53 protein-coding genes and 2 pseudogenes (2 of these 55 cut by a window edge) are annotated in these 56,341 nt (G+C 71.2%); 36 read left to right on the top strand and 19 right to left on the bottom strand.

The annotated features are described in order from the left end of the window. The 3 genes from cmk to der all read left to right on the top strand — a co-directional run. A protein-coding gene (cmk, locus tag H295_RS0131940; protein WP_020139418.1) for a (d)CMP kinase crosses the window boundary here: on the top strand, positions 1-335 show its 3' end. The gene continues 352 nt to the left of window position 1, outside the view; 335 of the gene's 687 nt are visible here — the last part of the coding sequence; the start codon falls outside the window, past its left edge; the stop codon is at positions 333-335. Continuing rightward, positions 293-1,012, top strand: a complete 720-nt coding sequence (locus tag H295_RS0131935) for a lysophospholipid acyltransferase family protein (protein ID WP_420706279.1) — start codon at positions 293-295, stop codon at positions 1,010-1,012. The genes cmk and H295_RS0131935 overlap by 43 nt, the downstream gene beginning before the upstream one ends. 79 nt (positions 1,013-1,091) lie before the next feature. Beyond that, positions 1,092-2,582, top strand: coding sequence for a ribosome biogenesis GTPase Der (gene der / locus H295_RS0131930; RefSeq protein WP_020139416.1), 1,491 nt, complete (start codon positions 1,092-1,094; stop codon positions 2,580-2,582). Between the two features lie 54 nt (positions 2,583-2,636). Here the strand turns inward: der and H295_RS0131925 are convergent, their stop codons facing one another. Beyond that, positions 2,637-2,960 carry a hypothetical protein gene (locus H295_RS0131925; RefSeq protein ID WP_020139415.1) on the bottom strand — a complete coding sequence of 108 codons (324 nt, stop codon included), beginning with the start codon at positions 2,958-2,960 and terminating at the stop codon, positions 2,637-2,639. 126 nt (positions 2,961-3,086) lie between these two features. Next, on the bottom strand, positions 3,087-3,869 hold the full coding sequence (locus H295_RS0131920) for a hypothetical protein (RefSeq protein ID WP_020139414.1): 783 nt from the start codon (positions 3,867-3,869) through the stop codon (positions 3,087-3,089). Between the two features lie 504 nt (positions 3,870-4,373). On the opposite strand from H295_RS0131920, the gene H295_RS0131915 reads away from it, so the two are divergent. Beyond that, on the top strand, positions 4,374-5,015 hold the full coding sequence (locus H295_RS0131915; RefSeq protein WP_020139413.1) for a transglycosylase family protein: 642 nt from the start codon (positions 4,374-4,376) through the stop codon (positions 5,013-5,015). An 88-nt stretch (positions 5,016-5,103) separates the two neighbouring features. On the opposite strand, the gene H295_RS0131910 is transcribed toward H295_RS0131915, so the two are convergent. Genes H295_RS0131910 through H295_RS0131900 form a run of 3 tightly spaced genes read right to left on the bottom strand, consistent with a single transcriptional unit; the run spans position 5,104 to position 8,887 of the window. After that, positions 5,104-5,754 (bottom strand): ABC transporter ATP-binding protein, encoded by a 651-nt coding sequence (locus tag H295_RS0131910; RefSeq protein ID WP_020139412.1) that lies wholly within the window; start codon positions 5,752-5,754, stop codon positions 5,104-5,106. Continuing rightward, complete coding sequence (locus tag H295_RS0131905; RefSeq protein ID WP_020139411.1) at positions 5,751-8,417, bottom strand: ABC transporter permease subunit; 2,667 nt, start codon at positions 8,415-8,417, stop codon at positions 5,751-5,753. Before H295_RS0131905 ends, H295_RS0131910 begins: the two co-directional genes overlap by 4 nt. Then, positions 8,417-8,887 carry a hypothetical protein gene (locus tag H295_RS0131900; RefSeq protein ID WP_020139410.1) on the bottom strand — a complete coding sequence of 157 codons (471 nt, stop codon included), beginning with the start codon at positions 8,885-8,887 and terminating at the stop codon, positions 8,417-8,419. Before H295_RS0131900 ends, H295_RS0131905 begins: the two co-directional genes overlap by 1 nt. Positions 8,888-9,016: 129 nt before the next feature. On the opposite strand from H295_RS0131900, the gene H295_RS0131895 reads away from it, so the two are divergent. Both H295_RS0131895 and H295_RS0131890 read left to right on the top strand, forming a co-directional pair. Next, positions 9,017-9,562 (top strand): hypothetical protein, encoded by a 546-nt coding sequence (locus H295_RS0131895; RefSeq protein ID WP_234021717.1) that lies wholly within the window; start codon positions 9,017-9,019, stop codon positions 9,560-9,562. Further along, positions 9,531-10,823, top strand: coding sequence for an ABC transporter substrate-binding protein (locus tag H295_RS0131890; RefSeq protein ID WP_020139408.1), 1,293 nt, complete (start codon positions 9,531-9,533; stop codon positions 10,821-10,823). The genes H295_RS0131895 and H295_RS0131890 overlap by 32 nt, the downstream gene beginning before the upstream one ends. Positions 10,824-10,837: 14 nt before the next feature. Here H295_RS0131890 and H295_RS0131885 read toward each other — a convergent pair whose 3' ends face one another. Further along, the gene (locus H295_RS0131885) at positions 10,838-11,971 is read right to left on the bottom strand and encodes an epoxide hydrolase family protein (protein ID WP_020139407.1); all 1,134 of its coding nucleotides are present in this window, start codon (positions 11,969-11,971) and stop codon (positions 10,838-10,840) included. 62 nt (positions 11,972-12,033) lie between these two features. On the opposite strand from H295_RS0131885, the gene H295_RS45860 reads away from it, so the two are divergent. Beyond that, positions 12,034-13,086, top strand: a complete 1,053-nt coding sequence (locus H295_RS45860; RefSeq protein WP_020139406.1) for a helix-turn-helix transcriptional regulator — start codon at positions 12,034-12,036, stop codon at positions 13,084-13,086. A 43-nt stretch (positions 13,087-13,129) separates the two neighbouring features. Here the strand turns inward: H295_RS45860 and ctaD are convergent. Continuing rightward, positions 13,130-14,665: pseudogene (ctaD, locus tag H295_RS0131875) on the bottom strand (cytochrome c oxidase subunit I); the annotation flags it as partial. A 366-nt stretch (positions 14,666-15,031) separates the two neighbouring features. Between ctaD and H295_RS0131870 the strand changes: the two are divergent. Beyond that, positions 15,032-15,247: an I78 family peptidase inhibitor gene (locus tag H295_RS0131870; RefSeq protein WP_020139404.1), complete on the top strand. Its 216-nt coding sequence runs from the start codon at positions 15,032-15,034 to the stop codon at positions 15,245-15,247. Positions 15,248-15,348: 101 nt separating this feature from the next. Here the strand turns inward: H295_RS0131870 and H295_RS0131865 are convergent, their stop codons facing one another. Together H295_RS0131865 and H295_RS0131860 are read right to left on the bottom strand one after the other, a co-directional pair. Next, complete coding sequence (locus H295_RS0131865) at positions 15,349-16,380, bottom strand: phosphatase PAP2 family protein (RefSeq protein WP_020139403.1); 1,032 nt, start codon at positions 16,378-16,380, stop codon at positions 15,349-15,351. Between the two features lie 247 nt (positions 16,381-16,627). Further along, positions 16,628-17,959 (bottom strand): mannosyltransferase family protein, encoded by a 1,332-nt coding sequence (locus tag H295_RS0131860; protein WP_020139402.1) that lies wholly within the window; start codon positions 17,957-17,959, stop codon positions 16,628-16,630. Between the two features lie 262 nt (positions 17,960-18,221). Between H295_RS0131860 and H295_RS0131855 the strand changes: the two genes are divergently transcribed. Together H295_RS0131855 and H295_RS0131850 are read left to right on the top strand one after the other, a co-directional pair. Then, positions 18,222-19,823 carry an MFS transporter gene (locus H295_RS0131855; RefSeq protein ID WP_020139401.1) on the top strand — a complete coding sequence of 534 codons (1,602 nt, stop codon included), beginning with the start codon at positions 18,222-18,224 and terminating at the stop codon, positions 19,821-19,823. A 115-nt stretch (positions 19,824-19,938) separates the two neighbouring features. After that, positions 19,939-21,111, top strand: a complete 1,173-nt coding sequence (locus tag H295_RS0131850; RefSeq protein WP_020139400.1) for an acyl-CoA dehydrogenase family protein — start codon at positions 19,939-19,941, stop codon at positions 21,109-21,111. Positions 21,112-21,148: 37 nt separating this feature from the next. Here H295_RS0131850 and H295_RS0131845 read toward each other — a convergent pair whose 3' ends face one another. Beyond that, complete coding sequence (locus H295_RS0131845; protein ID WP_020139399.1) at positions 21,149-21,589, bottom strand: cell division protein SepF; 441 nt, start codon at positions 21,587-21,589, stop codon at positions 21,149-21,151. A gap of 688 nt (positions 21,590-22,277) precedes the next feature. Here H295_RS0131845 and H295_RS0131840 point away from each other — a divergent pair. From H295_RS0131840 to H295_RS46865, 5 genes and pseudogenes are all read left to right on the top strand, one after another. Then, complete coding sequence (locus H295_RS0131840) at positions 22,278-24,086, top strand: FAD/NAD(P)-binding protein (protein ID WP_051135642.1); 1,809 nt, start codon at positions 22,278-22,280, stop codon at positions 24,084-24,086. After that, positions 24,086-25,048, top strand: coding sequence for an LLM class flavin-dependent oxidoreductase (locus H295_RS0131835; protein WP_020139397.1), 963 nt, complete (start codon positions 24,086-24,088; stop codon positions 25,046-25,048). The genes H295_RS0131840 and H295_RS0131835 overlap by 1 nt, the downstream gene beginning before the upstream one ends. Positions 25,049-25,059: 11 nt before the next feature. Continuing rightward, positions 25,060-26,340 (top strand): NtaA/DmoA family FMN-dependent monooxygenase, encoded by a 1,281-nt coding sequence (locus tag H295_RS0131830; RefSeq protein WP_020139396.1) that lies wholly within the window; start codon positions 25,060-25,062, stop codon positions 26,338-26,340. Positions 26,341-26,342: 2 nt separating this feature from the next. Further along, positions 26,343-26,447, top strand: a pseudogene (locus tag H295_RS48770) (hypothetical protein); the annotation flags it as partial. 285 nt (positions 26,448-26,732) lie between these two features. Continuing rightward, positions 26,733-27,635: a S1 family peptidase gene (locus H295_RS46865; protein WP_020139395.1), complete on the top strand. Its 903-nt coding sequence runs from the start codon at positions 26,733-26,735 to the stop codon at positions 27,633-27,635. A gap of 106 nt (positions 27,636-27,741) precedes the next feature. Here H295_RS46865 and H295_RS0131820 read toward each other — a convergent pair whose 3' ends face one another. Further along, entirely contained in the window at positions 27,742-28,614 is an 873-nt protein-coding gene (locus H295_RS0131820; RefSeq protein ID WP_020139394.1) for an alpha/beta fold hydrolase, read from the bottom strand. A gap of 89 nt (positions 28,615-28,703) precedes the next feature. On the opposite strand from H295_RS0131820, the gene H295_RS0131815 reads away from it, so the two are divergent. From H295_RS0131815 to H295_RS0131740, 15 genes are all read left to right on the top strand, one after another. Further along, positions 28,704-29,594, top strand: a complete 891-nt coding sequence (locus tag H295_RS0131815; RefSeq protein WP_020139393.1) for a slipin family protein — start codon at positions 28,704-28,706, stop codon at positions 29,592-29,594. 233 nt (positions 29,595-29,827) lie between these two features. Beyond that, positions 29,828-30,907, top strand: coding sequence for a S1 family peptidase (locus H295_RS0131810; RefSeq protein ID WP_028809933.1), 1,080 nt, complete (start codon positions 29,828-29,830; stop codon positions 30,905-30,907). Positions 30,908-31,167: 260 nt separating this feature from the next. Beyond that, positions 31,168-31,332, top strand: a complete 165-nt coding sequence (locus tag H295_RS47595) for a hypothetical protein (RefSeq protein WP_020139391.1) — start codon at positions 31,168-31,170, stop codon at positions 31,330-31,332. Then, entirely contained in the window at positions 31,325-31,732 is a 408-nt protein-coding gene (locus H295_RS0131800) for a hypothetical protein (RefSeq protein WP_020139390.1), read from the top strand. Before H295_RS47595 ends, H295_RS0131800 begins: the two co-directional genes overlap by 8 nt. Positions 31,733-31,829: 97 nt before the next feature. Then, positions 31,830-32,405, top strand: coding sequence for a hypothetical protein (locus tag H295_RS0131795; RefSeq protein WP_020139389.1), 576 nt, complete (start codon positions 31,830-31,832; stop codon positions 32,403-32,405). 50 nt (positions 32,406-32,455) lie between these two features. Next, complete coding sequence (locus H295_RS0131790; protein WP_020139388.1) at positions 32,456-32,746, top strand: hypothetical protein; 291 nt, start codon at positions 32,456-32,458, stop codon at positions 32,744-32,746. A 426-nt stretch (positions 32,747-33,172) separates the two neighbouring features. Then, positions 33,173-34,039, top strand: a complete 867-nt coding sequence (locus tag H295_RS0131780; protein WP_020139387.1) for a hypothetical protein — start codon at positions 33,173-33,175, stop codon at positions 34,037-34,039. Positions 34,040-34,078: 39 nt separating this feature from the next. Next, positions 34,079-35,278, top strand: coding sequence for a phage tail protein (locus H295_RS0131775; protein ID WP_020139386.1), 1,200 nt, complete (start codon positions 34,079-34,081; stop codon positions 35,276-35,278). Then, complete coding sequence (locus H295_RS0131770) at positions 35,275-36,135, top strand: phage distal tail protein (RefSeq protein ID WP_020139385.1); 861 nt, start codon at positions 35,275-35,277, stop codon at positions 36,133-36,135. Before H295_RS0131775 ends, H295_RS0131770 begins: the two co-directional genes overlap by 4 nt. 37 nt (positions 36,136-36,172) lie before the next feature. After that, the gene (locus H295_RS0131765) at positions 36,173-37,255 is read left to right on the top strand and encodes a hypothetical protein (protein WP_020139384.1); all 1,083 of its coding nucleotides are present in this window, start codon (positions 36,173-36,175) and stop codon (positions 37,253-37,255) included. Positions 37,256-37,280: 25 nt separating this feature from the next. Next, positions 37,281-38,282, top strand: coding sequence for a hypothetical protein (locus H295_RS0131760; RefSeq protein ID WP_020139383.1), 1,002 nt, complete (start codon positions 37,281-37,283; stop codon positions 38,280-38,282). Beyond that, entirely contained in the window at positions 38,282-39,415 is a 1,134-nt protein-coding gene (locus H295_RS0131755) for a hypothetical protein (RefSeq protein ID WP_020139382.1), read from the top strand. The genes H295_RS0131760 and H295_RS0131755 overlap by 1 nt, the downstream gene beginning before the upstream one ends. A gap of 34 nt (positions 39,416-39,449) precedes the next feature. Then, entirely contained in the window at positions 39,450-39,623 is a 174-nt protein-coding gene (locus tag H295_RS47590; protein ID WP_020139381.1) for a hypothetical protein, read from the top strand. Positions 39,624-39,759: 136 nt separating this feature from the next. Beyond that, positions 39,760-43,308: a DNA polymerase III subunit alpha gene (locus H295_RS0131745; RefSeq protein ID WP_020139380.1), complete on the top strand. Its 3,549-nt coding sequence runs from the start codon at positions 39,760-39,762 to the stop codon at positions 43,306-43,308. Beyond that, positions 43,305-44,273 (top strand): DNA polymerase Y family protein, encoded by a 969-nt coding sequence (locus tag H295_RS0131740; RefSeq protein ID WP_020139379.1) that lies wholly within the window; start codon positions 43,305-43,307, stop codon positions 44,271-44,273. Before H295_RS0131745 ends, H295_RS0131740 begins: the two co-directional genes overlap by 4 nt. A gap of 3 nt (positions 44,274-44,276) precedes the next feature. Here H295_RS0131740 and H295_RS0131735 read toward each other — a convergent pair whose 3' ends face one another. Further along, positions 44,277-44,651 (bottom strand): cupin domain-containing protein, encoded by a 375-nt coding sequence (locus tag H295_RS0131735; protein WP_020139378.1) that lies wholly within the window; start codon positions 44,649-44,651, stop codon positions 44,277-44,279. 95 nt (positions 44,652-44,746) lie between these two features. Between H295_RS0131735 and H295_RS0131730 the strand changes: the two genes are divergently transcribed. Next, positions 44,747-45,190: a MarR family winged helix-turn-helix transcriptional regulator gene (locus H295_RS0131730; protein ID WP_020139377.1), complete on the top strand. Its 444-nt coding sequence runs from the start codon at positions 44,747-44,749 to the stop codon at positions 45,188-45,190. A gap of 172 nt (positions 45,191-45,362) precedes the next feature. Continuing rightward, on the top strand, positions 45,363-46,226 hold the full coding sequence (locus H295_RS0131725) for an esterase/lipase family protein (protein ID WP_020139376.1): 864 nt from the start codon (positions 45,363-45,365) through the stop codon (positions 46,224-46,226). A 56-nt stretch (positions 46,227-46,282) separates the two neighbouring features. On the opposite strand, the gene H295_RS0131720 is transcribed toward H295_RS0131725, so the two are convergent. Continuing rightward, complete coding sequence (locus tag H295_RS0131720; RefSeq protein WP_020139375.1) at positions 46,283-47,287, bottom strand: lytic polysaccharide monooxygenase auxiliary activity family 9 protein; 1,005 nt, start codon at positions 47,285-47,287, stop codon at positions 46,283-46,285. A gap of 141 nt (positions 47,288-47,428) precedes the next feature. Here H295_RS0131720 and H295_RS0131715 point away from each other — a divergent pair, with 141 nt between their 5' ends. After that, the gene (locus tag H295_RS0131715; RefSeq protein WP_020139374.1) at positions 47,429-47,878 is read left to right on the top strand and encodes a GNAT family N-acetyltransferase; all 450 of its coding nucleotides are present in this window, start codon (positions 47,429-47,431) and stop codon (positions 47,876-47,878) included. Positions 47,879-47,899: 21 nt separating this feature from the next. On the opposite strand, the gene H295_RS48470 is transcribed toward H295_RS0131715, so the two are convergent. Further along, positions 47,900-48,034: a hypothetical protein gene (locus tag H295_RS48470; protein WP_020139373.1), complete on the bottom strand. Its 135-nt coding sequence runs from the start codon at positions 48,032-48,034 to the stop codon at positions 47,900-47,902. A gap of 139 nt (positions 48,035-48,173) precedes the next feature. Between H295_RS48470 and H295_RS0131705 the strand changes: the two genes are divergently transcribed. Continuing rightward, a complete protein-coding gene (locus H295_RS0131705; RefSeq protein ID WP_028809931.1) occupies positions 48,174-48,773 on the top strand; it encodes a class I SAM-dependent methyltransferase in 600 nt (199 codons plus the stop codon). Here H295_RS0131705 and H295_RS0131700 read toward each other — a convergent pair. Continuing rightward, on the bottom strand, positions 48,770-49,318 hold the full coding sequence (locus H295_RS0131700; protein ID WP_020139371.1) for a DUF402 domain-containing protein: 549 nt from the start codon (positions 49,316-49,318) through the stop codon (positions 48,770-48,772). The genes H295_RS0131705 and H295_RS0131700 overlap by 4 nt on opposite strands. After that, complete coding sequence (locus H295_RS0131695) at positions 49,299-50,228, bottom strand: GNAT family N-acetyltransferase (RefSeq protein ID WP_020139370.1); 930 nt, start codon at positions 50,226-50,228, stop codon at positions 49,299-49,301. Before H295_RS0131695 ends, H295_RS0131700 begins: the two co-directional genes overlap by 20 nt. Before the next feature lie 71 nt (positions 50,229-50,299). Here H295_RS0131695 and H295_RS0131690 point away from each other — a divergent pair, with 71 nt between their 5' ends. Continuing rightward, positions 50,300-50,671 (top strand): GntR family transcriptional regulator, encoded by a 372-nt coding sequence (locus H295_RS0131690; protein WP_020139369.1) that lies wholly within the window; start codon positions 50,300-50,302, stop codon positions 50,669-50,671. A 31-nt stretch (positions 50,672-50,702) separates the two neighbouring features. On the opposite strand, the gene H295_RS0131685 is transcribed toward H295_RS0131690, so the two are convergent. Together H295_RS0131685 and H295_RS0131680 are read right to left on the bottom strand one after the other, a co-directional pair. Continuing rightward, a complete protein-coding gene (locus tag H295_RS0131685) occupies positions 50,703-51,422 on the bottom strand; it encodes a DUF72 domain-containing protein (RefSeq protein WP_020139368.1) in 720 nt (239 codons plus the stop codon). Between the two features lie 15 nt (positions 51,423-51,437). After that, positions 51,438-52,532, bottom strand: a complete 1,095-nt coding sequence (locus H295_RS0131680) for a DUF5925 domain-containing protein (RefSeq protein ID WP_028809930.1) — start codon at positions 52,530-52,532, stop codon at positions 51,438-51,440. Between the two features lie 154 nt (positions 52,533-52,686). On the opposite strand from H295_RS0131680, the gene H295_RS0131675 reads away from it, so the two are divergent. Next, on the top strand, positions 52,687-54,108 hold the full coding sequence (locus H295_RS0131675) for a GH39 family glycosyl hydrolase (protein WP_028809929.1): 1,422 nt from the start codon (positions 52,687-52,689) through the stop codon (positions 54,106-54,108). Between the two features lie 21 nt (positions 54,109-54,129). On the opposite strand, the gene H295_RS0131670 is transcribed toward H295_RS0131675, so the two are convergent. Continuing rightward, positions 54,130-56,341: the 3' portion of a lipopolysaccharide biosynthesis protein gene (locus tag H295_RS0131670; protein ID WP_020139365.1), read on the bottom strand. 1,616 nt of this gene lie beyond the right edge of the window; 2,212 of the gene's 3,828 nt are visible here — the last part of the coding sequence; its start codon lies off the right edge, out of view — the gene reads right to left on this strand; the stop codon is at positions 54,130-54,132.

Below are 56,341 nucleotides of genomic sequence, written 5' to 3'. Positions count from 1 at the left end.
AGCTCCAGCGCTCGCTCGCGACCTCCGCGGAGAAGGGCATCGTCGTCGAGGGGCGGGACATCGGCACGACCGTGCTGCCCGACGCCGACCTCAAGATCTTCCTCACCGCCTCGCCGGAGGCCCGCGCCGCCCGCCGCAGCGGTGAGCTCAAGGGCGCCGACGTCCAGGCCACCCGCGAGGCCCTGATCAAGCGGGACGCGGCCGACTCCAGCCGGAAGACCTCGCCGCTCGCCAAGGCGGACGACGCGGTCGAGGTGGACACCACCGAGCTCACCCTCGCGCAGGTCATCGAGTGTGTCGTGACTCTCGTCGAGGAGAAGCGGGCCGGGAAGTGACCGTTCCTTCGCAGAAGGCCGTCCCTTCGGGGAAGACCGTTCCCTCGGAGAAGGGTGCCGAGGTCGGGCGGCGGATCGGCGTCGGCCTGATGTACGGGCTGTGGAAGCCCCGGGTGCTGGGTGCCTGGCGGATGCCCGCGACCGGTCCCGCGATCCTCGCCGTCAACCACTCCCACAACATCGACGGTCCGATGGTCATGGGTGTGGCGCCCCGGCCGACGCACTTCCTGATCAAGAAGGAAGCGTTCGTCGGGCCGCTGGACCCGTTCCTGCTGGGCATCGGACAGGTCAAGGTCGACCGGTCGGGCGCCGACCGCACGGCCATCACCCAGGCCCTGGACGTCCTGTCGGCCGGCGGTGTCCTCGGGATCTTCCCGGAGGGCACCCGCGGCGAGGGCGACTTCGCCGCGCTGCGCGCCGGGCTCGCCTACTTCGCCGTACGCAGCGGGGCGCCGATCGTCCCGGTCGCGGTGCTGGGAAGCTCCGAGAAGCGCGGACGGTTGATAAAGGGGCTGCCTCCGCTGCGCAGCCGGGTCGACGTCGTCTTCGGGGACCCCTTCGACGCGGGCGACGGCAGCGGACGCCGCACCCGCAGGGCGCTGGACGAGGCGACCGAGCGCATCCAGAAGCAGCTGAGCAGCCACCTGGAAAACGCCAGGCGCCTGACCGGGCGCTAGGCGACACTGAGTAGTGGATCGGACCGGCGAAAGGGCCGGCGGATCCACCGATCACCACGATGAACGAGGTACGGACTTCATGAACGACCACATCCACTCCGAGGGCTCGGGCGAGGAGCACGACCACGGGGCGCTTGGCGATGCCGAGTACGCGGAGTTCATGGAGCTCGCCGCGGAAGAGGGCTTCGACATCGAGGACGTCGAGGGCGCCATCGAGGCGGCCGGCCACGGGCCGCTGCCCGTGCTCGCCGTCGTCGGCCGCCCCAATGTCGGCAAGTCGACCCTCGTCAACCGCATCATCGGGCGCCGCGAGGCCGTCGTCGAGGACAAGCCCGGTGTCACCCGCGACCGCGTGACCTACGAGGCCGAGTGGTCCGGGCGCCGCTTCAAGGTCGTCGACACCGGCGGCTGGGAGCAGGACGTCTTCGGCATCGACGCCTCCGTCGCCGCGCAGGCCGAGTTCGCGATCGAGGCCGCCGACGCCGTCGTGTTCGTCGTCGACGCCAAGGTCGGTGCCACCGACACCGACGAGGCGGTCGTACGACTGCTGCGCAAGGCCGGCAAGCCCGTGGTGCTGGCCGCCAACAAGGTCGACGGTCTGAGCGGTGAGTCCGACGCGGCGTACCTGTGGTCCCTGGGCCTCGGCGAGCCGCACCCCGTCTCCGCGCTGCACGGCCGGGGCACCGGCGACATGCTGGACGCGGTCCTGGAGGCGCTGCCGGAGGCGCCCGAGCAGACCTTCGGCGGCACCGGGATCGGCGGCCCCCGCCGGATCGCGCTGATCGGCCGCCCGAACGTCGGCAAGTCCTCGCTGCTGAACAAGGTGGCCGGCGAGGAGCGGGTCGTTGTCAACGAGCTGGCCGGCACCACCCGTGACCCGGTCGACGAGCTGATCGAACTCGGCGGTGTCACCTGGAAGTTCGTCGACACCGCCGGTATCCGCAAGCGGGTCCACCTCCAGCAGGGCGCCGACTACTACGCCTCGCTGCGGACCGCGGCCGCCGTCGAGAAGGCCGAGGTCGCGGTCATCCTGATCGACGGCTCCGAGTCCATCTCCGTGCAGGACCAGCGGATCGTCACCATGGCCGTGGACGCGGGCCGTGCCATCGTCGTCGCCTACAACAAGTGGGACACCCTCGACGAGGAGCGCCGCTACTACCTGGAGCGGGAGATCGAGACCGAGCTCGGCCAGATCGCCTGGGCGCCGCGGGTGAACGTCTCGGCGAAGACCGGACGGCACATGGAGAAGCTGGTCCCGGCGATCGAGACGGCCCTGGCGGGCTGGGAGACCCGGGTCCCCACCGGTCGCCTCAACGCCTTCCTCGGTGAGCTCGTCGCCGCCCACCCGCACCCGATCCGGGGCGGCAAGCAGCCGCGCATCCTCTTCGGCACCCAGGCCGGCACCAAGCCGCCGCGGTTCGTGCTCTTCGCCTCCGGGTTCATCGAGGCGGGCTACCGGCGGTTCATCGAGCGCCGGCTGCGCGAGGAGTTCGGCTTCGAGGGCACCCCGATCCACATCTCGGTGCGGGTGCGCGAGAAGCGCGGCGCCAAGAACACCAAGAAGAAGTGACGCGGGCATGAGTGAGGGGGCGGTCCCGGCCGGGACCGCCCCCTCACTCATGCTTCAGATCCCTCTGCGCGGGCCGGGCGGCAGCGCCGCCGGGACGTGGTGCATCCCTGTGTGCTGCTGCCCGATGTGACCCACCCGCTGCCACTGCGACTGCTGGCGGGCGCTGAACGCCCCCGCGCTGTAGGCGCTGTACGAGCTGCTGAACGAGCCCGAGGCGTGCGGGGTGTTCCCGAACGCGGTGAAGCCCAGCTCCTCCTCGCCGCTGCGGTCACCCGGCAGCGAACGGAAGGTCTTGACGTACTCGGAGTAGAGCGCGTCGTAGATCGGCGTGGCCGATGGTCCGCCGGGAAACCGGCGCGGAGCGTCGTATGGGTGCACGTATGTCCAAACGACCGCGGGACTTCAGGGATGCGGGTGCGTGATCAGGGGGCACCCGCGCGTCCCGGCCGATGGACCTTCACGCCCCGGCCAGGCAGCCCCCTGACGCCCCGGCCAGGCGGACCCTCACGTCCCGGCCAGGGGCATCGCTGCGGCCACCAGCTTCCCGTTGGCCGCGGCCTTGTCCAGCGCGTCCCGGAGCAGGTCCTCGCGCGGCTGGCGGCCGATGGAGCCCACCGGGGCGGCGAACATCAGCACCTGCTGGTGCTTGTTCGCGGCCGCCCGCCAGCTCTCGGTGACCTGGAGCGGCTGGTGCGCCTGCCACCAGGCCACCGGCTGGCCGCCGTTGGCCGACGGCTGGAGCACCGCGTGCAGCTGGCCCACCGCCAGCAGCACCGACCAGCCGTGCAGCACCGACGGCACCGAGTCGATCGTGGTGAGCGGCATGAACCCCTGCTCGATGAGCAGCGGCAGGAAGTCGTCGCCGAGTCCCGTCGCGCCCGGCCGCACGATCGGCCCGGTCGGTTCCACGACCAGCGCCGGGTGCAACTCCCCGGCGATCAGGACGAGTCCGCTGGTCACCCCGAGCACCGCCTGCTCGGGTGCGACCTTGTCCGGGTCGAGGTCCACGGTGTCGCCGGTGATGGACTTCACCGCGCCCTGGAGCTGCTCCTCGGTGACCTGGACGACCTGGGAGGGCAGGCAGGTGGCGTGGGCGAAGGCCAGGACGGCGGTCTCGTCGCCGATGAACAGGACGGTGCTGGTGCGCTCCTGTTCGGAGTCGCCCTGGGTGCGGCAGGAGGTGCAGTCGTAACTGCCGGGTGCGTTCTCGCCGGCGAGCAGCCGGTCGGCTTCTTCGTCGCCGATCTCGGCACGTACCTCGTCGCTGACGTCGAGCATGCGCGGCACGGGTGGCTCCCTCGGGATGTGGTGCTCGGGCGGGTCCCGGGCTCATGAAGAAGACAACGGGTGATCTGTGGCCGGAGTCACGCTTCAGGGCGAACGGAATCGAACCATCCAGCGCGCAGGGTCACCACGGGTGCGGAATCGGGCACTCAGCGTCAAGTGGAGGGGAGGTCAAGGGAGTTGGTTGCGTGAACCGGGTCACAGAATGGCAACGGCTCTGTTCGACAAATCAGGAAATCCACTGATGAAGTGGGTGGCCGAAAAATGTCGATACCCGCGGTAACCGTCAACTGACCTGCTACGACGAGGAGTTGGTTGCTGTCCCCTCCACAGGCTCTCTACATTCCTCCGCCGTGTGCAGCGAGCACCGCTCGGGAACGTCCGCCGACGCACCAAGCCAGCACTTCGCACCACCTTCGGCGGACGGGGCGGAGCGCGACCACCCGGCCCCTGTGCCGGGAGCGCGCCCCGCCTTGGGGGACCCCGAGTTGTTCGAGAGGGAATCACATGTCCGAATGTGCCGATACCACGCGCGACAGCGCTCGTAAGACCCGGACCACCGCGGCCCTCGCCGGGGCCGCCCTGCTCGCCCCCCTCGGACTGCTGGCCGCGGCCGGCAACTCCGTGGCGGCCGACGGCGGAGTGTGGGACCGCATCGCCCAGTGCGAGAGCGGCGGGAACTGGCACATCAACACCGGCAACGGCTACTACGGAGGACTCCAGTTCTCCGCCGGCACCTGGCGCGCGTACGGCGGTACGGCCTACGCACCCACCGCCGACCAGGCCACCAAGTCACAGCAGATCGCCGTGGCCACCAAGGTCCAGGGCGCCCAGGGATGGGGCGCCTGGCCGACCTGCTCGGCCCGGGCCGGGGCGTACGGCGGCGCGCCCGCCGCCTCCTCCGGCTCCGCGGAGAGCTCGTCCTCGACCAAGGCCGCTCCCGCCAAGCCGGTGAAGAAGCCGGTCCGTTCGGAGGGCCACACCAACCGCAGCGCGTCCCGCGGCGACTACACCGTCCGCACCGGCGACACGCTCAGCAAGGTCGCCACCCGGCACGGGACCACCTGGCAGCGGCTCTACGCCCTCAACAAGGCCGTCATCGGTGCCGACCCCGACCTGATCGTGCCCGGGCAGCGCCTCGAGATCTGAGGGCTCCCCCTGCCGTGGGCACGGGGCCCCGTCCGGTCGTCCTCCGACCGGGCGGGGCCCTGGGCGTCCACGGGGGGCTCGGTTCGATTCACCTCGGCCGCAGTTCGGCTGCCTCCCCGGCGAACACGACCGTGCCGCGCCGCAGTTCGTACACGATCGCCGGCCGGCCGAGCAGTGCGGGCGGCAGCCGCTGCTCGGCCACCACCACACACGCGTCCAGCGTGGCGAGGAGGTCGTACGTGCGGGCCGCGACCGCCGGGGACATGCCCTGCGCGGGTTCGTCGACGAGGACCACGCGCGCGCGTGCCAGAAGGGCACGGGAAAGGGCGAGCATGCGCTGCTCGCCGCCGGAGAGGGTGCCGGCGCGGCGGGCGAGGAGCGGGGCCAGCTGCGGGTAGGCGTCCAGGGCGAGATCGTATGCGGGAGCGGCGAGTTCGAGGTTCTCGCGGACGGTGAGCGAGCCGAACACCGCCTGGCGCTCGGGAACCAGGCACAGCCCGCGCCGGGCCCGCTCGTATGCCGGCACCCGGGTCACGTCGGCCCCGTCCCACACCACGCGGCCGTCCGTGAGCGGCACTGTCCCGGCCAGGGCGCGCAGGATGGTGGTACGGCCGGAACCGTTGCGGCCCAGCAGGACGGTGAGGCCGGGGGCGGGGGCGGGGGCGGTGAGGGTGACGCCGTGCAGGGCCTCCAGGGGGCCGTAGCGCACGCGCGCGTGGCGCAGGGAGATTCCGTTCATACGGCCGTCTCCCGGGCGTCGAGAGCGTCCAGCACGTGGGCCGGGGGCCCGGAGGCGACGATGCGGCCCGCGCTCATGACGTGCACCACGTCCGCCAGGTCGGCGACCAGGTCCAGGTCGTGCTCGACGACGAGGAGGGCCGTGCCGTCGGCGGCCAGGGCCCTCAGGACGCGGGCGAGGTCGGCCACTTCGGCGGTGTCCAGGCCGGCGGCGGGTTCGTCCAGGAGGAGGACGCCCGGGGTGCCGGCCAGGGCTCTGGCGAGTTCGACCCGGCGGAGGGTGCCCGTGGGGAGACCGGCGGCGGGGGCGTCCCGGAGGGGGCCGTCGAGGTGCAGGAGTCTCAGGGCGCGGTCCGTGGCGGACGGGTCCTTGATGTGACCCTGCTCTGCGCCCAGTTGCACGTTCTCGGTGACGGTCAAGGTGGGGAAGACGGCGAGTTGCTGGAAGGTGCGGGAGATGCCGAGGCGGGTGCGGGTGTGGGGGGACAGGGGGGTGATGTTCCTGTCGGCGTAGCTGACTTGGCCTCGGGTGGGGCGGATCGTTCCTGCCAGGCAGTGGAAGAGGGTGCTCTTTCCGGCTCCGTTGGGGCCGATGATCGCGGTGATTCTGCCCGGGGGGACGGTCAGGTCGACTCCGGCGAGGGCGGTGAAGCCGTCGTAGCGGGCGTGGAGGTCGTGGGCGGTGAGGACTCCCCGGCCTCCGGCCGGGTTCGTCTTCGTGTTCCCACCCGCACGGGGGCTTCGGCGGTGGGTCGGGGTGGGTCCGGCCCCGCCGGTGTCCGCCGTCGGGGTGCTCGCCGTTGCTGCGGTCGAGGACAGCTGCGCCGACCCCAGTCGGTGCTGCGCCGCCCGGCCCGTGGCCGTCAGCGCCGGTCTCCGCCCGGACCGTAGCCGTCGTACGGCCTCGTACGGGCCCCCGGGGAAGCGGCCCACCAGGACCGCCAGCACGCCGATCAGGGCCGCTGCCACCCCGCCCCGTGCTCCCGCGTCCAGGCCGACCAGCAGGGCCGCCGCCGCCAGCGCGCCCAGGGTGCTGTCGGCGCCCAGGACCATCACCGCGGCGAACCAGAGGAGGCTGCGGACGGGGTCGTAGGCGGCGGGATCGAAGGCGCGCAGGCCCATGGCGAGCATCCCGCCGCCCAGGGCGGCCAGGGCGGCGCCCGCCACGAAGGCCAGCAGCTTCAGGGCGGGGACCCGGACGCCCGCCGCCGACGCACCCTGCTCGTGGTCGCGCAGGGAGGCCAGGGCACGCCCCGTGCGGCCCCTGCGCAGGGCGTGGGTCGCCAGCAGGGCCAGTGTCAGCAGGGCCAGCTCCAGGACGTAGTACGCGCGGTCGCCGTCGAAGCCCCGGGGGCGGTCCAGGGAGAGGCCGGACGTGGCGTACGGCTGGGCGAAGACGAAGCGGCTCACGCCGACGCCGACCGCGAAGGTCGCGAGGGCCAGCGCCAGGCCCCGGCGGGTGATCGCCGGCCACCCCGTCAGGAGGCCCAGGGGAGCCACCAGGAGCACCGCCAGCGCGAGTGCCGCCAGTTCCGGCAGCCGGGGCAGACCCGGGAAGCGGCCCGCGGCGAGGAGCGCGGTGAACAGGGCTCCCAGACCCGCGTAGGCCGCCTGCCCGAGGGAGATCTGGCCGCCTCGGCCCGTCACCACCACCAGCGAGAGCAGCACCACACCCAGCGCCGGGACCTGGACCGACGTGTGCAGGTCCGGGCCGGCGAAGCCCAGCGGGAGCAGGAACAGCACCGCCGCCACGATCCACGCGCCCGGCGGCGTCGGCACGCGCGCGGTGGCCGTACGCGGCAGCGCGTCACGGGTGCCGACGCCGGGGAGCACCAGGGACGCGATCAGCAGGGCCACGACGAAAAGGTTCGCGCCGACCGCCTGGAGCAGAGGTGCGCCCCAGCCCGAGGGGTGCAGCCTCGTCAGCTGGCTCTGGGCGACCCCGATCGTCAGGGCCACCAGGACGGCCACCGGCAGGCTCCGCATCCGTGCCGCCACCGCGACCGCGACCACCTCCATGACGAGCAACGGCAGGCCGTACGGGTCCAGGCGGACGTAGGGGGCCAGCAGCACGCCCGTCAGGCCCGCCGTGAACGACCCGAACGCCCAGCAGGCCGCCGCCACCCGGTCGGCGTCGATCCCGCCGAGCACGGCCAGCCTCCGGTCGTCCACCACCGCCCGCAGCTCCCGCCCGAAGCGGGTCCAGCGGATCACCGCGCCCACCCCGACGGCCAGGACCAGCACGATCGCCAACTGCCCCCACGGGTCGGCCGCCACCAGCTCCGGGGCGTCGTCCCGGGCGCCCTGGCCCCACAGCAGCGCGGCCCCGCCCACCAGCAGCACGAACACCCCGATGGAGGCCACCAGGGTCCGGGCCGGATCGCCGCCCAGGACGGACAGCGGCCGGAAGACGAGGCGCTCCAGCACCACTCCCAGTGCCGGAGCCAGCACCAGGAGGGTCAGCGCCGCCCCGGCCCACAGCGGCCACCCCCACTCCACCACGCACTGCCGCAGCACATACGCGCACACCATCGCGAGCGCCCCGTGCGCGAAGTTCAGCACCCCGGTCGCGCGGTACGTCACGATCAGGCCGACCCCGGTGAGCGCGGCCGCGCTGCCGACCGACAGACCGGCCAGGGTGAGGTCCCAGGTCAGCGAGGACATCAGTCGGTCTCTTCGACGGGCTCGCAGATCGGGCAGGGGCCCAGCTCACCGCTCGCCAGGAGTTTCGCGTCCACCGGGACCGCCTCCGCCTTCCCGGAGACCAGCGGGCAGTCCGCGCGGTGCCAGAGCGTGCCGCCGGGCACCATCAGCAGGTCCCCGCTCACCGCCAGGGGCGCGCTCGTGGCGGGGTCCCCGGCCTCGGCGGGCTCCGCGGCGACCAGGAGGCCGTACAGCTCCTCCACGCGCGTGGCGGCGAGCGCGCCACGGCCGTGGGTGAGGAGGACGGCGCCGGCGACGATCAGCGCGGCTCCGGGCACCGTGCAGGAGGCGAGGTAGGGCAGTTGCCGCTCGGCGTACCGCTCGCCCGAGACGCCGTACCAGCCGATGACGCAGAGCACCGCGCCCGCGGCGAGGGCGGCCCAGCCTGCCCAGAGGACGGGGTGCACGGTCCGCAGTCGGGCTGTCCGCATCTCTGGCTCCCACATGTCGCGTGCCTGACCCTGTGCAAGTCCACCCATCGCTTGCACTATGCCTTCTTGAAGCTGACCCTGAAAGCACCGGGCGCACGTGGCCCGGACCGACACCCGGTGGTGAGCCAGATGGTTCTCGGGAGCGACCGCACATGGGGGAACGGCAGCCGGGGGCTGGTGGCGGGATTCGTCCTCGCCATGGCCCTCACGGCGTGCAGCGACGACAGCGGCGGCGGCAGCGAGAGCCCGCCCCCGACGCCTTCGGTGGAGCGGAGCGCACCGTCCGCGGCCCCGTCGACCGGAGGACCCGCCGACGCGGCGGCCGCCCGGCGCGAGATCGGGACGAACTGGCAGAAGTTCTTCGACCCGAAGACCTCCACCAAGGACAAGCAGGCCGTCCTGGAGAACGGCGACGAGATGGGGCCGGTGCTCCGGGCGTTCAGCGGTGACCAGCGGGGCGGGCAGGTCAAGGCGCAGGTCACCAAGGTGCAGTTCACGAAACCGGACCAGGCGACCGTGACGTACACCCTGCTCCTGAACGGCGCCACGGCCCTTCCGGACGCCTCCGGCACGGCGGTCGAGGAGGGCGGCCACTGGAAGGTGTCGGTCAACACCCTGTGCGCGCTGGTCCAGTTGAGCGGCAATGCCACGGCGTCGGCGCTGCCGGGCTGCTGAGGCCGCCCTCGCCGTCCTGCTGCTCGCGGTGGGCACGGCGTGCGGCAGCCGGCTGCCGGAGAGCGACTTCGAGCACCGGGAGCGCGCCGGCCCCGCCCAGGACGCCGGGCCGATCCGGGTCGGGATCGTCACCAGCGCCACCAGCCCGGTCGGCGGCGACGCCTTCACCGGCCCCCGCGACGGGGCCAAGGCGTACTTCGAGCGGCTCAACGCGCACGGGGGCGTCGAAGGACGCAGGGTCGAGGTGCGCGAGTGCGACGACGGCGGCAGCGGCGTCGGCAACAACACCTGCGTGCACCGGCTGCTCGACGAGGACAAGGTGGTCGCCCTGGTCGCGACCACCGCCCTCGACTACGCGGGCGCCTCCCGCGTCTCCCACGCGCGCGTGCCCGACATCGGCGGCCAGCCCATCGGTGCCGCCTACGACACCTGGCCGCACCTCTACGGCATCTACGGCAGCCTGGCGCCCCGCGCCGGCACCACCGGCTGGGACGGCAAGCAGTACGGCGGCACCGAGGTCTACCGCTACTTCAAGCGCGAGCACGGGGCCCGTACGGCCGCTGTCGTGTCGTACAACCAGGCCGCCTCCGCCGCCTACGCCGACCTCGTCGAGCAGGGGCTCAGGGCCGAGGGCTACCAGGTGGTCCCCGAGCAGGTCGACTTCGCGCTGCCCAACTTCCGTGCCGTGGCGGCCGATCTCAAGGAGCAGGGCGTCGACCTGGTCTTCGACGCCGTCGACAGCCATGGCAACGCCCGGCTGTGCGAGGCGATGGACCAGGCCGGGGTCGAGGTCACCGCCAAGGTCACCAACGTGCAGAACTGGACCTCCACCGTGCCCGACGACTACAAGGACGCCCCGCACTGCCGCAACGCCCTGTGGGCCACCGGATCCAGCCGGAACTTCGAGGACACCGGCAACGCGGCCGTACGCGCCTTCAGGGACGCCACGAAGGGGCTCAGCACGCACTCCCAGTGGCAGCTGGAGGGCTGGGCGGCCGCGATGTGGTTCACCGACGCGGCGAGGTCGTGCGCGGAACAGGGCATCACGCGCGCGTGTGTCGACGCGTACATGAACCGCAGCCAGGGCTACACCGCGGACGGCCTCCTCCTGCCTGTCAGGTTCGAGCGCCTCTCCGAGCCGCCGAAGCACCGCGAGACCTGCCTCTCGGTGGCCCGCTGGAAGGACGGCCGCGGCTGGGTCGCCCAGGGCGACATGAACGACACCTGCTTCGACGTTCCGCAACTGCCCTACCAGCAGTGACCTGTCGGTGTCCGTCACCGCAGTGAGCCGAAGAACTCCCTGATGTCCCCGGACAGCAACTCCGGGACCTCCAGGGCGGCGAAGTGGCCGCCGCGGTCGAACTCGGTCCAGCGGACCACGGTGTTGGCCTGCTCGGCCCAGCGGCGGATCGCCACGTCCTCGCCGAAGTTGGCCACCGCGGTCGGCACCCCCGAGGTCGATGTCGGGAACCAGTCCGGCACATGGCTGTTCTCGTAGTACATGCGGGCGGCGGAACCGGCCGTGCCGGTCAGCCAGTACAGCATCACGTTCGTGAGCAGGGTGTCCCGGTCGATCGCATCCTCCGGCAGGGCCGCCGAGGAGTGCGTCCACGCCTGGAACTTCTCCATGATCCAGGCCAGTTGGCCGACGGGCGAGTCGGTCAGGCCGTACGACAGGGTCTGCGGGCGGGTCGACTGGAGGACGTTGTAGCCGAAGCCGTCTGTGGTGAAGTCGGCGATGCTCGCGAGGCTCCTCAGCTCGCGGTCGGTCAGCCCCTGGCGTGCCTCCTCGTCGACCGGGCCGAGCGGGATGAAGCCGACCGAGGCGGCGTTCACATGGACGCCGACCACGGACTCGGGGGCGACACGGGCCAGCGCGGGGGAGATCAGCGCGCCGAGGTCGCCACCGTGGGCGCCGTACCGCTCGTAGCCGAGCCTGCGCATCAGCTCCGCCCAGGCGCGGGCGACCCGGTTGACGTTCCAGCCCTTGTCGCGTGTCGGCCCGGAGAAGCCGAAGCCCGGGATGGACGGGATCACGAGGTGGAAGTCCTCGCGCAGGGAGCCGATCACCCCGAGGAACTCCACCACCGAGCCCGGCCAGCCGTGCGTCAGGACCAGCGGGAGCGCGTCCGGGCGGGCGGAACGCAGGTGCAGGAAGTGCACCCGGGCACCGTCGATCTCGGTGACGAACTGCGGGAGTTCGTTGAGAGCGGCCTCGTGCTTGCGCCAGTCGTAGGCGTTCCGCCAGTAGCCGGCCAGATCGCGGAGATACGGCAGGGAGGCACCGTACTCCCAGCCGGCGTCCGGGAGTTCGTCCGGCCAGCGGGTGAGGTCCAGGCGGGTGCGCAGGTCGTCGAGCCGGGCCTGCGGGATGTCGATCCGGTGGCTGTGCACGCTGTTGTCTGCCATAAGTCCAAGGTAGGAGGACTTGCGGACAGCTGCTGTCCGCGATGACTGGCAGACTCGGCTCCATGTTGGAGACCTCGGCACGACTGCTGCGCCTGCTCTCGCTCCTCCAGGCCCACCGCGACTGGTCCGGCGCCGACCTCGCCGCCCGCCTCGGCGTCACCCCGCGCACCGTGCGCCGGGACGTGGACCGGCTGCGCGAGCTGGGCTACCCCGTCAACGCCAGCCCCGGCACCGGCGGCGGCTACCAGCTGGGCGCGGGCGCCGAGCTGCCCCCGCTGCTCCTTGACGACGACGAGGCCGTCGCGGTCGCCGTCGGACTGCGCACCGCCGCCGGACAGGGCATCGAGGGCATCGGCGAGACCTCGGTGCGGGCCCTCGCCAAGCTGGAGCAGGTCCTGCCGGGCCGGCTGCGCCGCCGGGTGGGTGCCCTGAACGCCTTCACCGTGCCGATGCTGCGCGGCCCTCAGCCCTCCGCCGTCGACCCGGCCGTCCTCACCGAGCTGGCCCACCTGTGCCGGGACGCCGAGCGCCTGCGCTTCGAGTACAGCGACCACGGGGGCGCCGTAAGCCGCCGTACCGTCGAACCGCACCGCCTGGTGTGCAGCGAGCGGCGCTGGTACCTGGTCGCCTGGGACCTGGACCGCGACGACTGGCGGACCTTCCGCGTCGACCGGATCACTCCGAAGCCGCCGCACGGCCCCCGCTTCACCCCGCGCACCCCGCCCGCCGACGACCTGGCCGCCTATGTCTCGCGAGGCGTCTCCACGCGCGCGTACGCCTCGCACGCGGTCGTGCGGCTGCTGGTGCCCGTCGAGGAGGCCGCCGAGCGGATCTCGCCGAGCGCCGGAGTGCTGGAGGCGGAGGGGCCCGGCAGCTGCATCCTGCGGACCGGGGCCTCCAGCCTCGACGTCATGGTGATCCATGTGGTGCTGACCGGCTTCGAGTTCGAGGTGCTGGAGCCCGCCGAGCTGACCGAGGCGATCAGGACGGTTCGTGACCGGCTTGCTCGCTCGCTTGCTCGCTCTTCGGCTCCGGCTGCGGAGCCTGGGCCGCGTACTCAGGATGGTGCAGGTCGAACGCCGGGGACTCGGAACGGATCCGCGGCAGCGTCGTGAAGTTGTGCCGCGGCGGCGGGCAGGAGGTCGCCCACTCCAGGGAGCGACCGAAGCCCCAGGGATCGTCCACCTCGACCGGCACGCCGTACTTCGCGGTCTTCCAGATGTTGTAGAGGAACGGCAGCGTCGACATGCCGAGCAGGAACGCGCCGATTGTGGAGACCGTGTTCAGGGCGGTGAAGCCGTCCGCGGCGAGATAGTCCGCGTACCGGCGGGGCATGCCCTCCGCACCCAGCCAGTGCTGCACCAGGAACGTGGTGTGGAAGCCCACGAACAGCGTCCAGAAGTGGATCTTGCCGAGCCGTTCGTCGAGCAGTTTCCCGGTGAACTTGGGCCACCAGAAGTAGAAGCCGGCGAAGATCGCGAAGACGACCGTGCCGAAGACGACGTAGTGGAAGTGCGCCACCACGAAGTAGGTGTCCGAGACGTGGAAGTCCAGCGGCGGCGAGGCCAGCAGCACGCCGGTCAGGCCGCCGAACAGGAACGTCACCAGGAAGCCCGTGGCCCACAGCATCGGTGTCTCGAAGGACAGCGAGCCCTTGATCATCGTGCCGGTCCAGTTGAAGAACTTCACCCCTGTCGGGACGGCGATCAGGAAGCTCATGAACGAGAAGAACGGCAGCAGCACCGCGCCGGTGACGAACATGTGGTGGGCCCACACCACGATCGACAGACCGGTGATCGACATCGTGGCCGCCACCAGCGTCAGATAACCGAAGATCGGCTTGCGGCTGAAGACCGGGATGATCTCCGTGATGATGCCGAAGAACGGCAGCGCGATGATGTACACCTCGGGATGCCCGAAGAACCAGAACAGGTGCTGCCACAGCAGCGCCCCGCCGTTGCCCGCCTCGAAGACCCGCGAGCCGAAGCGCCGGTCCGCCTCCAGCACCAGCAGGGCGGCCGCGAGCACCGGGAACGCCAGCAGGATCAGGATCGACGTGAACAGGGTGTTCCAGGTGAAGATCGGCATCCGGAACATGGTCATGCCGGGTGCGCGCATCCCGATGATCGTGGTGATGAAGTTGACCGCCCCGAGGATCGTGCCGAAGCCGGCCAGCGCCAGGCCCATGATCCACAGGTCGGGGCCGACGCCGGGGGAGTGCGCGGAGTTGTTCAGGGGCGCGTAGGCGAACCAGCCGAAGGCGGCGGGACCGGTCGGCACGAGCAGCGACCCCAGCACGATCAGGCCGCCGAACAGGAAGAACCAGTACGACAGCATGTTCAGCCGCGGGAAGGCCACGTCCGGGGCGCCGATCTGGAGCGGCATCAGCTCGTTGGCGAAGCCCGCGAAGCTCGGGGTCGCGAAGAGCAGCAGCATGATCGTGCCGTGCATCGTGAACAGCTGGTTGTACTGCTGGTTGTCCATGATCTGGAGCCCGGGGCGGGCGAGTTCGGCGCGCATCAGCAGGGCCATGACCCCGCCGACCAGGAAGAACACGAACGACGTGATCAGATAGAGGTGGCCGATCTTCTTGTGGTCCGTGGTGGTCAGCCAGTCCACGACCAGCCGCCCGCGCCGCTTGTGCCGCCTGGTCCGCACGGGTCCTGCCGTCGCCTGCGCGGTCTGCGTCCCCATCGCTCGCCCCTTCGCTCGGCTCACGCCATGATGCTCGCGCCGTAGTGCGCGGCGACAGGGGGGCGTAAGGGGGTTCTGTGCCGGAACCGTGTATTTCTTATGCGGTGTCAGCTTCCCCGACCCTGTCCGGTATAGGCGGGCAAAGGAGCCGCGGCTGTTCTTCGCCCAGCCTTCTCACAGGCCTTTCGGGGAAGTCGGGGGACACGCGGGAATTTCGTTCGAATACCCGCGGACGGGCTAGGGAAACGCCCGTCCGTGTGACGCACCGCTAGGGAAACGCGGGCCTTGATCCTGTGACAGAAGCGTGACAGGAGGGGGGCCGGGTCCGGACTTCCGTGGCTGCCGGGCAGGGCCTAGCGTGGCGCCATGGCACCCATTCCCACACCGTCCGCCGAACCCGACGACAGCCCGGACACCTACGTCGGCCTCGACTCCGCAGCCGCCGAGCGGATCGCGTGCGAGCGGGGCTGGTCGACGGTACGGTCGCTGCCGCCGGGGGCGATCATCACGATGGAGTACCGCGCGGGCCGGCTGAACTTCGAGGTGAAGGACGGCTTCGTCGCGCGGGCCTGGAAGGGCTGAGATCCCCGGTACGACGACGAAGGTCCCGGCTCCTGGAAAGGAGCCGGGACCTTCGTCGTCGTACCGCTGCGAGGTGGTGTGCGTACCTGTGAAGGCGGTGGTCAGCCGCCGGTCAGCGGGCGGGTGGCCGGGGACGGGGTGCCGCGAACGAGGCGGTCGGAGTGCGGTGGACGGCGGCTGCCGGCCGGGGTGACCGGGGTGCGCTCCGAGCGGCTGGTGTGCGGGCCGGGGGACAGATGGATCGGTGTCCTGGGTCCGCGCGGCGGTGCGACGGCCTCGCGGGCCGCGGTCTCGTTCTGCGGGGCGGTGAGCGGCTTGAGCCGGGCCGGTGCGGGGGCCGTGACCGGGGTGACGGGGGCCGGGGCCCTGACGCCGCCGCGGGCCCGCCAGCGGTCGCGCAGGTCGAAGGCGTAGACCTCGGTGCGGGCGATCAGCGGCTCGAACCAGGGGAGCGCCAGCAGGATCAGCAGCCCCGCGACCCAGCCCAGCAGGACGTCGCTCAGCCAGTGCGTACCGAGGTAGACGGTGGCCATGCCGACGCCCAGCGAGGTCACCGCGGAGATCGCGGACAGCCAGCGGCGGGCCCTGGGGGTGGAGGCCAGATAGGCCAGGATTCCCCAGGTCACCACGGCGTTGGCGGTGTGACCGCTGGGAAATATATCGCCGCCCATGCCCATCTCGTTCGAGCCGATGACGGTGGCGTAGTGCGGTCCGAGCCGTCCCATGCCGTACTTGGCGGCGCCGACGGTGATGTTCAGCAGCAGCAGCGAGGTGCCGAGGGTCAGCAGCGGGCGCAGGGTGTGCTGCCGCCAGGAACGCCAGCCCAGCCAGGCCGCGACCATCACCGCGGTCGGGCCGCGCTGGCCCAGGACCACGTAGTAGTCGACGAACCAGTGGATGGACGCCCACTGCTGGTACGGCCGGAAGAACATGACCTGCCAGTCGAGGCGGACCAGCCACGAGGTGGTCACCACCAGCCACACGATCGCCAGGTAGAACGCCAGGGCCGCGACCACGAGGACCGTCCGGTGACGGCTTGCTCTCGGCACGCTGAGGTGGGCCGGCCGTTCCGGCTCACGGTCCAGCCTGGCGAACACCCGGTCCAGACGGGTGGGGTTTCGTTCGGTACGCACCCAATCGACGTTACAGCGAGTGAGCTCTGTTCCCTGTCGAATCAGCGGCTTTGTGATGACGATGTGATGTGGGATTCCTCTCAGGTGGAGGTTTATATCCAGGGATTCCGCAAAGGTGGGCGGCTCCGCCCTTCAATTCCTTTGATCATTCTGGGTTCCGGTTTTATGGCCCTTATGAATTCGTTCACCGAATCATGGGGTGGAATTGTCCGGCCGCTCATGGACGCCCGGGGGGCCGCCCCGTCGATCATGGCGGACCCGAGCCGTTCAGCCAGAACGCGCCGTACAGGGCGGAGGCGACGGTGACGGCGGCCACGACCGTGGCTGACCTGCGGGTCTTCGCTCGGGCGAGGGCCAGGGCGAGGGGGAGCAGCAGGGGGAAGGCGGGCATCAGCAGGCGCGGTTTCGAGCCGAAGTAGCTCGACGCGCACAGGGCGAGTGCCGTGACGACCCCCGCGTACACCAACAGGGGCAGCGGCTGGCCCTGGCGCACGCAGAGGACGTACAGCCGGATGATCAGAGCGACCCCGACGATCAGTCCGGCTCCGGCGAGCGCGGACGGGAACGACGTGAACTTGTCACCGATGAAACGGGCGAACGCGTACCCGCCGTCGAACCCGTTCCGCCAGCCGGCCTGGACGTCGAGGTAGCCGAGGGGGCCCTTGCCGGTGCGGTGACCGACCCACAGGACGTAGGCGGCGGTGCCGAGGGGGGCCAGCGCCATGCCGAGGGCCACGCCGGCTCCGACGCCGGGGGAGTGTGAAGGGGTGAGTGCGCCCTCCGGGTCCGGCGCGCGCCCGGTCATGGATGCCGTGCCGGGCGGGGGGGCGTGCTCGACGGCACGGGAGCCGCCCGGGTCCGCCGCGCTGCGGGTTCGCCTGTAAGTGCGGCCCTCGGCCTCACCCCGGTCCCGTTCTCCGGCGACCGTCGCGGTCGCGCCCCGGTTCCGTCGCTCCCGCAGGAAGGCCGCGGCACCTGTCACCCACACCGCCGCCACCACCGCCAGTCCGACCGGGCGGGTCAGGCCTGCCAGGGAGGCCAGGAGGCCCGCCGTCACCCACCGCCCCGTCAGGACCGCGTACAGCGACCACGCCGCCAGTGCCGTGAACAGCGACTCGCTGTACGCCATCGACTGGACGATCCCGACGGGCAGGACGGCCCACAGCAGGACCGCGCAGACGCCGGCCCGGGCGCCGTACAAGTGGTCCGTCACCGCGAAGACACCCCAGGCCGCGGCGAGCGAGGCGAGCAGGGAGACCACGAAACCCGCGTCGGCGTACGACAGGGGCGTGAGCGCGGACAGCAGTCGCTCCAGCCAGGGCAGCAGCGGGAAGAAGGCCAGGTTGGAGTGCACGTCCCCGTTGGGGAGGCGCACCTCGTAGCCGTAGCCCAGTTCCGCGACCCGGGTGTACCAGAGCGCGTCCCAGCGGGCCGTCAACAAGGTGTACGCGCTCTTGTCGCGCGCCGCGCTCCACAGGGCCAGCGTGAGAAGGCCCAGGGCGCGGACGGCCGCGTAGCCGAGCAGTGCCGGGGCGGCTCGGCGCAGGGCCCGTCCGGGGCGCGTTCCAAGATCGGTCACGGGTCCGATTATCGACCGCGCGCCGAACCGTCCGGCCCCCAGGGGCACGCGAGCAGACAAGGAGAGTGGTGTACGCCACACGAGTTCTGTCCCATGTCTGAGAGGTCCACCACTGGGCGAACGCGCGAACTCGCGTACGCTGACGTGTCACCCGCCGTTCGCTGCGCGGGCCGGAGACAGCCGCTCCTCTCCGGCCGAGATCATGGGGAGTCCCCGCCCCGTGTGCCCGCCGAACGCGAGGGAACTTCTGGGAGGTACGTACATGTCCGGGACGACCACGGCCGCCGCAGCGCTGCGCCGTCGGGCGGCCGGGGCCGGTGCAAACCGCTGGGTCGTCCTGGTCGTCCTCTGCGTCAGCCTGCTCCTGGTCGCCCTCGACGCGACGGTGCTGCACGTGGCGGTGCCCGCCGTCACCGAGGACCTCAAGCCCGGCGCGATAGAACTGCTCTGGATCGTCGACGTCTACCCGCTCGCCTGCGCCTCGCTGCTGATCCTCTTCGGCACGCTCGGCGACCGCGTGGGCCGCAGGCGCGTCCTCCTGCTCGGCTACGGCCTCTTCGGTGTCGCCTCCGCGGTCGCCGCCCTCGCGGACAGCGCCCAGGTGCTGATCCTGGCGCGGGCCCTGCTCGGCGTCGGCGGCGCGATGATCATGCCCGCGACCCTCTCGATCCTGCGCCAGGTCTTCCCCGACCGGCGTGAGCGGGCGCTCGCGATCGGCATCTGGAGCGCGGTCGCCGCGGTCGGCGCGGCGGTCGGCCCGCTGCTCGGCGGCTTCCTGCTGGAGCACTTCTGGTGGGGCTCGGTCTTCCTCGTCAACATCCCCCTGATGCTGGTCAGCCTGCCGGTCGGCCGACTGCTGCTGCCCGAGTCGAAGGGCAGCGCGGACGGCCCCTGGGACGTGGTCGGCGCCCTCATGGCGGCCGCCGGCCTGTTCGCCCTGGTGCTCGGCGTGAAGCGGCTCGGCGGCGGCGAGCTCGACGCCTTCACCGCGGTCCCGCTGATCGTGGGCACACTGTCGCTGGTCCTGTTCGTACGACGGCAGCGGCGGCGCACCCACCCCTTGGTGGACCTGCGGATGTTCGCGCGGCCCGCGTTCAGCACCTCCGTCGGCTGCATCGTCCTCGCGATGCTCGCCCTCGTGGGCCTCGAACTGATCGCGGCGCAGTATCTCCAGCTGGTCCTGGACCTCTCCCCGCTGGAGACCGGTCTGCGACTGCTGCCGCTCACCGTCGCCGCGATGGCGGCCGGGCTCGCCGGGGCGCGTCTGCTGCGGCGGTTCGGTCCGCGCCGGATGGTCAGCGCCGGGTTCTGTCTCACCGCCCTGGCCGTCCTGCTGCTCACCGCGATGGGCGACACCGACAACACCGGCCTGCTCCTGTCCGGGTTCGTCCTGCTCGGGTTCGGCCTGGAGACCACGCTCTTCGGGGCATACGAGTCGATGCTCAGCGAGGCACCCCCGGAGCAGGCCGGCGGGGCCGCCGCGATCGGCGAGACCTCCTACCAACTGGGCGCCGGCATCGGGATCGCCCTGCTCGGCAGCGTGATGAACGCGGCCTACACCCCTGGCCTCTCGGGCGTGCCCGGGGTCCCCGAGTCGGCGTCCCGGTCGGCCGGGCACTCCCTCGGCGAGGCCTACGACGTGGCCGGCAGCCTCGGCGGATCCGCGGGGGTCGCCCTGCGCCGCGCCGCCCGGGACTCCTTCGTGCACGGTCTGCACGTGACCCTGCTGGTGAGCGCGGGGTTGCTGGTGCTGGGCGCGGTGATGGCGCTGCGGCTGCCGCGCACCATGCAGTGCGGTGAGACGCCGACGGCCGTGGAACTGCCCTCGCCCCGTGAGGTCGCGGAGTCCCGCGTCTCGGCCTGAGGTGCGTCCTGCCGGGCGGGCGTCTGGCTGTGCGGGGGCCCGCGTTGTAGCGTCGGCCCCGCACGACTGATTAGCGCTGCTAGTTTCGAGCCGCTCGCCCGCCGGAGGATGTGCCATGCCCCCGTTCGACCCCGCCGACCCCCTCGGCATCGACGACCTGCTGGAGCCGGAGGACCTGGCGATCCGCGCGACCGTGCGGACCTGGGCCGCCGACCGCGTCCTGCCGCGCGTCGCCGACTGGTACGAGAAGGGCGAGCTGCCGGAGATCAGGGAACTGGCCCGTGAGCTCGGTGAGATCGGCGCGCTGGGGATGTCGCTCAGCGGGTACGGCTGCGCCGGCGCCTCCGCGGTGCAGTACGGACTCGCCTGTCTGGAGCTGGAGGCGGCCGACTCCGGGATCCGCTCCCTCGTCTCGGTGCAGGGCTCCCTCGCCATGTACGCGATCCACCGCTTCGGCAGCGAGGAGCAGAAGCAGACCTGGCTGCCCCGCATGGCCGCCGGCGAGGTCATCGGCTGCTTCGGGCTGACCGAGCCGGACCATGGCTCCGACCCCGCCTCCATGCGGACGTACGCCAAGAAGGACGGCACGGACTGGGTCCTGAACGGGCGCAAGATGTGGATCACCAACGGCTCGGTCGCCGGGGTCGCCGTGGTGTGGGCGCAGACCGACGACGGCATCCGCGGGTTCGTGGTGCCGACCGACGTGCCGGGTTTCTCGGCGCCCGAGATCAAGCACAAGTGGTCGCTGCGGGCCAGTGTCACCAGCGAGCTGGTCCTGGACGACGTACGGCTGCCCGCCGACGCGGTGCTGCCGGAGGTCGCCGGGCTCAAGGGGCCGCTGAGCTGTCTCTCGCACGCCCGGTACGGGATCGTGTGGGGGTCGATGGGCGCGGCGCGGGCGTGTTTCGAGGCCGCCGTCGACTACGCGAAGACGCGCGAGCAGTTCGGGCGGCCGATCGGCGGCTTCCAGCTGACCCAGGCCAAGCTCGCCGACATGGCGGTCGAACTGCACAAGGGGATCCTGCTCGCCCACCACCTGGGGCGCCGCATGGACGCCGGCCGCCTGCGTCCCGAGCAGGTCAGCTTCGGCAAGCTCAACAACGTCCGCGAGGCCATCGAGATCTGCCGTACGGCACGGACGATCCTCGGTGCCAACGGGATCTCCCTCGAATACCCCGTGATGCGGCACGCGACGAACCTCGAGTCGGTGCTGACGTACGAGGGCACCGTCGAGATGCACCAGCTGGTGCTGGGCAAGGCGCTCACCGGACTGGACGCGTTCCGGTAGAGCCTGCGCGGGGGCAGGGCCGACGAGCGGCCCTGCCTCAGCTCTGGTTGAAGAAGCCGTCCGTGCGGTGCTGTGCCGGGTCGCCGTTCACGATCTCCGTGTTGGCGGGGGTCAGCAGGAACACCCGGGTGGACACCCGTTCGATGGAGCCGCGCAGTCCGAAGATCAGCCCGGCCGCGAAGTCGACGACGCGCTTGGCGTCACCGGCCTCCATCGCGGTGAGGTTCATGATGACGGGGACGCCGTCGCGGAACATCTCGCCGATGGCCCGGGCGTCTCTGAAGCTGTCGGGGGTCACCGTGCCGATCCGGCGGCCCTTCTCCTCGGCGACGTCCGAGGCCACCTTGACCCGGGGGTCGGTGACCCAGGCATCCCCGGGCTCGGTCCCTTCGGAGTATCCGTCGTCGTCGTAGTAACGCTCGTCATCGTTGTCGTCAACGAGGCCCAGCCAGGCACTCGCTTTGCGCACCGATCCCATGGACGCCTCCTCTCACAGCGGTCTCTCTTGCTTATGTATCCCTATGGTCATCCATGATGCGGATCGCGCGCCAAGTGGATAGCCGCCGCGCGGGGGGTTTGTGACGGTACTGGTGCACAGGGAATACGTCGAGAGCCCGGGTGCCCCAAGGGTCGTTTCCCATACGGCTGCTGACTATGAGTGAAATATGATTCTTCGGGGCGTATGGGTGACGAGTGGGACAAACGGGTGAGCAGGAGAGCCGTCTGAGGCGTCGTCAGTTCTGTTGCCGGGTGAGGGGAGGGGCGTGTGTGAAGGCGAAGAACGCGGAAAAGGGAGGAGAACGCGAAAGGCGCCCCGCGGAACGGGGGCGCGCAGTGGGTCAGCTCAACAGGAGGAGGACCACACGCGACCGAGGTCGATGTGGGAGCGCTTGACCAGCCACTGCTGCGGATGCATGGGGTAAGTGGAACAGGCATGCGGTGGGGCGTCAACTGACTTGAGACGTACGGCTCACAGTGTGGACGACCTTGACAGCGAGGGGAAACGCCCCCGTAGTCTCACAGGGCGGCTGCTGCTGAGGGGCTCGGCCGCGACCGTGTGAAGGCAACCGTCCGAGTTCATTCAACTCGCTGCAACGGAGCCCTTGCATGCCCACGTGCACCCTCGCCAAAGCCCCCGCCGCGCCCGGCATACCGGAGCGCACCCGATGAGACGCTCACTGGTGATCGTGGGGGCCGGTCCGCGGGGGACCGGTCTGATCGAGCGGATCGCCGCCAACGCCCCCGAGCTGTACGACGGCCGGGGCCTGGACGTCCACCTCGTGGACCCGCATCCACCCGGCGCCGGACGCATCTGGCGCGCGGCCCAGTCCCCGCTGCTGTGGATGAACTCGCACGCCGAGGACGTCACCATGTTCACCGACGAGACCGTGGACATGGCAGGACCCGTGAACCCCGGCCCCACCCTGCACGAGTGGGCCGGCATCGACGGCCGCACCTTCGCCGACCGGCAGCTCCAGGGCGCCTACCTGCGCTGGGTCCACGAACGGGCGGTGGCCGCGCTTCCGGACGGCGTCACCGTGCACCACCACCCGCTGCGCGCCCTGCGGGTGAGCGGACCCCGCGAGGGCCGGCAGCAGGTCTGGCTGGAGGGCCGGCCACACCCGCTCCACGCCGACCTGGTCGTCCTGGCGCTCGGCCACCTCGACGCCGAACTCGACGCGGAACAGCGCGACCTCGCCGAGTACGCCCGCACCCACGGCCTGGTCCACCTGCCGCCCGACTTCACCGCCGACAGCGACCTGTCCGCACTCGCGCCCGGCGAACCCGTCCTGGTCCGCGGCTTCGGACTCGCCTTCGTCGACCTGATGGTGCTGCTCACCGAGGGCCGGGGCGGACGGTACGACGGGGACACCTACGTCCCCTCGGGCCGGGAGCCGGTGCTCCACGTCGGATCGCGGCGCGGAGTGCCGTACCACTCGAAGATCGGCTACGACTGGACCGGCGACCGGCCGCCGCTGCCCCGCTTCCTGGGGCCGGACCGGATCGACGCACTGTCGGCCCGGCTCGGGGGCTTCGACTTCGGAGCGGATGTGTGGCCGCTCGTCGAGAAGGAGCTCGGGTTCGCCCACTACCACCGGCTGTTCACCGTGCACCCGGAGCGGACCGCGATGCCCTGGGCCGACTTCGAGGAGAAGTACGCGGTGGCGGATCCCGCCGAGCGCGGGGTGCTGGTCACCGCCGCTGTGCCGGACCCCGGCGACCGGCTCGACCTCGCCCGGCTGGACCGCCCGCTGGAGGGCGTGCGGTTCGGGTCGCACGAGGAACTCCAGGAAGGGCTGCGGGAGTACGTCGACGCCGATCTCAGCCGCCGCCACGACCCCTCGCACAGCCCGGACCTGGCCGTCTTCCTCGGGCTGCTCTCCGTCTACGGGCAGCTGGTGAAGCTAGGGGACATCGGCGGGTGGTGGCACGGCTTCTTCAGCTACCTCGCGTCCGGGCCGCCCGGGCCCCGGCTGCGGCAACTGCTCGCGCTGTCCCGGGCCGGGGTGGTCAGGTTCGTCGGCGCGGACATGGAGGTGCGCGCCGAGAACGGGGTGTTCCGGGCGTCGAGCCCCACGGTGCCGGGGGCTTCGGTCGAGGGCCGGGCACTGGTCGAGGCGAGACTGCCCGAACCCACCGTCCGGCGGGCCCTCGATCCGCTGCTGCGCGAGCTGCATGCCGAGGGGGTCGCCGAGAGCCCGGACGGGCTGCTGCGGGTGGACCGGGCCGACGGGCGGCTCCTGGACCGGTCCGGCAGGCCGCACCCACGGCGCTTCGCCCTCGGACCGCACACCGACGGCCGTACCCCCGGTGCCTTCACCCGGCCCCGCACTGGCGGACCCGCCTTCCGGCAGAACGACGCGACGGCCCGGGCCGCGCTGCTGTTCCTCACCGAACTCGCCGAGGTCGCAGAGGTCGCCGAACTGGCCGAGGTCGCCGAGGTCGCCGACCGTGAGAAGAAGGCGGTGCTGTGATGCTGCATCTCTCCGTCGCCCTGGACCAGCAGTCCGTCTACGCCGCCGCCTCCTACGTCGCCCTCGCCCGGCTCGCCGAGCGCGGCGGGCTCGACTTCGTGACGCTGGACGACACCTTCGCCCGGCCCGGCCCCGACGCGCTCGCCGTGCTGTCCCGGGTCGCGCCCGCCACCAGCCGGATCGGCCTGGTGCCCACCGTCACCACCACTCACACCGAGCCCTTCCACGTCCAGGCCGCCGTCGCCACCCTCGACTGGGTCAGCCGGGGCCGGGCCGGCTGGCGGCTCGACGTGTCGGCCACCGAGGGCGAGGCCCGCCTCTTCGGCCGCCGACACGCGGCCGCAGCCGACGTCCTGTGGCAGGAGGCCGGTGAAGTCGCCGACGTGGCCGCGAAGCTGTGGGACAGCTGGGAGGACGACGCCGAGAAACGGGACGTGCCGACCAGCCGCTTCATCGACCGGGACAAGCTCCACCGCGTCGACTTCCGGGGCACGTCCTTCTCGGTCAAGGGTCCCTCGATCGTGCCCCGGCCACAGCAGGGCCACCCCGTCCGCGTGATCGACGCCACCGAGGGCCAGGCCCGGCGGACGGCCGCGCGGTACGCCGACGTGGCCCTGGTACGGGCCGCCGGCGCCGGGCAGGCGGCCGACGTACGCGCACAACTGCGCTCCCGGGCGGCCGAGTACGGCCCCCGGCCGAGCGCACAGGGGCCCCTGTACCGGGGCGGCCCCGTCGACCTGGCGGAACTGATCGCCGGCTGGCACGGCGAGGGCGTCGCCGACGGCTTCCACCTTGTCCCCACCGAACCGCTTCGCGACCTGGAGCGGCTGGTCAACGGCACGGTGGCGCTGCTTCAGCACCGCGGACTGTTCCGCACCTTCTACCCGGGCAGCACGCTCAGGGAGCACCTGGGCCTCGCGCGGCCCGCCAACCAGTACGCGGTGACCGGGGGAGCCTCGTGAGCCGCAGGCAGATGCACCTGGCGGCCCACTTCCCGGGCGTCGACAACACCACCGTGTGGGCCGATCCGGAGTCCGGGTCCCAGATCGAGTTCTCCTCCTTCGAGCACCTGGCCCGTACCGCCGAGCGCGGACTGTTCGACTTCTTCTTCCTCGCCGAGGGACTGCGGCTGCGCGAACACAAGGGCCGGATCCACGACTTGGACGTGGTCGGGCGTCCCGAGTCGATCACCGTCCTGAACGCCCTGGCCGCCGTCACCGAACGGCTCGGACTCGCCGCCACCGTCAACGCCACCTTCAACGAGCCCTACGAACTCGCCCGCAGGTTCGCCACCCTGGACCACCTCAGCGGCGGCCGGGCCGCCTGGAACGTGGTCACCTCCTCCGACGCCTTCACCGGGGAGAACTTCCGGCGTGGCGGCTACCTGGACCGGGCGGAGCGCTATACGCGGGCCGCCGAATTCCTCGCCACTGCACGGGAGTTGTGGGACTCCTGGACGCCGGACGGGATACCGCGGCCGTTCGCGCACCGCGGGCGGCACTTCGACATCGCGGGCGAGTTCACCCTGCCGCGTTCACCGCAGGGGCACCCGGTCGTCATCCAGGCCGGGGACTCCGACGAGGGAAGGGAGTTCGCCGCCTCCGCCGCCGACGTGATCTTCACATGGCACAGCTCGCTGGAGGACGGCCGCGCCTTCTACGCCGACGTGAAGCGACGGCTCGCCAAGTACGGTCGCGCGCAGGGTGACTTGAAGATCATGCCCGCGGTCGGTGTCGTCCTCGGCGACACCGCGGCCGAGGCCCAGGAACGCGCCGCCGAGATCCGCAGACAGCAGACCTCGCCGCAGACCGCGCTGCTCATCCTGGAGCAGATCTGGGGTGTCGACCTGTCCTCCTACGATCCGGACGGCCCCCTCCCCGACATCGACCCGGTGATCGATCCGGCGCTCACCCGGGGGCGGACCCGGCGCGGTGACACGGTCGCGATCGCGGAGAAGTGGCGGGCCCTGTCCAAGGAGAAGGGGCTGTCGATCCGGGAGACCGTGATCGAGGCGGGCGGCCGGCACGTCTTCACCGGCACCCCGGAAGCCGTCGCCGACGAACTCGACGAGCATGTGCGGCGCGCGGCCGCCGACGGATTCGTCCTCGTGCCCCGTCTGACCCCGGGCGGACTCGACGAGTTCGTGGACCGGGTGGTCCCGCTGCTCCAGGAGCGCGGCGCGTTCCGCACCGAGTACCGCGGCACCACCCTGCGTTCGCATCTGCGGCTCCCCGAACCCAGGAACCGGCGCTGAGGGTGGCTGTCCAGGAGGACGATTCGCCATGGGCGGTTTTCGGCGATGCGACGAGCGGGGACGGAAGTCACCGATTCCGGTTCCTGTACCCGGCCGCTCCCGACGCCGAGGGCCGTACGACGATCGACTTCAACCGGGCGCTGCTGCCGCCTTGCGCCTTCGCCGAGCGCGACGTGATCCGATCGCTTCAGGTTCCCTCCGGATCGCAAAGGTGTGTCAAAGTCGCGGCCGAAATGCGCCCTTGCGGCGACCGGTCGTTCGGCCGAATACTCCCCCTCAGCGCTTGTCAGGGGCACGACGTGTTCGAAACCCGGACGGGACGTGCCTCCGACTGCGCCTCACGGGCCCCGACCCCACGCGGGCCCCCGAATTCCCCTGGGAGGGAACGAAACGTGAGGATCAAGCGCACCACCCCCCGCAGTGGCATCACGAGACGCACCCGGCTGATCGCCGGTACCACCGGCCTCGTGGCCGCGGCAGCCATCGCGGTCCCCAGCTCGAACGCGACCGCTGCGACCCCGTTCAGCACCGCCGAGCTCAAGAGCGCCAGCAACTCGGTGCTCAAGGCCGACATCCCCGGCACCGCCTGGGCCGTGAGCGGCAACCGTGTCGTCGTCACCGTCGACAGCACGGTCTCGCAGGCCGAGATCGCCAAGATCAAGGAGCAGGCCGGCGGCAACGCCGACGCGCTCACGATCAAGCGGACCCCGGGCAAGTTCAACAAGCTGATCTCCGGCGGCGACGCCATCTATGCGAGTAGCTGGCGCTGCTCCCTCGGCTTCAACGTCCGCAGCGGCAGCACCTACTACTTCCTGACCGCCGGTCACTGCACCGACGGCGCGGGCACCTGGTGGTCCAACTCCGGGCACACCAGCACGCTCGGTTCGACGGCGGGCTCCAGCTTCCCGACCAACGACTACGGCCTCGTCAAGTACTCGACGAGCTACCCGGTCTCGTCGATCTCCGGCACCGTCGGCAGCGTCGACATCACCAGCGCCGCCACGCCCTCCGTGGGCACGACGGTCTACCGGCGCGGTTCCACCACCGGCATCCACAGCGGCCGGGTCACCGCGCTGAACGCGACCGTCAACTACGGCGGCGGTGACGTCGTCTACGGCATGATCCAGACCACGGTCTGCGCCGAGCCCGGCGACTCCGGCGGCCCGCTCTACTCGAACAGCGGTATCGCCTACGGTCTGACCTCCGGCGGCAGCGGCAACTGCTCCTCCGGCGGCACGACCTTCTTCCAGCCGGTCACCGAGGCACTGAGCGCGTACGGCGTCAGCGTCTTCTAGGTTCCGGAGCCCCTGGGGACCTTCCGAGCCCCTGGAGCGCGGCCGACACCCGGTGAGCCCCCGCACGCGAGCGCCGTGCGGGGGCTCGCTGTCGGGTGCGGTCCCGTCACGGGGCGGACGGAGCGAGCCAGTCCAGTACGGCGGGCAGGGCCTCCAGGGCGCCGAAGTGGCCGGCGTCCTGGTCCAGTACGGGCCGGGCGCGCGGGACGTGGTGCGCGAGCCACTTGAAGTGACCGACCGGGGACAGGGTGTCCCCGGCTCCGTGCCACAGCAGGACGGGCCTGGTGACGGTCGCCGGGTCGAAGCCCCAGTTGCTGAGCAGCGCGAGGGTGTCGTCGAGCCAGCCGTACGACGAGTCGCGCAGCGCCTCGCGGTATCCCCGCAGCAACTGCTCGCCGGTCGCCGGGGCGGACAGGATCCGCCGGTCGGAGTCGGTGAGCCCGTCGCGCAGCGCCACGAGCCGCTGGGCCGGGTCCCTGCGGATGTCGGCGGCGCGGGCGGCGAGCCGGTCGGCGTAGGCGAGCGGGTCGGTGAGCGCCAGGGTGAACTCCTCGACGGCGGAGTGGGCCATGCCGTCGAACCAGCTCAGGTCCCGCGCGTCCGGGGGCGCCGGACAGGCCAGGACCGCCGCCCGCCGTACCCGGGAGGGCAGCAGCGCGGCGCAGGCCAGGGCGTGCGGGGCGCCGCCGAAGAGGCCGAGCACCGAGAAGGAGCCAAGGCCGAGCGTGTCGGCCACGTCCCGCACGTCCCGGGCGGCGTCGGCCACGCGTCGGCCGGGTTGCCGGTCGGACCCGCCGTAGCCCGGGCGGTCGTAGGAGATGAACCGGGTGCGCGGACGCGCGGTCAGCACGTCCTCGGGTACGACCCCGAAGCGGCCGCCGGGAGTGCCGTGCAGCAGGATCACCGGAGTGCCGTCCGGGTCGCCGTACTCCTCGACGGTCAGTCCGCGACCGTCCTGTGTCCTTGTGCCGAGGGTCACCTGCGTCCTCCGTCTCCCCTTTGTGCACATGCCGGAGTTACCGTCGAAGTACACACCTTGAGCGCCTGGTTCGGACCCTGGGGGTCGCGATGGTCGAGGAGCTGGTGGCGGCGGGCGTCACGCTCGTGTCCGCCGGAGCGGTGTACACGATGGCGGCCGCGCGGGTCGTCAAACAGTACGAACGGGGCGTGGTCTTCCGCCTCGGCAGGTTGCGGCCGGAGGTGCGGGGGCCGGGCTTCACCATGATCGTTCCGGGCATCGACAGGCTCCGGAAGGTCAACATGCAGATCGTGACCATGCCGGTGCCCGCGCAGGAGGGCATCACCCGGGACAACGTCACCGTGCGGGTGGACGCCGTCGTCTACTTCCGGGTGACCGGGCCGGCCGAGGCGGTCGTGCGGGTGGAGGACTACCGGTTCGCGGTCTCGCAGATGGCGCAGACGTCGTTGCGGTCCATCATCGGCAAGAGCGAGCTGGACGATCTGCTGGCCGACCGCGAGAAGCTCAACCAGGGGCTGGAGTTGATGATCGACAGTCCCGCGGTCGAGTGGGGGGTGACCATCGACCGTGTCGAGATCAAGGACGTGTCGCTGCCCGAGACGATGAAGCGGTCCATGGCCCGGCAGGCCGAGGCGGACCGGGAGCGGCGGGCCCGGGTCATCAACGCGGACGCGGAGCTCCAGGCGTCGAAGAAGCTGGCCGAGGCGGCCAAGGAGATGTCCGAGCAGCCGGCCGCGCTGCAACTCCGGTTGCTGCAGACGGTGGTGGCGGTGGCGGCGGAGAAGAACTCCACGCTGGTGCTGCCGTTCCCGGTGGAGTTGCTGCGGTTCCTGGAGAAGGCGCAGCAGGGGCAGCAGGTGGTGCCGGCGGTTCAGCAACCGGTGGTGCCGGCGGTTCAGCAACCGGTGCAGGAGCAACTTCCGTCTCCTCCGTCCCGGTTGGATGTCGTGTCCGGAGGGGCGGATTCAGGACAGGACTAGACCTCGCGAGGGCGTGTTGAATCACGCGGGGGTTGTGTTTGCGCTGTGAACGCGGCTGACGTGATCGTGCACTGTCAACTCCGAAGGGGGCGTGGAACCGCGTTCTACGCGCGTCCGGAAGTCAACCTTGTGCGCCCCCTGTGGGTTTCGGAAGAGTGGTCGCCCGTCAGCCATCCTTCCGGTCCGTGAGCTCCCCACAAGCCGCGGACCGAACCCCCACAGGAGGACCCGAGTTGAAGCACCGACGTATACCCAGGCGGCGGATCGTCGTGGCGGGTGCGGGTGTTGCCGCGCTGGTCGCGGCGGGAGTCACCTTGCAGACTGCGAACGCCAGCGAGACGCCGGCCCCGTCCGGGGCCAGGACCCTCTCGGCCCTCGCGGCCGGAAAGCTCGCCTCGACCCTCGGGGCGGATCTCGGCTCGGATGCGGCCGGGACGTTCTACGACGCGAAGACCGGAACTCTCGTGGTGAACGTGCTCGACGAGGACGCGGCACGGACCGTGACGGCGGCCGGGGCCTCGGCGAGAGTCGTGCCCCACTCGCTCGCCGAGCTGAAGAGCGCGCGCACCACGCTGGCGAGCGACGCGACCGTCCCGGGGACGTCCTGGGTCACCGACCCGACGACGAACAAGGTCGTCGTCACGGCCGACCGCACGGTGTCCTCCGCCGAGTGGGCCAAGCTCACGAAGGTGGTCGACGGGTTGGGGTCGGTGGCGCAGCTCCAGCGCACGAAGGGGGAGTTCAGGCCCTTCATCGCCGGAGGAGACGCGATCAACGGGTCCGGCGGGCGGTGCTCGCTGGGCTTCAACGTGGTGAAGGGCGGGGAGCCCTACTTCCTCACCGCGGGGCACTGCACCGAGGCGATCTCGACGTGGTCGGCCGACGGGAAGACGATCGGGACCAACGCGGCGTCGAGCTTCCCCGGCAACGACTACGGGCTGGTGAAGTACACGGCGAACGTCGCCCACCCCAGTGAGGTGGACCTCTACAACGGCTCCGCGCAGGCGATCACGGGCGCGGCCTCGGCGACGGTCGGGCAGTCGGTGACGCGGAGCGGGTCCACGACCCAGGTGCACTCCGGGAAGGTCACCGGCCTGGACGCGACGGTGAACTACGGCAACGGCGACATCGTGAACGGGCTGATCCAGACCGATGTCTGCGCCGAGCCGGGGGACAGCGGCGGCTCGCTGTTCTCGGGGAGCAGCGCGATCGGGCTGACGTCCGGCGGCAGCGGTGACTGCACCTCCGGCGGCGAGACGTTCTTCCAGCCGGTCACGGAGGCGCTGTCGGCGACGGGTACGTCGATCGGCTGACGGCGGTCCGGTGTGCGTGGAGTCCCGTCCCTCGGGTGTGTGCGGGGGGCGGGGCTTTCGCGTCTCCTGGTGTCGCTTCCTGACCATGGTGGCCGCGGGCCCCTCCGGTCATCGTTATCCGTTCGAGACCTCACGTTGCTCACGCTGTGCTTGGGGCGGCCGTTACATTTGCGGTTCCCGGGGCATCAACTTCCCTCTGACCAACAGAAGTTGATCTCCCGTCAGGTGCCTTCACAGCCTCATGTTTCGGGGGAAACGCTGTGCAGAAGATCCAGTTGACCTATTGGTGGAACGGGCACGAGCCCGGTGACGTCGTGGACGTCGACGACCTCGCCGCGCGGGAACTGCTCGGTGTCATCGCCCGGCCCGCGGAATCCGTCGAGGACTCCGAAGGCGCCGTATCCGCCGAAGACTCCGATGAGTGAGCCGTACATCACCTTCCCGGACGTGGAGCAGCTGGTCGTCGACCTGCTCAAGGACCGCAGCGAGCTTTCGGGCGTAGTCGTCGACGTCGCGCCGCCCGCCGGGTTCGACGGCTCGCAGCGCGCCGTACTGGTCTCCCGGATGGGCGGTGCCTGGGCGGAGGACCCGCGGCTCGACAACCCGCTGGTCGACCTGGAGGCGTACGGCCCCTCCAAGGCGGCGGCCCACACCGTCTCCCTCGTGGCCCGGTCCCTGATGCTTCAGCTCCGAGGCGTGCGGCACGGCGGGGCGACCGTCGTGGACGTCGTCGAGGAGGACGGGCCGCGCTGGCTGCCCGACTACCGGCACGCCAGTGCCAACCGCTATGTCTCGACCACCCGCCTGGTGGTCCGCCCGGCCTGAACGGCCGTATCACCGGCGTGAACGGCCTTGTCACCGGCTTTGTCTCGCCGCACTCCCACAGCAGCACGTCATGTCCATCTCCCAGCAAGGAGCAGTGATGGCCGGAACGAACGCCAAGGAGATCCGGGTCGCGGGCAATGGCCGTGTCCTCATCGCCCCGCTCGCGACCGCGCCGCCCGCCGACACCGCCGCGGCGTGGGGTGCCGGGTGGAAGGACCTCGGCTACACCACCACCGACGGGGTCAAGATCTCCAAGAAGGACAAGCTGGACCCCGTGGACACCTGGCAGAGCGTCAGCTCGGCGCGGTTCGTCTACTCCGACCGCGATCTCAGCTTCAAGTTCCAGCTGCTCCAGCTGAACGAGGACACCCTGCCGTTCTTCTTCGGCGGCGGGCAGGTGAAGGAGACCGCGACCGGGTCCGGTCTCTACAAGTACGAGCTGGCGGCCGAGCCGAAGTTCGACGAGCGGATGCTCGGGCTGGAGTTCGTGGACGGCGACGAGGTCAAGTACCGCCTGATCGTCGCCCGCGGTCAGGTGACCGAGACGGAGGAGCTCGCTCTCGTCCGTACCGCCCCTGTGAAGCTCGGTGTCACCTTCACCGCGCTGGCCACGGTGGACGGTGCCCCGTTGGCGACCTTCCTGATGAAGGACCCGAGCTTCAGCGCGGCCTGACCCGCTCGATCTCCCGCCTCTCGCCCCTCACAGCAAGGAGCTCCACCGCCATGGCCCCCTTCAACGTCAACGCCGCCCGTGCCCAGCGTCTCGAAGCGGTCGGGAAGAACTGGGAGTTCGAGGTGGACGGGGATGTGTTCCGGCTGCCCACCGAGTTCCCGCGCAGTATCGCCAAGCAGATCGCCGCGCTGGACGACAACGACATCGACGGGCTGTTGGCGCTGCTGCTCGGCGCGGAGCAGTTCGAGCGGTTCTGCAAGTACGACACGAGTGTGCAGGACGTCTCCGCGATCCTGGAGGCGTACGGCAACGACACCGGCATGTCGTTGGGGGAAGGCTGAGCCTCGGCGCGCTGGTCGACGAGCACGCCGAGGCTCTGGAGGCGGATCTGCTCCGCCATTACGGGGTCGACCTCCTCGACTGGCACCGGGGCCGGCTCTCCTCCCGCCGCCTTCGGGTCCTGGTCGAACACCTTCCCTCGGACTCGTCGTTCGCCCGAGCGGTCCACGGCGAACAGGCGGAGTGGACGGTCACGGACCATCTGCTGGCGGCGGTCGTCGACCATCTGGCGGTCGCCAACTGGATGTTCGCAACGGTCCACCGCGACGAGGACACGGAACCGGCGGAGTATCCGGAGGCGGTACCGCGGCCGGGGGACGAAGGCATCCAGGGCTCTGGGAGCGGGCCTCGGGCGACTTTCGAAGAAGGGGCGTCGCAGGCGGAGATCGTCGCCTTCCTGAGTTCACCGAGTTGAGAGGAGCCGGTGGGTGGGTGAGGACGTCAGGGTTCTGGTCGAGAGGCTGACCGCTCGGGTCGAGACCCTGGAAAGCACGGGGAACTTCACTGTTCGGTTCAAGGAACAGTTCGCGCAGGCATTGAGCGCGGGTGACGACTTCAAGAAGGCCGTTCAAGGAGAGATCTCCTCCTGGAAGGCGGCGCAGGACGCCGCACAGCAGAAGCTCTTGGACCCCAAATGGCATCCCGACAATGTGCCGGTGACCGGTGGCAAGTTGGAAGCCACCGGCCTCAAGGCCGATGTGTTCGGAGCGCAGGCCGAGTACGGCCTGATCAAGCATGAAGCAACGCTGATCGACGTCAACAAGATCCTGGAGAACCGCGAGCAGAAGCGGCGCGACCAGATCATCGACAACCGGTTCGCCGATCTCGCACGGATCGACAGGAATCTGCGAGCGGCGATCAATTCCACCCAGGATCGCATCACCACCAGCGCCAAGGACGTCCGACGCATCGCCCGTGCCGCTGACCAGCAACTGCGTCACCAGATCACTGACCTGCGCGCCAGCCTCAGGACCGCCAACCGGGTGGCCCACTCGGCGGAGCGGCACAGCAAGAGGGTCGAGACCGCGGTCAAGCGCCTCGTTCGGACCCAGTACACCGACGATCAACGGGTGCGCAGCCATATCACCGCTCTCAAGACCAAGATCGTTCGGGTCGCCAACGACGCGGACCAGCACAACAAGGCACTACGGATCAAGACCAACAGTCTGGACCGGCAGGTCAGGGCAGGTCTTCAGCGGGTCCATGAGCTGGAAGGCAGTGCCCGGGGCGCGGGGCGCTCCATCCAGGGCCTGCGCAATGACCTCAACTCCCTCGAACAGACCCTGCGGCGATGACGACCCGCACGACAGCGACAGCGACGGAGCCAACTCACCATGCAGACGTCACTCGTATCGGTCACCCGGGCGCTGAACCAGATGCGTACCGCGGCCACCAGCACCGGCGGTGCCGTCACTCGTATGCGGACCGCCGTCACCGGGGCGAGCAGTTCGGTCGACCGGCTAAGGAACTCGGCCACTCAGGCTGGTACCGCCACCAGCCGGCTGCGGACCGGGGCCACTCAGGCGAGCGCCGGGCTGAACCAGGTGCGGACCGCCGCCACCCGGGCCGCCGCCGACGTGCAGCGGGCCGGGCGGAGTGCCGCGTCCGGGGGTGGGCTGTTCTCGCGGTTCAGCCAGGGGCTGCGTACCGCCACCACCGCCCAGCGCGGGCTCAACACCGCCATGAAGGCCAACATCCTCGGCGCGATCCTCGCCCTCGTCATGCCGCTCATCACCAAGCTCATCGACATGGCGATGCAGTCCAAGACCGTGCAGGCCGTCATGCAGGCGGCGTTCAAGATCATCGGGCAGGTGGTGGGGACGGTCATGAAGGGGGCGTCGGTCGCCATCAACTGGCTGATCGACGCCGGGAAGAACGTCGTCAACTGGCTCAAGGCCAACTGGCCCCTGCTCGTCGCCATTCTCACCGGACCCGTCGGGATCGCCGTGCTGGCGATCGTCAAGCACTGGGACAAGATCAAGGACGCCGTCGGGTCGGTGCGGGACTGGATCGTCGACAAATGGAACGCCGTTGTCGACTTCCTGCGCGGAGTGCCAGGGAAGATCTGGGGATTCTTCGCCGAACTCCCCGACAAACTCATGCACTTGGGCGGCGACCTGGTCCAGGGCCTCATCAACGGCATCAAGAACTCCGCCTCGGCGCTCCTCAACACCGTCAAGAACTTCATCGTCAACACCATCCCCGGCCCCATCCGCAGCATCCTCGGCATCGCCTCCCCGTCCAAGGTGATGATGGGGTTCGGCGGGGACGTCGGCGAAGGGCTCGCCCTCGGTATGGAGGGGGCCGGCAACCGGGTCGCCGGTGCCGCGGGCCGGCTGGCCACCGCCACCGCGCGCAGTGTCATCGGGCCCGGTTACAGCCTCGCCGGAGTCGCCGGAGGGGCGTCGGCCCGCACCAAGGCCGCCCCCGCAGGCGGGCCCGTCACCGTCAACGTGCACCCCCGCCCCGGCCAGTCCGAGTACGAGATCGGCCGGATCACCGCCCGCGAACTCGCCTGGGCGGCCAAGCGATGAGCGCCCGCCAGCTCCAGCAGCCGGTGTTCGAGGTGGACGGCTGGGCCGGGAACACCGTCGACGACGACGGCGTCGAGTGGTGGGTCACCGGTGAACAGGGCTGGGCCGCCACCCCGCCCGTCCGGCTCACCCTGACCGACCGCCCCGAGCGGCACGGCGCGTTCGACGCCCCCTCCTACCGGGGGCCCCGCGTGATCACCCTGGACGGCCTGGCCATCGCTCCCGAACGCGCCGTACGCGAAGAGGCGAAGGACCGGCTGGCCGCCGTACTCGCCGACGGCAGCGCCCTGTTGCCGCTCGTCGTCACCGAACCGCACCGGGTGCGGCGGGCGTTGGTCCGCCTCACCGCCGAGACGAAGATCGCCGACCGCAAGTCCGGAGTCTTCGAGTTCTCCCTGACCATGACCGCGCCGGACCCGCTGCGGTACTCCTACGGGCTGAACACCAGCACCTGCCCCCTGCCCTCCTCCAGCGGCGGCGTCTCCTTCCCGCTCTCCTTCCCCCTGGACTTCGGGTCCGGTTCCTCCGGGGGCCGGCTGCTGCTCGAGAACAAGGGCACCGTCCCGACCTGGCCGGTCTGGCGGATCGTCGGGCCCTGCACGCAGCCGGTGATCAGCAACACCGCGACCGGCGAGGAGCTCGCCTTCGAACTCACCCTCCAGGAAGGTGAGTTCCTCGTCGTCGACACCGACGCGCGTTCGGTGCTGCTCCAGGGCACGGCCTCCCGCCGGGCCACGCTGCTGCCCGGTTCGGACTGGTTTCCGCTGCGGCCGGGTGCGACGCCCGTGCTCTTCCGCGCCCGCGACTACGCCCCGGCCGCCCGACTGACCGCGGAATGGCGGGACGCCTGGCTCTGACCCCGCCCGCCCCAGCTACCAGAAGGAACGCACCCGCATGAAGGACTTCGAGCGCGACTCCGGATGGCTCTCCGGCGGTGTCGTCGACGCCGAGGACGCCCGGCTGGCCACCGGTGTGCTCGCCTCGGCGGCGGCCGACCCCGGCAACCCGATCGCGGCCCGCACCGGCATCACACCCGGCCCCGGCAACCCCGGTGGCGTAGAGGCGGAGGCGACACCCTCGCGCTATGTGCAGATCCGGCCCTTCCAGGGGGTCGTGCAGGGCACCCGAGCGCCGTACGCGGGCGCGTACCTGATCACGCTCGGCCAGCTGAAGCGCCTCGACGTGCTCACCGAGGCCCCGGCCCACTCGTCGTACGCCCGGATCGCCCTCGTCGTGGCCCGGCAGACCGACCGGCAGTACGGCGACGCGGGCGACGGCATGGTGGTGCAGGTGGAGGCCGGGGCGCCCGCGCCGACGCCGGTCCCGCCGAGGCTGACCGGCGACTTCCTGCCGCTCGCCCAGATCACCGTGCGGGCGAACGCGGGCTCCGTCACCCAGGCGGACATCAAGGACCTGCGGGTGTTCACCGTGGCCGCGGGCGGGGTGCTGCCCTTGCAGAGCTACGAGTCGCTCCCGGCCGACGGCTACGCCGGACAGCGGCTGTACGACCTCGAGACCGGCCTCGACCTGGTCCGCGCCGGGACGAACTGGCGTCCCGCGGCCACGGGGGCGGTGGAGTTCTTCGGGCCGGCGGACCCGGGCTGGCCGCAGATCGGCGGCTTGGCCGAAGCCACCGGCTACACCTTCAACCAGGTCACCGTGCCCCCGGCGCCGTACCCCCGAATGCTGCTGATCACAGGGCAGATGTACGCGGTGACCTCGGGCTCCGACGAGCGGTGGGACCACGTGGTGCGCAAGCCGGACGGGACGGCCTTGTCCCTCGCCTGTTTCCACGGCGGTCCCTCGAGGATCACCACCAGCGTCGCCCAGGGGCACTACCTGCTGCCCGCCGCGACACAGCTGGTGCTGACGCAGTACGTCGCCCGGGGCGGCGGCATGACGACCGGTTCCTGCAGGGTGGGCTCAGCCGCCGCGCTCTACACCGGCCTGCGTGTGATCGCGTTCCCCGTCCCGTGACACTCCGACCGGAAGAGGCATCCTCATGAGCACGCCCACCCCAGAACGCGACTCCGGCTGGATCTCCGGCGGAGTCGTCGACGCCGAGGACGCCCGGCTGGCCACGGGCGTGTTCGCCGCGCCGGGGCCGAGCCCGGTGCAGGCCCGCAGCGGAATCCGGCCCGCCACCGGGGACCCCGGCCGGGTCCAGGCCACCGCCACCGTCTCCGGCAAGGTCACCGTCGCCCCCTTCCAGGGCGTGATCCAGGGGACCCGGGCCAGCGCCACCGGCGCCTACCTCGTCACCCTCGGCCAGCAGAAGACCCTCGACGTGCTCGGCACGAACCCCGCCGACTCCAGCAACCCGCGCAACGACCTGGTGATCGCCCGGCAGCGTGACGCGCAGTACGGCGACGCCAGCACCGGCATGACGGTGGAACTCGTGAAGGGAACCGCCGCAGCCACCCCCGTCGACCCCGCGGTGACCGGCGACTTCATCACGCTCGCCCGGATCAGGGTCGCGAAGAACGCTTCGTCCGTCACCGCCCCCGACATCGACGACCTGCGCCCGTGGACGGCGGCGGCGGGTGGCATCCTGCGGGTCTGGGGTGAGGGCGGCCGGCCCACCTACCCGTACTCGGGCATGTACATCCACCGCTGGGACACCAACCACCTGGAGTGGTACGACAGCACGGCGGGCTGGCGGGCGGTCAACAACGACACCGGCTGGACCACGCTCACCTTTCCCGCCGGCTGGACCGTGTACAACAACGAGCCACCGGCCGTGCGCAGGGTCGGTGCGGTCGCCTACCTGCGCGGCGCGATCCGCACGAGTGTCGCCCAGTCGGCCAACCCCACGACCGTCATGACCCTCCCGGCCGCCTTCCGCCCGGCGGTGCGCCACCACTGGTACGTGGTGCTCGGCGGCACCCGGACGGGCGTGGAGGGCATCGTCGATCCCGACGGCAGCGTGAACCTCTACCCGCAGACCACCCCTCTGCCCGCCGACCAGCTGGTCTACATCAACACCACCTGGCTGGTGGGCTAGTGACCGCCCGACCGACCCGCTACACCTACTACACCGCCGACCTCGCCACCGGCGTCATCACCGACGAACTCCCTTTGTACGACGTCACGTTCAGCACCGAGCTCAACGAAGCCGGTGAGTTCCGGGCCCGGTTGCCCCTCGGCGACCCGAGGATCACCGTCCACCGGCCCCGCGAACTCACCGAGCCGGGACGCGCGGCCCTCTACGTCGAGCGGGACGGGGTGCTGGTGTGGGGCGGGGTGGTGTGGACCGTCAAGTACACCTCCGTGGACCAGCACCTGGAGATCGGCGCGGCCGGATTCCTCTCCTACTTCGACCACCGGCGCGTCCTGCCCGCCGACTTCGACCCGGCCGGCACCGGCGGCCTGGCCTCCGCCGACATCACCTTCACCGACCGCGACCAGTCCGACATCGCCCGCGAGCTCGTCGCCATCGCCCAGGAGCACACCCACGGCGACATCGGGATCCGCCCCGAGTCCACCGCCCTCTCCGGCATCACCCGCACCCTCGTCTACCCCGGCAGCGACCTCAAGAGCACCGGCGAGGCCCTGCGTGAGCTGGCCAGCCTGGAGCACGGCCCCGACTTCGTCATCGACATGGCGTACGGCAGCGACGGCCGCCCCGTGCGCCGGCTCCGCGTCGGCACTCCGCAGCTCGGCCGGCAGGACACCCCGCACGTGTGGGAGTACGGCGCCAACCTCATCGGCTACACCTGGCCCGCCGACGGCGCCTCCACCGCGACCCGGGTCTTCGCCCTCGGGGAGCAGGGCGAGGGCGGCCAGCTCGTCGCGGTCGCCGAGGCCGACCACGACACCGGGCGCCCGCTCACCGAGACCGAGGTCTCCTACGTCCATCTCACCGACGCGGACCTCCTGCGCTCCCAGGCCCGGTCGGCCCTCGCCGCCGTCTCGGCCCCCGTCGTCCTGCCCGAGCTGACCGTGCGCGCCGACCGGGATCCGGTACTCGGGTCCTACCAGGTCGGCGACGACGCCCTCGTCGTCATCAAGGACGTGTTCTTTCCCGAGGGCACCCGCTTCGGTGTGCGCATCACCGGGATCGAGGTCACGCCGGGCAACGACGCCGGCGAGGAGCAGGTCCAGCTGACCGTGACACCCGCCACCGGCACCCCCTGAACCAACCGGCACCCCCTGAACCAGAGGAGCATCCGTGACCAGGATCAACCGCCCCGACACCCTGCTGACCGAGCTGCGCGACATCAAGCGCCGGCTGCACGCGCTGGAGACCGCGCAGCGTACGACGAGCACCTCACCGCAGCCCGCCGTCGCGGCCGAGAACCGCACCGAGGAGCCCCCGGAGACGGACCCCGCCGGGCCCCTCTAGCCCGGTCCCGGCAGTCGACCGTACGACCGTTTCCGCAGGTGGGAGACGGTCGTACTGCTGTCGTACGCATGTTCGAGTTTTGGTCTATGGTGGAGAAGAGGTGATAGGGAACTGATGTTCGATACGGGAGGTGTGGATGTCCGGCTTCACTCATCTGCACACCGTTTCCGGGTTCTCCCTGCGCTACGGCGCCTCGCACCCCGAGCGCCTGGCCGAGCGCGCCTCCGAGCGGGGGATGGACGCCCTCGCCCTCACCGACCGGGACACCCTCGCGGGGTCGGTCCGGTTCGCGAAGGCCTGCGCGAAGGCGGGGGTGCGGCCGCTGTTCGGGGTGGAGCTGGCCGTGGAGGAGATCGAGCCCGTACGGCGGGAGCGGCGCCGCACTCCCGTGCGCGGAGGCGCCTTCGTCGACGAGTCGGCCCCCCGGGTCACCTTCCTCGCCCGGGACGGCGCCCGCGGCTGGGCCGACCTGTGCCGGCTCGTCACCGCGGCGCACTCCGGCAAGGCGGCCGAGGGTCCGCCCCTGCTGCCCTGGACGGAGAACCGGGGGGACGGGCTGACCGTGCTGCTCGGGCCCGCCTCCGACGTCGGCCGCGCTCTCGCCGCCGGCCGTCCCGACCGGGCGGCCCGGCTGCTCGTGCCCTGGCGGGAGGTGTACGGCGACGCCCTGCGGCTCGAAGCCGTCTGGCACGGGAGGAAGGGCACCGGCCCGGGCTCCCTGCGGCTGGCCGCCCGTACCGTCGGTTTCGCCGCCGAACAGCGGATCCGGCCCGTGCTCAGCAACGCCGTGCGGTATGCCGACGCGGGCCTCGGGCCGGTCGCCGACGTGCTGGACTCCGCCCGCCGGCTCGTCCCCGTCGGCGCGGTCAAGGAACTGGACTCCGGTGAGGCCTGGCTCAAGGACGCCGGGGCCATGCTGGCGGCCGCCGAGCGGATCGTGGAGGCGGCGGGCTTCCGGCGGGACACCGCGCACCGGCTGCTGGAGCAGACGCGGGCGACCGCGGCCGAGTGTGTCGTCGACCCCGAGGACGACCTCGGCATCGGCACCGTCCACTTCCCCGAGCCGCATCTCGTCGGCGCCGGGCGGCGTACCGCGCAGCGGACGCTGGCCTCCCGGGCGGCGGCCGGGATGGTGCTGAAGGGGTACGCGGGCAGGGCGGCGTACTGGGAGCGGATGCACGACGAACTGGACATCATCGCCCACCACGGCTTCGCCTCCTACTTCCTGACGGTAGCTCAAGTCGTCGATGACGTACGGGACATGGGGATCCGGGTGGCTGCGCGTGGTTCCGGGGCGGGGTCGCTGGTCAACCATCTCCTCGGCATCGCGCACGCCGATCCCGTCGAACACCGGCTGCTGATGGAGCGATTCCTGTCCAAGCGCCGGCTCGCCCTGCCCGACATCGACATCGACGTGGAGTCCGCGCGCCGGCTGGAGGTCTACCGGGCGATCATCGGGCGGTTCGGCAGCGAGCGGGTCGCCACCGTCGCCATGCCGGAGACGTACCGGGTGCGGCACGCCGTCCGGGACGTGGGGGCGGCCCTGTCCATGGACCCCGCCGAGATCGACCGGATCGCCAAGTCCTTCCCGCACATCCGGGCGCGGGACGTCCGCGCGGCACTGGAGGAGCTGCCCGAACTCAAGGCGCTCGCGGGGGAGAAGGAGCGGTACGGCAGGTTGTGGGGGCTGGTGGAAGCCCTCGACGCGCTGCCGCGCGGGGTCGCCATGCACCCGTGCGGGGTGCTGCTCTCGGACGCGTCCCTGCTGAGGCGAACGCCGGTCGTGCCGACCAGCGGCGAGGGGCTGCCCATGTCGCAGTTCGACAAGGAGGACGTCGAGGACCTCGGACTGCTCAAGCTCGACGTGCTCGGGGTGCGGATGCAGTCGGCGATGGCGCACGCGGTCGCGGAGGTGGAGCGGGGGACAGGGGAGCGGATCGACCTGGACGCGCTGACGCCCGGCGACCCGGCGACGTACCAACTCATCCGTTCCACCGAGACGTTGGGCTGCTTCCAGATCGAGTCGCCGGGGCAGCGTGACCTGGTCGGGCGGCTCCAGCCGGCCACCTTCCACGACCTCGTCGTCGACATCTCGCTGTTCCGGCCGGGGCCGGTCGCCGCCGACATGGTGCGGCCGTTCATCGAGGCACGGCACGGGCGGGCGCCCGTCCGGTATCCGCACCGGGATCTGGCGGAACCCCTGGAGGAGACGTACGGGGTCGTCGTCTTCCACGAGCAGATCATCGACATCGTCGACATCATGACCGGGTGCGGGCGCGGCGAGGCGGACCAGGTCCGGCGCGGGCTCTCCGACCCGGAGTCGCAGGGGCGGATCCGGTTCTGGTTCGCTCAGCACGCGGCGGCGAAGGGCTACAGCGCGGAAACGATTCAGCGGGCCTGGGAGATCGTCGAGGCCTTCGGGTCGTACGGCTTCTGCAAGGCGCACGCGGTGGCCTTCGCCGTACCGACGTACCAGTCCGCGTGGCTGAAGGCGCACCATCCGGCCGCCTTCTACGCCGGGCTGCTCACCCACGACCCCGGGATGTACCCGAAGCGGCTGCTGCTGGCGGACGCGCGGCGGCGCGGGGTGCCGATCCTGCCGCTGGACGTGAACGCGTCGGGGGTCGCCCATCGTATCGAACTGGTGTCCGATAACCCCTCGGTGTGGGGTCTGCGGCTCGCCCTCTCCGACGTGTACGGCATCAGCGAGGCCGAGGCCGCACGGATCGCGGAGGGGCAGCCGTACGCCTCGCTGCTGGACTTCTGGGAGCGGGCGCGGCCGAGCCGGCCGGTGGCCCAAAGACTGGCCCAGGTCGGCGGGTTGGACTCCTTCGGTGCCAACCGGCGTGATCTGCAACTGCACTTGACCGAGCTGCACCGGGGCGGCCGGGGTGCGGGCGGCGGTCAGCTCCCGCTGGCGGGCGGGCGCAGGACCGCTCCGGCCGGGCTGCCGGACCTGTCCTCCGTGGAGCGGCTCAGTGCCGAGCTGGGGGTGCTGGCGATGGACGTCTCGCGCAATCTGATGGACGACCACCAGGAGTTCCTGCGGGAGTTGGGCGTGGTCGGCGCGCGGCGGCTGCGGGAGGCGCGGCACGGGGAGACCGTGCTGGTCGCGGGGGCCAAGGTGGCCACCCAGACACCGCCGATCCGGTCCGGCAAGCGGGTCATCTTCACCACCCTGGACGACGGCACCGGCCTGGTCGACCTCGCCTTCTTCGACGACTCGCACGACGCCTGCGCCCACACCGTCTTCCACTCCTGGCTGCTGCTGGTGCGCGGAGTGGTGCAGCGGCGCGGGCCGCGCAGCCTCAGCGTGGTGGGCGCGGCGGCCTGGAACCTCGCCGAACTGGTCGAACTGCGGGACGGGGAGGGCCTCGACGCGGTCGCCGCGCGGTTGGCTGAGCCGGTGCCGGGGGCGGGGGATGGGCAGGGTTCGGGTTCGGTTTCGAGTTCGGAAAGGGCTTGTGACGAGAGCGGAGACCCGGCGGAAGGGCCGGCCGGGGATCCCTCGGGAAGCCAGGGCGGAGAGCCGTCGGGACGGCGGTCCGGGGACGCGGTCGGCGGTCGGCGGATCCACCTGTCGACGGGATACGAACTGCATCCGTGGGCCGATCTGCGACCGGCGGGTCAAGAGGCTTCACAGGTAAGGAAGTTGTGGCACCAGAGTCCGGGGAGTGCGGGATGACCATCCTCTGCGTACGTTTCCAGCTGCCGCCGACGCGCGAGGCGGTCCTGCCCGAACTGCTCGGCCTCCTGGAGGAGTTCACCCCGGTCGTCGAGGCGCTCCCGCCCGACGGGGCCCTGGCCGATCTGCGGGGCGCCGAACGGTACTTCAAGCGGGACGCCGTCGAACTGGCCTCGGTGATCCGGGTGCGCGCCCTCGCCCTGCACGGGGTGGACTGCTCGATCGGCGCGGGGCCCGGACCGATGCTGGCCCGCATGGCGCTGAAGGACGCCCGGCCCGGGCTGACCCGCGTGGTCCCCGAGGACGCGGTGGCGGACTTCCTCGCCGACCGGCCCGTCGCCGCGCTCCCCGGTGTCGGCACCGCGACCGCCCGTGTCCTGTGCGAGTACGGCCTCGACACCCTGGACCGGGTCGCCGCCGCGCCGCTGTCCACCCTCCAGCGCCTGGTCGGCGCCAGGGCCGGCCGCGAGCTGCACGAGAAGGCGAACGGCGTGGACCGGGGCCGGGTGGTCCCGAACGGCGTCTCGCGCTCCCTCGCCACCGAACGCCCCTTCGACCGCGACGAGTTGGACCCCGACCGGCACCGCCGCGCCCTGCTCTCCGCCGCCGAGGAACTGGGCACCAGGCTGCGCGCCCTCGACAAGGTCTGCCGCACCCTGACCCTCACCGTCCGCTACGCCGACCGCACCGCGACCACCCGCAGCCGCACCCTCGGCGAGCCCACCGCCCACTCGGCGGCCCTGACCAGGGCGGCCTACGGCATGTACGAGGCGCTGGGCCTCCAGCGCGCCCGGGTGCGTTCCCTCGCTCTGCGGGCGGAGGGCCTGGACCCCGCCGAACAGGCCTCCCACCAGCTCACCTTCGACCCCACCGACGACAAGCTCCGCCGTATCGAGGAGGCCGCGGACCGCGTCCGGGCGAAGTTCGGACCGCTGGCGGTGCTGCCGGGGACGCTGGCGGCGTAGGGGTCAGTTGGCCCACGGGGGAGTGATACGGCTGCCGTCCGCCAGTTCCGCCTCCAGACCGATGGAGGTGCTGACCCAGGTGAGGGCGGTGTGCTCGGTGGGGTTCTCGACGGCGAAGGTCACCCCGGGATTGACGATCACCGTGTCGCCCGCGGTGATCCCGTGGACGGCGCCGTCGAGGGTGATCAGGAGTTCGCCGATGAGCAGATGGAAGATCTCCTCGCGGTTGACGGTGTGAGCCGGTGCCTTCGTCCCCGCCGGGATCTCACCGCGCCAGGCGCAGAGCTCCTTGGTGCCGCTGAGGGGAGTGGCGTACGAGACGAAACGGGCGCCGTGGATCTCATGGGTGACGGCTTCGGATGAACGGACGACGGGCATGCGGGACCTCCGGTCAGAAATGGTCAAGCAGCTTGACTATGTGCTCTTATCGTCAAGCTGCTTGACCATTTCGTCAAGGGTGTTTCAATGCCTGGGTGCAGAACTCCGAAGCCCTCGCCCTCGCCGCCGCCCTGCTCGCCGCGGCCGGCGACCTGACTCAGCGCATCAACGACGGCGTCCTCGCCCGGGGGTTCGAGGGGCGGCCCGCCTGGGGTTTCGCGTTCGCGCGGCTCGCGCCGGACGGGGCCACGGTCACCGAGCTCGCCGGACATCTGGGGGTGACCAAGCAGGCGGCGAGTCAGCTGGTCGACGAGATCGTGCGCCAGGGGTACGCCGAGCGGCGGCCGCACCCCGAGGACGCCCGGGCCCGGCTCGTGGTGCTGACCGAGCGGGGGTGGGCCTGCACCCGGGCGGCGGAGGAGGCCGCCGCGGAGGCCGTGCGGGCGTGGGTCGATGTGCTCGGTGAGGATGAAGTGCGCGCGCTGCGCGAGCGCTTGGGGCGCATCGCTCCCCATGGCCCCATCAGGCCTGCCTGGTGACGGTTCATCAGCAGTAGCGCCTGGCGCGGTTATCACTGGAAGTTTTTACTGACGCGTAACTTCACAAAATTGCTACTCATCCGTAACTTTCAAATTGAACAGCATCCTTCGTGATCCGGATCACAGGGCGTAAGGCCATCGCAACTCCCTTGAGCCGCAAGGAGATCACCCGATGCTGCCCTGGAAACGACTGCTCAGACCCCTCGCCGCCGTCCTCCTGACCGCCGCTGTCGCCGTCGTCCCCGCCGCCGGAGCCGCCCAGGCGGCCACCGCCCCGACCTCCGGCTGGAACGACTGGTCCTGCAAGCCCTCCGCCGCCCACCCCCGCCCCGTCGTCCTCGTGCACGGCACCTTCGCCAACTCCACCGACAACTGGCTGGCCCTCGCCCCCTACCTGGAGGACCGCGACTACTGCGTCTTCTCCTTCGACTACGGCCAGTTGCCCGGGGTGTCCCTCTTCCACGGCCTCGGCCCCATCGACAAGTCGGCCGAGCAGTTGAGGACCTTCGTCGACAAGGTCCTCGCCGCCACCGGAGCCACCGAGACCGACCTCGTCGGCCACTCGCAGGGCGGCCTGATGCCCCGCTACTACCTCAAGTTCCTCGGCGGAGCCGCCAAGGTGAACGCCCTCGTCGGCATCGCCCCCGACAACCACGGCACCACCCTCTCGGGCCTGACCGACCTGCTGCCCTACTTCCCGGGAATCAAGGACTTCCTCACCACCAACACCCCCGCCCTCGCCGACCAGGTCGTCGGCTCCCCCTTCCTCACCAAGCTCAACGCGGGCGGCGACACCGTCCCCGGCGTCAAGTACACGGTCCTCGCCACCAAGTACGACGAGGTCGTCACGCCGTACCAGAGCCAGTTCCTCAGCGGATCCGGCGTCCACAACGTCCTGCTCCAGGACCTGTGCCCGCTCGATCTCTCCGAGCACGTGGCCATCGGCCTCTTCGACCGGATCGCCTTCCACGAGGTGGCCAACGCCCTCGACCCGGCCCGCGCCACCCCCACCACCTGCGCGTCGGCGCTGAGTTGAGCGTCGCCGGGGCCTGTCCGGCCTGAGCCGCCGGTCAGGCCCCGGAGTTCATACGGTCAACGGCCTTGCCGTCCACCGCCGTTCACGGCACGCCGCCGCACCGAGCCGAAGAGGATCGCCGCGCCGGCCGCGAGCACCGCGGCGCCGCCCATCGCGAGATACGACGTGCCGCTGCCACCGCCCGTCTCGGCGAGCTTCTGCGAAGTGCCCGCCGCCTGCACGTCGTTGGCCGGGAGGCTGCTCTCCGGCCCGGGCGCCGGAGCCGACTCGCTCACCGGCTCCGCCGACGTGCTCGCGTCGTCGTCGCCGTGCCCGTGGTGCTCGATCGTCGACTTGTCGGTGCCGTCCTCGATCTGCTCCTCCGAGGGTGCGGAGGCGCTCGGCGCCGGAGTCGAACCGCCCGCCGCGCCACCGGAACCGCCACCGCCCCCGAAGGTCACGTCCGAGCAGGAGTAGAACGCCTCCGGGCTGTCCGAGCGCTGCCAGACCGCGTACAGCACCTGCTTCCCGGAGCGCTGGGGCAGGGTGCCGGAGAACGTGTAGAAGCCGCCCGACGCGACCGGGTCGGTGGCCGTCGCGACCGGGTTCGCCAGATCCAGGTCGTCCCAGGCCAGCGGCTGCGAGGGGTCGTAGCCGGGCTTGGTGAGGTACACCGTGAAGGTGCCCTTGTGCGGGGCGGTCACGCGGTACTTGAAGGTGTACGACCCGCTGCGCACGCTCGTCGCCGGCCAGTCGGCGCGGGCCAGGTCCAGCCCCTTGAACTCGTCGTTGCCCGCGCTGCACAGCCTGCCGTCCGGGATCAGCTCCTGGTGCCGTCCGTTCGCGTCGCCGATGCGGATGCCGTTCCAGTCGTACAGCGCCTGGGTGCCGCCGGCCGCGACCGCCGCCCGGCACGCGTCCGACTTCGGGCTCTCGGGACCCTCCGCGTAGCACTGCGCGACCCTGCTGACCGGGTCGCCCATCGAGCCGTGGGCGGACGCGGGCGCGGTGGCCAGCGCGGTCAGGGCGAGCGGGGCCAGGCCGACGGCGGCGACCGTGGCGGCCTTGCGGCGTGCGGGCATGGGGGATCTCCTCGGAACCGGGACTGACGGGTGCCGGATCAAAGAAACCGTGGAAATCCCAGCTTGTGACGGCCGCCGACGATCTTTATGGCTGTCTTAAGGGAGTGCTGAGACTGAGATCAGGTAGCTAGCGTGCGGGGCATGACGAACGACGAGATCAGGCCCGCCCGCCCGGCCGACGTACCGGCCGTGAAGGCCGTCACCGACGCCGCGTACGAGCACTACATCGAGCGCATCGGGCTGGTGCCGCAGCCCATGCGACGGGACCACGCGGCGAACGTGGCCGCGGGGCAGGTGTACGTCACCGGAGACCCCGTGGCCGGGCTCGTGGTGGTGGAGGAGCGCGCCGACCATCTGTACCTCGACAACATCGCCGTCCGTCCCGACGCCCAGGGACAGGGCGTGGGCGGACGGCTGCTGCGGTTCGTCGAGGCACACGCGCGTGCGCGGGGCCTGGCCGAGGTCAGGCTCTACACCCACGCGAAGATGTGGGAGAACCAGGAGATCTACCCGAAGTTCGGTTATGAGGTCGTGGAACGGCGAGTGGACGGGCCCTATGACCGCGTCCACTACCGCAAGCGATTGGTCTGAGACGGAGCATGCCGGCCGCCGTCAGCCGTCGGGCCACCAGGTCCGGGCGATGTCCTTGCGGACCTCGGGTCGTCCCGCGGGGCGCTCCTCGGCCTCCTCGCGGATCCGGCGGGCGTCAGTCCTCTTCAGGGGCTTCTGCACGGTCGTGCGGCGCATGGCTGCCTCCTTCAGTGCCTACCGAGTTCCGCGTTCTCACGGAGGTAGACCCTTTCGGGGAGAGTTCCTCATCGCTCCTGGTCTGTCAGTGGCGGGTGTCACGATTCGAGTGTCAGTGGCGGGTGTCACTCTGGGGGACATGACGGAACACAGTGGTGGTGGGGGCGTGGACTGGAACGCCGAGGCGGCGACGTTCGACGAGGAACCGGACCACGGACTGCGCGACCCCGAGGTGCGGCGGGCCTGGGCGGGGCGGCTCCGGGAGTGGCTCCCGGAGCGGGCTTCCGACGTCCTCGACCTCGGATGCGGCACCGGGAGCCTGTCGCTCCTCGCGGCCGAGCAGGGGCACCGGGTGACGGGGGTGGACCTTTCCCCGGCCATGGTGGAGCGTGCCCGCGCCAAGCTCGCGGGGCGTGACGCGGCGTTCCTGGTCGGTGACGCCGCGCAGCCTCCGGTGGGGGAGCAGCGGTTCGACGTCGTGCTCGGACGGCATGTGCTGTGGGCGCTGCCGGATCCCGGGCGGGTGCTGCGGCGGTGGTGGGGGTTGTTGCGGCCGGATGGGCGGTTGGTGCTGGTGGAGGGGGTGTGGGGAGCGTTCGGGATATCCGCCGAGGCCTTGAGCGCGTTGGCCGAGCCGCTCGGGGGGCTTGTGCGGGTGGAGCGGCTCTCGGAGGACTCCCTGTTGTGGGGGAAGGACGTGGACGACGAGCGGTATGCGGTGGTGGTGAGGGGCGACTAGAGGGGTGGGAAGCGGTGTTGTGTGTCGGGTGCGGGCTGTCCCTGGCTTGTCGCGCCGTTCCCCGCGCCCCTGGCTTGAGCAAGTCGCTCCAAGTCGTTCAGAGCTGTCACTGCCGCTGAAGCGGCCTCGGGGTCCCGCTCCGCCAACCCGCTCTCCTCGAACTCGTCCTCGTCCAGGCGGAGCACCTCCTTGCCGTCGGCCGAGACCCACAGGTCCAGGTCGAGGTCCTCTACGACCAGTTCGGCGCCGTTCAGGACGGCCGGGCGGGTGATGTCGCAGTACCAGCCCTTCAGCGTGCCCTCCCCCGACCGGACCTCCTTCACCGCGTACCAGCGGTCCCGCCAGTAGTGCTCGGTGAAGACGTCACCGGGCTCGAAGCGGACGAAGCCGAAGTCGCGCACGCCCTCTCCCGCCCAGGGGGCGCGGACCGTGACGCGGGTGCCGTCGTCGGTGAGGAGTTCGGCCGGGTAACGGATCTTCGTGCGGCCCGCCTTGACCAGGACCACGTCCAGGAAGGGCTTGGGCTCAGCTGAGTTCGCGGACATGACGTACCTCCGTGGCGCGGATCTCGTACCCGAACCACTTGTTGATCGCGAGCATCGGTTCGTTGCCGGCGTCGTTGCCGGTCAGGGCCTCCGTGCAGCCGGCGGCGCGGGCGCGGTGCAGGGAGTCGTTCTTGGCGAGCTTGGCGAGGCCGCGGCCGCGGAAGGCGCGGGCGGTGCCGGTCATCGCCGTGGCGTAGCGTCCGGTGCCGTCGGTGTGGGCCGCGGTGAAGGCGGCGGGGCGGCCGTCGACCAGGACGATCGTGGTCAGGGCCCGGTCGAGGAGCGGGTGCTTCCAGTTCTCCTCGATCCAGGTGTCGTAGGCCGTGAACGTGGCGTCCCCGTCACTCGGTTCGTCCACCGCGGTCTCCGCGTCCAGCTCGTAGAAGGGGCGCGGGTCGTCCGCGAAGTCGGCGGCGGTACGCAGTTCGACCCCCGGGGGCGGCGGCTGGAGCGGCGGCAGAGCGGTGTGCGCCAGGTCCAGGTGCAGGAAGTGGGCGGGGCGGGTGGGCCGGTAGCCGTGCCGCCGGGCGAAGGCGAGGTTCTGCGGCTCGTCGAGGACCCAGGAGTACAGCTTGGTCGCCCCGTGCGCCGTCAGATGGTCCTCCGCGGTCCGCACGAGAAGGGCGCCGGCGCCGCGCCGGGTGCGGTCCGGGCGTACGTAGATGTTGAGGTACGCGTGGCCCGGCTCCTGGCTGTCCTCGGCGAGGCCGAGCTGGGCCGTGCCGATCACCTCGCCGTCCTCCTCCGCGACCAGGGAACGGTACTGGGCGGCCGGGTCGGTGTGGAGCGTGCGGTGGATGACACCGGCCGGCGTCCACAGCACATGCGGCAGGGCCAGATGGCGGGCCCGGGTGAAGTTCTCGACGTCGGCCGGGTCCTGGGGGCGCAGATCTCGCACGATCACGGTCATGAAGGCGCACGTTACGTGCGGGGCCCTGCCGGATGCCTCTCATTTTCCGGCCCGTACGGGACAATCGGCGGGTGACCTTGAAGATCCACATCGACGACAGCGCACCACCGTACGAGCAGGTACGGGTGCAGATCTCCGAGCAGGCGCGCGCGGGCGTGCTGCCGGTGGGGTACCGGCTGCCGACCGTGCGGGGGCTCGCCGAGTCCCTCGGGCTGGCCGCGAACACCGTCGCCAAGGCGTACCGGGCGCTCGAGAGCGACGGGGTGATCGAGACGCGGGGGCGCAACGGCACGTTCGTCGCCGCGGCGGGCTCGGCCGCCGAGCGGGAGGCGGCGTCGGCCGCTCAGGCCTACGTCGAGCGCGTACGGCGGCTGGGGCTAACGGAGAACGACGCCCTGGCGGCCGTACGGGACGCGCTGCGGGCGGGTTACGGGGAGGGCTGAGCAGGGACCCCGGGACGGGAACACCGGCGGATCAAAGGAGGGACTCGAACGTCATCGCGTCCTTCACGGCCGCCCCGTTCGGGTCGTTGTTGAAGTACGCGTACACGTCCTCGCCACCGGTCCAGGTCTCGCCGATGCGTTGCGCCCACGTCTCCAGGGACCGTCTGCCGTAGTGCGGCCACGCCTGCGCGCGGCCCTCGTGGAAGCGGACGTACCCCCAGTCGGCGGTGCGCCACAGCGGGGTCACCGGACGGGCCCTCACATCGGCCCAGCACAGGGCCGCGCCGTGGTTCTCCAGGACCTCGCGGGTCCGGGGCGTCCACCAGGACTCGTGGCGTGGCTCCACCGCGACCCGTGTCGACGACGGGAAGCAGGCGAGGCAGGCGTCCAGCAGCTCCGGGTCGGCGCGCAGGGTCGGAGGCAGCTGGAGGAGGACCGGGCCCAGGCGGGACCCCAGTCCCGCCGCGTGGCCCATCAGCCGCCGCACCGGCTCCTCCGGGTCCTTCAGGCGCTTGATGTGGGTGAGGTACCGGCTCGCCTTCACCGCCACGACGAAGTCGTCCGGCACCCGGGCCCGCCACGCCTCGAAGGTCTCCCGGGACGGCAGCCGGTAGAACGCGTTGTTGATCTCGACCGTCGGGAAGTGCCCGGTGTACTCCTCCAGCCAGAGCCGCACGGGCACGCCCTCGGGGTAGAGGACACCCCGCCAGTCCTTGTACTGCCACCCCGAAGTGCCGACGAACAGGGTCATGCCTCCATCAAAGCACTACAGGTACAGCCCCGCGTCCGCCCCCGGCCGGGGCTCCGGCAGTGCCGTCGGCGACGTCCCGCGGCGCAGCGCGTACAGCTCCGCCAGGGTCGCGCCCTCGCGGCCCACGCCCTCCTCGGTGCCGAGCCAGCCCACCGCCTCCCGGCGGGTCAGCGGGCCCACCTCGATCCGGGCGAGACAGCGGCCGGGGCGGACCACGGCGGGGTGCAGGCGCTCGAGGTCCTCGTTGGTCGTCACCCCGACCAGGACGTTGCGGCCCTGTCCGAGAAGGCCGTCGGTGAGGTTGAGCAGCCGGGAGAGGGCCTGACCCGCGGTGTGCTTGGCCTCGCCGCGGATCAGTTCGTCGCAGTCCTCCAGGAGCAGCAGCCGCCAGCGGCCCTTGCCCGTGGAGTCCTCCTCGCCGATCGCGATGTCCATCAGATAGCCGACGTCGGAGAACAGCCGCTCCGGGTCCAGGACGCAGTCCACCTGGCACCAGTCCCGCCAGGAGCGGGCCAGGGTGCGCAGGGCGGAGGTCTTGCCGGTGCCCGGCGGACCGTGCAGCAGCAGGAGCCGGCCCGCGATGTCCTCCGGGGTCGTCTTCATCAGGCGGTCCATCGCGTCCGCGACGGGCGCGGTGTAGTTCTCCCGGACCTCGTCCCAGGTGCCCGCCGCGATCTGCCGGGTCGTGCGGTGCGGGCCGCGCCGGGGGGAGACGTACCAGAACCCCATGGTCACGTTCTCCGGCTGGGGTTCCGGCTCGTCGGCGGCGCCGTCGGTGGCCTGGTCGAGGATCCTCTTGGCCAGTTCGGCGTCGGTGGCCGTGACGGTGACGTCGGCGCCGCGGTTCCAGCGGGAGACCAGCAGGGTCCAGCCGTCGCCCTCGGCGAGCGTCGCGCTCCGGTCGTCGTCGCGGGCCACGCGCAGCACCCGTGCGCCCGCCGGCAGGAGGCTGGCGCCGCTGCGGACCCGGTCGATGTTGGCCGCGTGGGAGAACGGCTGCTCGCCCGTCGCGAAGCGGCCGAGGAACAGCGCGTCGACGACGTCGGACGGCGAGTCGCTGTCGTCGACGTTGAGCCGGATCGGCAGCGCGTCGTGTGGGTTCGGGGACATGCGGCCCATGATCCGGCACGCGACCCCCGCACGCACCCGGTTTCCGTGGTGTGCCGGTCGTGTCGCGGCTGTCCCGTTCTCCACGTTCTGTTGCTCATCTGTTTGTCCACGGCGTCTGCCCGCACAGGTGTGTTCGCGGATACCGTTGTCCTCAATGGGACGTCATGGGTGGTATTCGGGGGCACGGCGGTGGCGGCTCACCGCACTGCTCGGCGTGGGCGCGGTGGCTCTGGCCCTGGTCGTGACCCTCCTCAACACGCTTCCGGGCAGCGGCGACGGCACCGACGGCACTTCGCGCAACGGCGACCGGGTGCACGGCACCCCGACCACCACCCCGGACGCCGACACCCCGGACGTCGGCTGGGGCTTCACCCACACCCGGTTCAGCGCCGACGAGGGCAGCTCCACGGCCACTGAACGGGTCGAGCAGGAGATCGAGGACGCCGGCGGCATCCCGCAGAACCAGCACATCATGGGCTGGGGTGCCGACAACCCCGAGCCGGTGAAGGGGCGTTACGACTTCGAGGACCTGGACCGGCGTGTCGACTTCGTCCGCGCCTCCGGCTCCACCCCGACCCTCACGCTGTGCTGCGCACCGGACTGGATGAAGGGCGGCAGGGCGGGCGTCGGCAACACCGACTGGAGCCAGGCGTCGCTGGAGAAGGCCCCGGACCCGGCGCACTTCAAGGACTACGCGGCGCTCGCCGCGACCGTCGCCAAACGCTACCCGGACGTACGGCACTTCATCGTCTGGAACGAGTTCAAGGGGTTCTGGAACGACGCCGAGGGCCGCTGGGACTACGAGGGGTACACCCAGCTGTACAACCTGGTCTACCAGGCGCTCAAGAAGGTGAACCCCGACATCATGGTCGGCGGCCCGTATCTCGTGATGGACAGCGTGGACCCGCGTTCCACCGACGCCTCCGCGACCTTCAAGGGTCCCTGGGGCGCGATGGACCAGCGGATCCTCGACGCCTTCGCCTACTGGAACCAGCACAAGGCCGGCGCCGACTTCGTGGTCGTGGACGGCTCCAGCTACACCAACGACGACGAGATGCTGCCGAACGAGTTCGCGGCCACCGACAAGTTCACCGCGGTGAGCCGGTGGGTGCGGGAGCAGACCGGGAACCTGCCGCTGTGGTGGGCCGAGTACTACGTCGAACCCGCCGACGGCAGGGACGAGCGCGAGGGCTGGTCCGAGGACCGCCGGATCGCCGTGCAGGCCGCCGGGATGATCGCGCTGGCCAAGGGCGGCACCACCTCCGCGTTCTACTGGAACCCGGAGAACGAGAACGGCACGGACTGCGCGGGCTGCCTGTGGACGCCGACGAACGGCAGCGGCGGCGGCCGGAAGCTGCCGATGTTCGATCTCGTCAGCAGGTTCGGCAAGGCCTTCGCACCGAGGAGCACCGTCGAGAACGTCTCCGTGGCCGCCGACGACGTGCCCAACGTCCGGGTCCTCGCCACCGACAGGACCGTCCTGGTGGTCAACACCCTGAACCGGCGGATCAGTGCGGAGATCGACGGCAAGCGGTTCGACATGCGGGCCTACGAGGTCAAGTGGCTCACCCGCTGAGCCACTCGCCCCCGCAGGACCTCACTTCATCGTCATGAACCGCTGGACCAGCGCCGCCAGGAACACCGCGAGCAGCGGCAGCGAGAACCAGAAACTGCTCTGGAGCCACCGCAGTTGGCGCACCCCCGGCCGCACCGCGACCCGCACCACCTCACGCGCCGACAGCAGCAGGATCAGCGCCAGCGCGGCCAGCGCCCCCACCACCGACCAGGGCGTCCAGGTGATCTGCGGTCCGATCGGCCCCGGATCGGGCCGCGGCACCTTCCCCGCGGGCTGGTCCCGCAGGGCGTACATGGTCACGTCCGGGTTGGTGAAGACCCGCTTCAGCTCCTTGCGCTGGTCCAGGTTGTCCAGCAGCCGCGGCTCCCACGTCGTCGAATAGCCCACGTCGAGCCGGAGATAGGTGACCTGGCTGACGTTCACCATCAGATACGAGTTCGGGCCCGCGTCCTTGAGCGCCTTGACCAGACTCGACACCAGCACCGGGTCCGGCGGCGCGAGCGTCGGCACGTACGACACCTTCTCCATGTCCTTCGCGCCCCACGGCATCGCGGGGGTCACGTTGTTCACGGTGTCGTTGGACAGCCACAGCACCCGGACCGTCGGATCGTCGTGGGCGTACACGTAATCCATGGCGGCGACCTCGCCGGGCCGGATCCGCTCGAAGGGCTCGTTGCCCCACCGGGCGACCAGGAAGCCGCCGATCAGCAGCAGACCCGCCATCAGCGCGGCCACCGGGGCGAGACTGACCCGGTCCTTCTCGCGCTCCTCGGCAGTGACACCGGCGCGGGGGAAGAGCGCCAGGGCGGCGAGCAGGCCCGCGCCCGGCAGGGCGAACAGAAAGACCCGCAGCGCCATCTCGCCGCCGTACGACTGCATGCCGAAGCCGAGGAACGGCACGAAGGTGAGGACGAGCAGCGCGACTTCCCGGTACCTGTGCTCGCGGCGGCGCCACCAGCCGTAGCAGGCCAGCGCCATCACCCCGCCGGCCAGCAGGACCCGTACGTACAGGACCAGCTTGTGGGTCGAACTGCCGCCCTCGATACGGCCGGAGACCGACGAGGAGACATTGCTGCCGACGCCGCCGACCCCGCCGAACAGGTCGTCGAAGTGGCCGGACCAGTACGGCTCGGCCAGCCAGCCGATCCAGGCGGTCACCATCACGGCGAACAGGACGGGCAGGCCCCGTAGTTCGCTGCGCCGGAACACCACGAGCGTCGCGAGCACACCGAGCATCACGAACGGGGTCAGCTGGTGCGCGGGCACGCTCGCCGCGAACAGGCCGATCAACACCGCCAGCAGAACGGCTCGTTGGTGCCGGGTCGTCGGTTCCACCTCGGCCTCGCCGGGCCGCCGCCTCGTCCAGATCACGCGTGGGGCGCGGAACCAGACCAGCAGGACCGCCACGAACACCAGGTAGAGCAGATAGGTGAAGCCCTGCGGGGAGAAGTAGTCCTGGCCGACCCAGCCGCTGAGGACGAAGATCCAGATGCCGGTCCACTTGGCCCGCCAGCCCGCCCGCATGTGCCGTACCAGGAGGAACATCGGTACCAGGTAGGCGAGTTCGATCGCCGTCGGCCACCAGCGGATGACCTCGGTGAGGTCCGTGACCCCGCAGGCCTTCGCGACGAACGCGGCCACCGCGAAGAAGCCCGGCCAGCTCCAGCGCGCGTCCAGGTCGGGCACCGCCGAGCCGGTCCGGTCGATGTGGTCGATGAACCCGAGGTGCTGCCAGGCCGTCGCGAACCGCGGCTCGGCCTCGATCACCGCGGGCAGCGCGTGCAGCGACACCACCGTCGCCACCAGGGTGACCAGCAGCAGCGCCCGGTGCTCGCGGGCCGGCCAGAGCAGCGAGGCGAAGACCACGACCAGCAGGGCCGCGCCGAGCAGCGTGGGCAGCGGCAGGATCGAGACCAGCCCGAGCCCGCCCATCCGGTCCAGATCCGCCTCGCCCAGTCCTGTGACCGGCACCCAGTACAGGAGCAGCGCGACGGCGAGCAGACCGCCGAGGAACACCCCGAGCCAGTCCGGCTGCAGGCGCTCCCGCAGGGAGAGGGGGCGCGGGGGCTCCCCGGACCGCGCCGGCTCCTCCTCGGCTGCGGCCGCCTCCACCGGTACGGCGACCTCCTCCGGTACGGCGATCTCCTTGCCGGCGTCGAAGGCCACCTCGAAGGGCGCGTCCACCTCCGTCTCGGACGGCCCGCGCGAGGACTCGGCGCCGGGCTCCCGCTCC

Origin of the sequence: Streptomyces sp. 351MFTsu5.1 (assembly GCF_000383655.1) — a bacterium.
Lineage (GTDB): Bacteria > Actinomycetota > Actinomycetes > Streptomycetales > Streptomycetaceae > Streptomyces > Streptomyces griseorubiginosus.
The sequence above is the reverse complement of the archived record's forward strand: the minus strand, read 5'-3'. Positions and strand labels throughout refer to the sequence as shown.

What these genes read in the sequence shown, in the direction of transcription:
- der (WP_020139416.1), top strand. Translation starts at nt 1,092, where the DNA reads ATGAACGACCACATCCACTCCGAGGGCTCGGGCGAGGAGCACGACCAC.
- H295_RS0131915 (WP_020139413.1), top strand. Translation starts at nt 4,374, where the DNA reads ATGTCCGAATGTGCCGATACCACGCGCGACAGCGCTCGTAAGACCCGG.
- H295_RS0131910 (WP_020139412.1), bottom strand. Translation starts at nt 5,754, where the DNA reads ATGAACGGAATCTCCCTGCGCCACGCGCGCGTGCGCTACGGCCCCCTG.
- H295_RS0131905 (WP_020139411.1), bottom strand. Translation starts at nt 8,417, where the DNA reads ATGTCCTCGCTGACCTGGGACCTCACCCTGGCCGGTCTGTCGGTCGGC.
- H295_RS0131900 (WP_020139410.1), bottom strand. Translation starts at nt 8,887, where the DNA reads ATGCGGACAGCCCGACTGCGGACCGTGCACCCCGTCCTCTGGGCAGGC.
- H295_RS0131895 (WP_234021717.1), top strand. Translation starts at nt 9,017, where the DNA reads ATGGTTCTCGGGAGCGACCGCACATGGGGGAACGGCAGCCGGGGGCTG.
- H295_RS0131890 (WP_020139408.1), top strand. Translation starts at nt 9,531, where the DNA reads ATGCCACGGCGTCGGCGCTGCCGGGCTGCTGAGGCCGCCCTCGCCGTC.
- H295_RS0131885 (WP_020139407.1), bottom strand. Translation starts at nt 11,971, where the DNA reads ATGGCAGACAACAGCGTGCACAGCCACCGGATCGACATCCCGCAGGCC.
- H295_RS45860 (WP_020139406.1), top strand. Translation starts at nt 12,034, where the DNA reads ATGTTGGAGACCTCGGCACGACTGCTGCGCCTGCTCTCGCTCCTCCAG.
- H295_RS0131870 (WP_020139404.1), top strand. Translation starts at nt 15,032, where the DNA reads ATGGCACCCATTCCCACACCGTCCGCCGAACCCGACGACAGCCCGGAC.
- H295_RS0131855 (WP_020139401.1), top strand. Translation starts at nt 18,222, where the DNA reads ATGTCCGGGACGACCACGGCCGCCGCAGCGCTGCGCCGTCGGGCGGCC.
- H295_RS0131850 (WP_020139400.1), top strand. Translation starts at nt 19,939, where the DNA reads ATGCCCCCGTTCGACCCCGCCGACCCCCTCGGCATCGACGACCTGCTG.
- H295_RS0131845 (WP_020139399.1), bottom strand. Translation starts at nt 21,589, where the DNA reads ATGGGATCGGTGCGCAAAGCGAGTGCCTGGCTGGGCCTCGTTGACGAC.
- H295_RS0131840 (WP_051135642.1), top strand. Translation starts at nt 22,278, where the DNA reads ATGAGACGCTCACTGGTGATCGTGGGGGCCGGTCCGCGGGGGACCGGT.
- H295_RS0131835 (WP_020139397.1), top strand. Translation starts at nt 24,086, where the DNA reads ATGCTGCATCTCTCCGTCGCCCTGGACCAGCAGTCCGTCTACGCCGCC.
- H295_RS0131830 (WP_020139396.1), top strand. Translation starts at nt 25,060, where the DNA reads ATGCACCTGGCGGCCCACTTCCCGGGCGTCGACAACACCACCGTGTGG.
- H295_RS0131815 (WP_020139393.1), top strand. Translation starts at nt 28,704, where the DNA reads ATGGTCGAGGAGCTGGTGGCGGCGGGCGTCACGCTCGTGTCCGCCGGA.
- H295_RS0131800 (WP_020139390.1), top strand. Translation starts at nt 31,325, where the DNA reads ATGAGTGAGCCGTACATCACCTTCCCGGACGTGGAGCAGCTGGTCGTC.
- H295_RS0131795 (WP_020139389.1), top strand. Translation starts at nt 31,830, where the DNA reads ATGGCCGGAACGAACGCCAAGGAGATCCGGGTCGCGGGCAATGGCCGT.
- H295_RS0131790 (WP_020139388.1), top strand. Translation starts at nt 32,456, where the DNA reads ATGGCCCCCTTCAACGTCAACGCCGCCCGTGCCCAGCGTCTCGAAGCG.
- H295_RS0131775 (WP_020139386.1), top strand. Translation starts at nt 34,079, where the DNA reads ATGCAGACGTCACTCGTATCGGTCACCCGGGCGCTGAACCAGATGCGT.
- H295_RS0131770 (WP_020139385.1), top strand. Translation starts at nt 35,275, where the DNA reads ATGAGCGCCCGCCAGCTCCAGCAGCCGGTGTTCGAGGTGGACGGCTGG.
- H295_RS0131765 (WP_020139384.1), top strand. Translation starts at nt 36,173, where the DNA reads ATGAAGGACTTCGAGCGCGACTCCGGATGGCTCTCCGGCGGTGTCGTC.
- H295_RS0131760 (WP_020139383.1), top strand. Translation starts at nt 37,281, where the DNA reads ATGAGCACGCCCACCCCAGAACGCGACTCCGGCTGGATCTCCGGCGGA.
- H295_RS0131745 (WP_020139380.1), top strand. Translation starts at nt 39,760, where the DNA reads ATGTCCGGCTTCACTCATCTGCACACCGTTTCCGGGTTCTCCCTGCGC.
- H295_RS0131740 (WP_020139379.1), top strand. Translation starts at nt 43,305, where the DNA reads ATGACCATCCTCTGCGTACGTTTCCAGCTGCCGCCGACGCGCGAGGCG.
- H295_RS0131735 (WP_020139378.1), bottom strand. Translation starts at nt 44,651, where the DNA reads ATGCCCGTCGTCCGTTCATCCGAAGCCGTCACCCATGAGATCCACGGC.
- H295_RS0131725 (WP_020139376.1), top strand. Translation starts at nt 45,363, where the DNA reads ATGCTGCCCTGGAAACGACTGCTCAGACCCCTCGCCGCCGTCCTCCTG.
- H295_RS0131720 (WP_020139375.1), bottom strand. Translation starts at nt 47,287, where the DNA reads ATGCCCGCACGCCGCAAGGCCGCCACGGTCGCCGCCGTCGGCCTGGCC.
- H295_RS0131715 (WP_020139374.1), top strand. Translation starts at nt 47,429, where the DNA reads ATGACGAACGACGAGATCAGGCCCGCCCGCCCGGCCGACGTACCGGCC.
- H295_RS48470 (WP_020139373.1), bottom strand. Translation starts at nt 48,034, where the DNA reads ATGCGCCGCACGACCGTGCAGAAGCCCCTGAAGAGGACTGACGCCCGC.
- H295_RS0131705 (WP_028809931.1), top strand. Translation starts at nt 48,174, where the DNA reads ATGACGGAACACAGTGGTGGTGGGGGCGTGGACTGGAACGCCGAGGCG.
- H295_RS0131700 (WP_020139371.1), bottom strand. Translation starts at nt 49,318, where the DNA reads ATGTCCGCGAACTCAGCTGAGCCCAAGCCCTTCCTGGACGTGGTCCTG.
- H295_RS0131695 (WP_020139370.1), bottom strand. Translation starts at nt 50,228, where the DNA reads ATGACCGTGATCGTGCGAGATCTGCGCCCCCAGGACCCGGCCGACGTC.
- H295_RS0131685 (WP_020139368.1), bottom strand. Translation starts at nt 51,422, where the DNA reads ATGACCCTGTTCGTCGGCACTTCGGGGTGGCAGTACAAGGACTGGCGG.
- H295_RS0131680 (WP_028809930.1), bottom strand. Translation starts at nt 52,532, where the DNA reads ATGTCCCCGAACCCACACGACGCGCTGCCGATCCGGCTCAACGTCGAC.
- H295_RS0131675 (WP_028809929.1), top strand. Translation starts at nt 52,687, where the DNA reads ATGGGACGTCATGGGTGGTATTCGGGGGCACGGCGGTGGCGGCTCACC.